At 56.8% G+C, this 57,671-nt stretch carries 44 protein-coding genes and 1 tRNA gene (1 of these 45 running past the window's edge); 11 read left to right on the top strand and 34 right to left on the bottom strand.

Going from position 1 to position 57,671, the window contains the following annotated elements; translation table 11 throughout:
• The 5 genes in view from J8E65_RS11230 to J8E65_RS11210 are tightly spaced (at most 18 nt apart) and all read right to left on the bottom strand, a layout consistent with a single transcriptional unit that may run on beyond the window.
• A protein-coding gene (locus J8E65_RS11230; RefSeq protein ID WP_210376102.1) for a sensor histidine kinase crosses the window boundary here: on the bottom strand, nt 1-3,840 show its 5' portion. Its footprint begins 180 nt before the window's first position; only the first 3,840 of its 4,020 coding nucleotides appear in the window; it begins with the start codon at nt 3,838-3,840; its stop codon lies beyond the left edge, outside the window.
• 9 nt (nt 3,841-3,849) lie between these two features.
• Entirely contained in the window at nt 3,850-4,302 is a 453-nt protein-coding gene (locus J8E65_RS11225) for a DUF4783 domain-containing protein (protein WP_237181972.1), read from the bottom strand.
• A 4-nt stretch (nt 4,303-4,306) separates the two neighbouring features.
• Nucleotides 4,307-5,266: a 2-hydroxyacid dehydrogenase gene (locus tag J8E65_RS11220; RefSeq protein ID WP_210376100.1), complete on the bottom strand. Its 960-nt coding sequence runs from the start codon at nt 5,264-5,266 to the stop codon at nt 4,307-4,309.
• An 18-nt stretch (nt 5,267-5,284) separates the two neighbouring features.
• Nucleotides 5,285-7,693 (bottom strand): endonuclease MutS2, encoded by a 2,409-nt coding sequence (locus J8E65_RS11215; protein ID WP_210376098.1) that lies wholly within the window; start codon nt 7,691-7,693, stop codon nt 5,285-5,287.
• On the bottom strand, nt 7,690-8,688 hold the full coding sequence (locus J8E65_RS11210; protein ID WP_210376095.1) for a sugar phosphate nucleotidyltransferase: 999 nt from the start codon (nt 8,686-8,688) through the stop codon (nt 7,690-7,692). The genes J8E65_RS11215 and J8E65_RS11210 overlap by 4 nt, the downstream gene beginning before the upstream one ends.
• Before the next feature lie 216 nt (nt 8,689-8,904).
• Between J8E65_RS11210 and J8E65_RS11205 the strand changes: the two genes are divergently transcribed.
• The 3 genes from J8E65_RS11205 to J8E65_RS11195 all read left to right on the top strand — a co-directional run bounded on the left by J8E65_RS11205 (nt 8,905) and on the right by J8E65_RS11195 (nt 11,329).
• Entirely contained in the window at nt 8,905-9,564 is a 660-nt protein-coding gene (locus tag J8E65_RS11205) for a YiaD family glycine zipper/OmpA-like lipoprotein (protein WP_210376092.1), read from the top strand.
• A 9-nt stretch (nt 9,565-9,573) separates the two neighbouring features.
• Complete coding sequence (locus tag J8E65_RS11200) at nt 9,574-10,311, top strand: LOG family protein (protein WP_210376432.1); 738 nt, start codon at nt 9,574-9,576, stop codon at nt 10,309-10,311.
• A gap of 136 nt (nt 10,312-10,447) precedes the next feature.
• Nucleotides 10,448-11,329, top strand: a complete 882-nt coding sequence (locus J8E65_RS11195) for a tetratricopeptide repeat protein (RefSeq protein ID WP_237181969.1) — start codon at nt 10,448-10,450, stop codon at nt 11,327-11,329.
• Between the two features lie 58 nt (nt 11,330-11,387).
• On the opposite strand, the gene J8E65_RS12555 is transcribed toward J8E65_RS11195, so the two are convergent.
• Nucleotides 11,388-11,519, bottom strand: a complete 132-nt coding sequence (locus J8E65_RS12555; protein ID WP_262896831.1) for a hypothetical protein — start codon at nt 11,517-11,519, stop codon at nt 11,388-11,390.
• Between the two features lie 76 nt (nt 11,520-11,595).
• On the opposite strand from J8E65_RS12555, the gene J8E65_RS11190 reads away from it, so the two are divergent.
• The gene (locus tag J8E65_RS11190) at nt 11,596-12,771 is read left to right on the top strand and encodes a DegT/DnrJ/EryC1/StrS family aminotransferase (protein WP_237181968.1); all 1,176 of its coding nucleotides are present in this window, start codon (nt 11,596-11,598) and stop codon (nt 12,769-12,771) included.
• Here J8E65_RS11190 and J8E65_RS11185 read toward each other — a convergent pair.
• Both J8E65_RS11185 and J8E65_RS11180 read right to left on the bottom strand, forming a co-directional pair.
• Complete coding sequence (locus J8E65_RS11185) at nt 12,768-13,733, bottom strand: aspartate carbamoyltransferase catalytic subunit (protein ID WP_210376089.1); 966 nt, start codon at nt 13,731-13,733, stop codon at nt 12,768-12,770. The genes J8E65_RS11190 and J8E65_RS11185 overlap by 4 nt on opposite strands.
• 14 nt (nt 13,734-13,747) lie before the next feature.
• Nucleotides 13,748-16,435 (bottom strand): valine--tRNA ligase, encoded by a 2,688-nt coding sequence (locus tag J8E65_RS11180; RefSeq protein WP_210376087.1) that lies wholly within the window; start codon nt 16,433-16,435, stop codon nt 13,748-13,750.
• A 303-nt stretch (nt 16,436-16,738) separates the two neighbouring features.
• On the opposite strand from J8E65_RS11180, the gene J8E65_RS11175 reads away from it, so the two are divergent.
• Nucleotides 16,739-18,958 (top strand): DUF5666 domain-containing protein, encoded by a 2,220-nt coding sequence (locus tag J8E65_RS11175; protein WP_210376085.1) that lies wholly within the window; start codon nt 16,739-16,741, stop codon nt 18,956-18,958.
• 80 nt (nt 18,959-19,038) lie between these two features.
• Here the strand turns inward: J8E65_RS11175 and J8E65_RS11170 are convergent.
• Nucleotides 19,039-19,111 (bottom strand) — tRNA-Glu (locus tag J8E65_RS11170).
• A gap of 155 nt (nt 19,112-19,266) precedes the next feature.
• On the opposite strand from J8E65_RS11170, the gene J8E65_RS11165 reads away from it, so the two are divergent.
• The gene (locus tag J8E65_RS11165; RefSeq protein ID WP_210376083.1) at nt 19,267-20,313 is read left to right on the top strand and encodes a peptidylprolyl isomerase; all 1,047 of its coding nucleotides are present in this window, start codon (nt 19,267-19,269) and stop codon (nt 20,311-20,313) included.
• A 52-nt stretch (nt 20,314-20,365) separates the two neighbouring features.
• On the opposite strand, the gene J8E65_RS11160 is transcribed toward J8E65_RS11165, so the two are convergent.
• The 3 genes from J8E65_RS11160 to J8E65_RS12490 are packed head-to-tail and all read right to left on the bottom strand — an operon-like array spanning nt 20,366 to nt 21,922.
• Nucleotides 20,366-20,815 (bottom strand): GNAT family N-acetyltransferase, encoded by a 450-nt coding sequence (locus J8E65_RS11160; protein WP_210376081.1) that lies wholly within the window; start codon nt 20,813-20,815, stop codon nt 20,366-20,368.
• Nucleotides 20,816-20,817: 2 nt separating this feature from the next.
• Entirely contained in the window at nt 20,818-21,654 is an 837-nt protein-coding gene (locus J8E65_RS11155) for an alpha/beta hydrolase family protein (RefSeq protein ID WP_237181965.1), read from the bottom strand.
• Complete coding sequence (locus J8E65_RS12490; protein ID WP_237181964.1) at nt 21,632-21,922, bottom strand: hypothetical protein; 291 nt, start codon at nt 21,920-21,922, stop codon at nt 21,632-21,634. The genes J8E65_RS11155 and J8E65_RS12490 overlap by 23 nt, the downstream gene beginning before the upstream one ends.
• Nucleotides 21,923-22,148: 226 nt before the next feature.
• Here J8E65_RS12490 and J8E65_RS11150 point away from each other — a divergent pair, with 226 nt between their 5' ends.
• From J8E65_RS11150 to J8E65_RS11140, 3 genes are read left to right on the top strand one after another with little or no spacing between them, the layout of a single operon-like run.
• The gene (locus J8E65_RS11150) at nt 22,149-23,312 is read left to right on the top strand and encodes a cysteine desulfurase family protein (protein ID WP_210376079.1); all 1,164 of its coding nucleotides are present in this window, start codon (nt 22,149-22,151) and stop codon (nt 23,310-23,312) included.
• A gap of 13 nt (nt 23,313-23,325) precedes the next feature.
• A complete protein-coding gene (locus J8E65_RS11145) occupies nt 23,326-23,889 on the top strand; it encodes a DUF2480 family protein (RefSeq protein ID WP_210376076.1) in 564 nt (187 codons plus the stop codon).
• 20 nt (nt 23,890-23,909) lie between these two features.
• A complete protein-coding gene (locus tag J8E65_RS11140; RefSeq protein WP_210376071.1) occupies nt 23,910-24,989 on the top strand; it encodes a DUF2914 domain-containing protein in 1,080 nt (359 codons plus the stop codon).
• Here J8E65_RS11140 and J8E65_RS11135 read toward each other — a convergent pair.
• From J8E65_RS11135 to clpX, 13 genes are all read right to left on the bottom strand, one after another.
• Nucleotides 24,986-25,561: a hypothetical protein gene (locus J8E65_RS11135; RefSeq protein ID WP_210376069.1), complete on the bottom strand. Its 576-nt coding sequence runs from the start codon at nt 25,559-25,561 to the stop codon at nt 24,986-24,988. The genes J8E65_RS11140 and J8E65_RS11135 overlap by 4 nt on opposite strands.
• Nucleotides 25,542-26,276: a class I SAM-dependent methyltransferase gene (locus J8E65_RS11130; protein ID WP_210376068.1), complete on the bottom strand. Its 735-nt coding sequence runs from the start codon at nt 26,274-26,276 to the stop codon at nt 25,542-25,544. Before J8E65_RS11130 ends, J8E65_RS11135 begins: the two co-directional genes overlap by 20 nt.
• Nucleotides 26,277-26,279: 3 nt before the next feature.
• Nucleotides 26,280-27,515, bottom strand: coding sequence for a 4-hydroxy-3-methylbut-2-enyl diphosphate reductase (locus J8E65_RS11125; protein ID WP_210376066.1), 1,236 nt, complete (start codon nt 27,513-27,515; stop codon nt 26,280-26,282).
• A gap of 63 nt (nt 27,516-27,578) precedes the next feature.
• Entirely contained in the window at nt 27,579-28,709 is a 1,131-nt protein-coding gene (gene tgt, locus J8E65_RS11120; RefSeq protein WP_210376064.1) for a tRNA guanosine(34) transglycosylase Tgt, read from the bottom strand.
• Nucleotides 28,710-28,793: 84 nt separating this feature from the next.
• Nucleotides 28,794-29,078 carry an RNase P modulator RnpM gene (gene rnpM / locus J8E65_RS11115; protein ID WP_210376062.1) on the bottom strand — a complete coding sequence of 95 codons (285 nt, stop codon included), beginning with the start codon at nt 29,076-29,078 and terminating at the stop codon, nt 28,794-28,796.
• Complete coding sequence (locus J8E65_RS11110; RefSeq protein WP_210376059.1) at nt 29,071-30,315, bottom strand: AI-2E family transporter; 1,245 nt, start codon at nt 30,313-30,315, stop codon at nt 29,071-29,073. The genes rnpM and J8E65_RS11110 overlap by 8 nt, the downstream gene beginning before the upstream one ends.
• A gap of 11 nt (nt 30,316-30,326) precedes the next feature.
• Nucleotides 30,327-31,397, bottom strand: coding sequence for an MlaD family protein (locus J8E65_RS11105; RefSeq protein ID WP_210376056.1), 1,071 nt, complete (start codon nt 31,395-31,397; stop codon nt 30,327-30,329).
• 31 nt (nt 31,398-31,428) lie between these two features.
• Entirely contained in the window at nt 31,429-32,187 is a 759-nt protein-coding gene (locus J8E65_RS11100) for an ABC transporter ATP-binding protein (protein ID WP_210376053.1), read from the bottom strand.
• 133 nt (nt 32,188-32,320) lie between these two features.
• Nucleotides 32,321-33,127 carry an MlaE family ABC transporter permease gene (locus J8E65_RS11095; RefSeq protein WP_210376050.1) on the bottom strand — a complete coding sequence of 269 codons (807 nt, stop codon included), beginning with the start codon at nt 33,125-33,127 and terminating at the stop codon, nt 32,321-32,323.
• Nucleotides 33,117-38,222: a translocation/assembly module TamB gene (locus J8E65_RS11090; protein ID WP_210376048.1), complete on the bottom strand. Its 5,106-nt coding sequence runs from the start codon at nt 38,220-38,222 to the stop codon at nt 33,117-33,119. The genes J8E65_RS11095 and J8E65_RS11090 overlap by 11 nt, the downstream gene beginning before the upstream one ends.
• A 5-nt stretch (nt 38,223-38,227) precedes the next feature.
• Nucleotides 38,228-40,333, bottom strand: a complete 2,106-nt coding sequence (locus J8E65_RS11085) for a BamA/OMP85 family outer membrane protein (protein ID WP_210376045.1) — start codon at nt 40,331-40,333, stop codon at nt 38,228-38,230.
• Nucleotides 40,330-41,259, bottom strand: coding sequence for a YihY/virulence factor BrkB family protein (locus tag J8E65_RS11080; RefSeq protein ID WP_237181962.1), 930 nt, complete (start codon nt 41,257-41,259; stop codon nt 40,330-40,332). The genes J8E65_RS11085 and J8E65_RS11080 overlap by 4 nt, the downstream gene beginning before the upstream one ends.
• A 110-nt stretch (nt 41,260-41,369) precedes the next feature.
• Nucleotides 41,370-42,629, bottom strand: coding sequence for an ATP-dependent Clp protease ATP-binding subunit ClpX (gene clpX, locus J8E65_RS11075; protein ID WP_210376034.1), 1,260 nt, complete (start codon nt 42,627-42,629; stop codon nt 41,370-41,372).
• A gap of 167 nt (nt 42,630-42,796) precedes the next feature.
• Here clpX and J8E65_RS11070 point away from each other — a divergent pair, with 167 nt between their 5' ends.
• Nucleotides 42,797-43,762 (top strand): RsmB/NOP family class I SAM-dependent RNA methyltransferase, encoded by a 966-nt coding sequence (locus J8E65_RS11070; protein ID WP_210376033.1) that lies wholly within the window; start codon nt 42,797-42,799, stop codon nt 43,760-43,762.
• On the opposite strand, the gene J8E65_RS11065 is transcribed toward J8E65_RS11070, so the two are convergent.
• Both J8E65_RS11065 and tdh read right to left on the bottom strand, forming a co-directional pair.
• Entirely contained in the window at nt 43,759-44,952 is a 1,194-nt protein-coding gene (locus J8E65_RS11065) for a glycine C-acetyltransferase (RefSeq protein WP_210376032.1), read from the bottom strand. The two genes, J8E65_RS11070 and J8E65_RS11065, sit on opposite strands and share 4 nt — an antisense overlap.
• 55 nt (nt 44,953-45,007) lie before the next feature.
• Entirely contained in the window at nt 45,008-46,054 is a 1,047-nt protein-coding gene (gene tdh, locus J8E65_RS11060; protein WP_210376429.1) for an L-threonine 3-dehydrogenase, read from the bottom strand.
• A 196-nt stretch (nt 46,055-46,250) separates the two neighbouring features.
• On the opposite strand from tdh, the gene J8E65_RS11055 reads away from it, so the two are divergent.
• Nucleotides 46,251-47,345 (top strand): bis-aminopropyl spermidine synthase family protein, encoded by a 1,095-nt coding sequence (locus J8E65_RS11055; RefSeq protein ID WP_210376031.1) that lies wholly within the window; start codon nt 46,251-46,253, stop codon nt 47,343-47,345.
• 26 nt (nt 47,346-47,371) lie between these two features.
• Here the strand turns inward: J8E65_RS11055 and J8E65_RS11050 are convergent, their stop codons facing one another.
• From J8E65_RS11050 to J8E65_RS11020, 7 genes are all read right to left on the bottom strand, one after another.
• On the bottom strand, nt 47,372-48,367 hold the full coding sequence (locus J8E65_RS11050) for a hypothetical protein (protein WP_210376029.1): 996 nt from the start codon (nt 48,365-48,367) through the stop codon (nt 47,372-47,374).
• Between the two features lie 115 nt (nt 48,368-48,482).
• Complete coding sequence (locus J8E65_RS11045; RefSeq protein ID WP_210376028.1) at nt 48,483-50,138, bottom strand: sodium:solute symporter; 1,656 nt, start codon at nt 50,136-50,138, stop codon at nt 48,483-48,485.
• Between the two features lie 88 nt (nt 50,139-50,226).
• Nucleotides 50,227-50,994, bottom strand: a complete 768-nt coding sequence (gene kduD / locus J8E65_RS11040) for a 2-dehydro-3-deoxy-D-gluconate 5-dehydrogenase KduD (RefSeq protein WP_210376026.1) — start codon at nt 50,992-50,994, stop codon at nt 50,227-50,229.
• Nucleotides 50,995-51,000: 6 nt separating this feature from the next.
• On the bottom strand, nt 51,001-52,470 hold the full coding sequence (locus J8E65_RS11035; RefSeq protein ID WP_210376024.1) for a right-handed parallel beta-helix repeat-containing protein: 1,470 nt from the start codon (nt 52,468-52,470) through the stop codon (nt 51,001-51,003).
• Entirely contained in the window at nt 52,467-53,879 is a 1,413-nt protein-coding gene (locus J8E65_RS11030; RefSeq protein WP_210376022.1) for a glycoside hydrolase family 28 protein, read from the bottom strand. The genes J8E65_RS11035 and J8E65_RS11030 overlap by 4 nt, the downstream gene beginning before the upstream one ends.
• 56 nt (nt 53,880-53,935) lie before the next feature.
• Nucleotides 53,936-55,990 (bottom strand): chitobiase/beta-hexosaminidase C-terminal domain-containing protein, encoded by a 2,055-nt coding sequence (locus J8E65_RS11025; protein ID WP_237181958.1) that lies wholly within the window; start codon nt 55,988-55,990, stop codon nt 53,936-53,938.
• Between the two features lie 58 nt (nt 55,991-56,048).
• The coding region (locus J8E65_RS11020; RefSeq protein WP_210376021.1) for a T9SS type A sorting domain-containing protein at nt 56,049-57,671 on the bottom strand (1,623 nt) is incomplete at its 5' end.

Raw genomic sequence — 57,671 nt, 5'->3', positions numbered from 1 at the left:
GATGCGGTGACGCAGCACTTCAGGAATGCCGCGCCCGTTGTCCTCAACGGTACTGTAAGCCCAAGGCTGTTGGTCGATAAACTCCAGGCGGGTTGTAACGCGCACGCGGGCAGGGCGCTCGGGAAGCAGGGCCTGCAAGGCATTTTTGATCAAGTTGATGTATACGCGGCGCAGCTCTTCGCGGTCGGCCTCCAGCATGAGCGGCTCAGGATGCAAGGCAAGTTCAATGGCACATCCGGCCTCGGCTTCCATCAAGCGAACAGCTTCGCGGATTACTTCGTTAAGGTCAAGCTGCGTTGGTCGCCGGCGGGGCATACGTGCAAGGGTGGAAAAATCGTCGGCGATGCGGGCTAGCGTATCGATTTGCTCAATCAGCGTCGTGGTCACCCGTGCAAAGAGCTCCGCAAAGCGGCCTGGATCTCGGTGTTGTGCAAAGGCCCGTTGCAGGTGCTGAAGGGAAAGTTTCATTGGGGTAAGTGGATTTTTGATCTCGTGCGCTACCTGGCGGGCCATTTCGCGCCAGGCCAGCTCGCGTTCTTGCCGTGCTAGCTGGCGACGGTTTTCGGCCAATTGCTGCAACATCCAGTTGAAGGTGCGGCCCAGCGCGGCCAGCTCATCCCGCGAGTCAATTGGCAAGGGGTGGTCCAGCTCACCGCGGGCTACGGCCTGCAATCCTTCCTGCAGGCGTGCCAGTGGTCGCCCTAGTGCGCGGGCAGCTAGCCAGGCTGCGCTGAGCACCAGAAACACCAACAGCAAGAGCGCGCCAAACAGGTAGGCGATCGTCCGTGAGCGTTCTTCCTCGAGCCGTTCCTGCTCGGGCAAAGCCGGCACAGCCACCACGTAGTAAGGCTGGCCGTGCTCGTCGAGCAGGGCGCGAAAGCCTGTCCAGTAAGTGAATGTCCCCAGGTGCTCGGTCACAAACGCAGAGCGTTGCGCTGTGCAGTGCAGTGCCGCATAAGCGGCAATCGGCATATGCGCTTCTAGCAGGCGTTCCCGCACCAAGCGCGGCCGCGTTGTGGCTACCAGTTGACCATCCCGGTAAAGCTGCAAGTCGAGCCCAACCTGCCCGGCCAGCGCGTCCAAAGGCATGCGGGTCAACACCTGGTAGGGCAGCTCGCCTTCGTGCGCTGCAAGTACCAGTGTGCGTTCCACGCGATCAAGGTATTGGGCCAGCCAAGCCTGCACCGTACGGTGGCTCTCGCCTTCGATGACGCGCACGCCAACCCAGCCTACAACCACTACCGCAATCAGTCCTACCGCAAGCAGTGCATTGAGCACCCGGTCCTGAAAACGAACTTCCGGAAGCGGTAGCCACCCTCGACGCCAACGATACCCTAGACCGAGAACGTAAAACACCCCTAACAGCACCAAGCCGCTTAGCGTAAGCCGAAGCACATAATAGAGATGATCAAACAGCGTCAGGGCAGGAATGCGTGCGGCGCGGACTACCGATGCTTCGAGTCCCACGCGTTGGTAAAGGGTCAGGTAGGTGCGGCCTTCTTCGGTTTCTTCTCGCCAGCACACAGGCTGCTGCGCCAGCAGCGACATCAACTGGGGATCAAGGCGGTGGCGCGTGAATGCTCGGCCCTGGCTGCGTACCAAAACCCCATCGCGAAATTCAGCCAAAGACAGTCCGGCTTGCACTTCTCCAAAAAAGCCCGAGGGGACCAGCACCCGGGGGAAAGGGGTTTCAGCACCGTAAAGTGGGCTTTGAGGCTCAGCCCGCACCATAATCCACCCCACCAGTATCCCTTCGGCCGAGCGCACGGTGGTCAGTCCAGCATACTGCCACTGCGCCGGTTCGCGTCTACCGCCCAGAGACTCAATAAACGGTAAGCGGCCCCGTTGTGCCTGATAGTGTTCCCAAAGCAGCGCAAACTCAGCCGCATCAACTTCCAGGGGCGTAGTGGTGCTTGGGGAGCTGATCCCTTCGTAGCGACTCACGGGTCGCCTTCCCCGATCGAAGAAGGTCACGCTAATGTCGTAGGTGCTCTCCAGGGACAACAGCAACGAGCCGCGCAGCACCGCAGCCGTGAGCGAGTCTAAGCGTTCAGCCCGCGGCAAAAGCGCTGCTTGTGCCAACCATACGCTCAGCAGACTGTCGGCTTGCAACTCTTGAAGGGCCTGCTCGATAGCAAAAACCACCCGTGGATCTTGTCCCTGCCCAAACTGCTCCAAAGCCCGCTCAACCTGCAAGCGTCGCTGACCCTCCAAGGCGGTCCAAAGCATTGGGTAGAGCAATACGCTAAGCACAAACGGAATCGGCAGCAAGGCGCGAAGCGTCAGCCACCTTCCAGCTGATGGCAAGGGCAACGGCCATATTGCATGGCTTAGCCCAAAGGCCACGAGAATAAAAGCCACTAAGGGTGGCACAGGCCAAGCCACAGGCAGCAGCACACCAGCACCCGTCACTGCAGCCGCAAGCCCAACAACAAGCATCAAACGCGCTCGGCCGTGCGCTGGCCAGGTGCCGGTAACGCTTTTAAGGGCATAGCCCCAAGCCCGCAATAGAAGTAGCAGCGCTAGTAAAAGCAAAAGCAACGCTATGCTGACCAGCAAAACCAGGCGTGGTGGCAAAAGCCCTGTGCGGGTAAGGTAGTCCAGCGTGCTGTCCAGCACGCTATGGTGCACGATCAGTCCGTAAAGCTGCACCAGCCCCCATAGGCCTAGGGCCCCAAGTATATAACTCCCTACACGCCAGACTACGGCTATCGGCGGGAAAGGAGGCTGCTTACGAACTACCCATAACGCCCCCCAAGCAAATCCCAAAGCAAAAAGCGCTGTAAGCAGCAGATCCCCAATCGAGCGCATCAGTCCACCGCCAAAGGCAGAGGCCAGGTGTGCAGGGTCAAAAAGCGGGGCTAAAGGCGTGCGGCCGCGTTGCCAGCGATTGGGGACGTCGAGCGCAATCCAGGCATAACGCACGCCCCACCAAACCAAGGCAACCACACCCGCACGGACAAGCAATTGACGCGGTCTGGAGCCTGCAGCCCGCATCCAACCGACGAGGCCCACAAGTCCCCAAAGCAACAAAACAGCGCCCCAAAAAGCCATAAGGTGGTTAAAGCGCCGCGCCTCATCGCGCAGCACCTGATTGGGCGGAGGTATGCTCAAGACGAGCCAACCGAGCGTACGTCCTTCAAGGCTTTTGAGTGGACGCACCATTTCGCTGGTGCCGACTGCAGGCAGCCTTTCGGAGACTATCAGCCGCAAGGACAAGCCGTGCTCTCGAGACCACAAGCGCACCTGATCATAGCCAGACAAATAAGCGTTTTCAACAGGCATGCGCTGCATCAGCAGCTGAAGCACCCGCACGGCTCCTACAACGATTCCATTTTCACGCACAGGATGCCAAAGACTTAGCGCTGTGCGCCATGGGGGATCTTCGATGAGCTCAACGTAGACCTGGCGTGGTAGTTGGGACGGCAAGGCGGCTTTGCCCACCGGCATGCTATAGCCAGCCCAAGCTACCTGGCGAAACGTGGTATCATACAGGGCAATACCGCTCCGCTCCGGCACGCGGTAGCGCGCAAGCAGCGCAGCTAGATCTGCGCTGCAGGTGGGCTCCGCTTCTTGAGCTGCAACGCGCAGCGCAGAACGCACCACAGGATGGGTGGCCAACCAGCGTGCCTGCAAGAAGAGTTGCTGTTCAAGCGCTCCAAGCTCCCGCTGCACCTGAGCTATCGCTTCTGCTAAGCGCGCTTGCTGCGCCTGCGCGATGTGCCGCTCTACCCATGCCAGCCGGAGCAGTTTAAAGGCACCTGTGCCGAGCAGCAGTCCAGCAAGCAACAGCCCAAGGGCTAGATATCGTCGCTTGCTGCGTGCTTGGCCGACCCACATGGTGGTGTGCTATCGCTTCGGACGTCCTGCCGTCACCCGTAATTCTTGCAAAGCCCAGCCGGCCTCTTCGCGGTAAAGCCGCATGTAAATGCGCAGCGGTGCAGTAGCCTGGGCGTACCAGTATTCACCTACCACAAACCGGTGTGGATCCATCCAGCGATCTTCGCCCACTTCAAAACGCACAGGAGGATAAACGCGGAAAAAGTCCATGAGCACGTAGCGGGCTTGCATGCGGCTATAGACGCGCCCGCTGCCCAGCAGGGCCAGCTCTACTTGAGGCGCAGCTTGCTCAAGTAGACGCGCCGCGTCGCCTTGCGTCAGGGCAAGTGTAAGCACTTGGGCTAAAGAGTCGGCTTCTTGAGCCCTAGCGCTTCCCGTAAGCCTCAGGCTCAGCAGCAAAACTAAAGCGCCTACCTGCATCCAACACAGCAATAAAGCCCGCTTGCAGCAATCGGTACGCATCACGTCATACCAGGCGATAGGGGATCTTTTCAGCACCTTCGAGTACCGCCAAAACAGCTTCAGCGCACATGCGCGCCATAGCCGTGCGCGCCTCGACCGTCGCGCTTCCTAAGTGAGGCGCTAGCACAACCCGATCATTTTCGAGCAGTCCTGGATGCACTTTCGGCTCCTGCTCAAACACGTCCAAGGCTGCACCAGCAATTTGCTCTTGCTCGAGGGCTTCTACCAAGGCGGCCTCATCCACAATCGGGCCCCGTGCCGTGTTCACCAGGACGGCGGTGGGTTTCATCTTGGCAAAAGCCGCTTGGTTAAACAAATGATAGCTCTCAGAATTGAGCGGACAGTGTATAGAAACAACGTCACTCACAGCAAGCAGTTCATCAAACGACACGTAACGGGCGCAGCTTTGGCGCTCTACGGTAGGGTTAGCTGGTCGGCGGTTATAATAGACAACGCGCATGCCAAAACCCAGCGCCCGGCGTGCTACAGCGCTACCGATGCGTCCAAGCCCCACAATGCCTAGCGTCTTGTCGCGCAGGTCATGCCCAAGCAGCAGCTGCGTCTCCCAGCGTTTAAAGTGCCCTTCGCGAACGTAACGGTCCGCTTCGCGCACTTTACGGATGAGCGTAAGCAAAAGGGCCCAGGTAAAATCCGCTGTGGCATCGGTCAGTACATCAGGGGTGTGTGTAACCACAATGCCCCGTGCCCGCGCAGCTTCCAAATCGATGTTGTCATAGCCTACAGCATACTGCGCTACCACCCGCAGCTTGGGACAAGCCGCCAGGACCCGTGCCGTAATCGGATCAGAAAGCATAGAAATTAGCGCATCGGCATCGTGAGCTGCGGCAATCAGCCCGTCTTCGTCCCACGTGTCTACTGGATTGAGCACTTCAAGGTCGTATCGTTCACGCAACGGGTGAAGACCTTCTTCAATAATTGGTCGGGTAACCACAACACGTGCCATAAGGATAACGACTTAGGTTTACTTAAGCCAAATGCGGGTAATGCCTGGTCCCCCTTGTTCCCAGGGGGCATCCTCGAAGCGTTCCACTTCTGGTCGATCTTGTAAATAGGTGCGAATGGCCTGGCGCAGCGCCCCCGTGCCTTTGCCGTGCAGCACTTCGAGTTCTTGCGCACCGCTGGCAACGGCTTCGTCAATCAAGCGCTCAACGGCCTTGAGCGCTTCATCAACCCGCAAGCCGCGCACGTCGAGGCGCGTGCGGGCCGTCAGCGCAGGTAACGTTGACGTTCGCGTTTGCTTGCGCTGCTGGGGGCGATTGAGGCGCTGCAGGCGGCCTATGGGTACGCGCAGCTTCAAGCGCCCGACCGCAATCAGCGCTTCGTCGCCTTCCAGCATCAACACTTCGGCTGGGGTGCCACTATCCTCAAGCACTACCTGGTCGCCCACCTGCAACGTCGGACGATCGCTTGTTGCGGCAGCCGATGCTGCGGGTGTTAAAGTGCGCTGCGCTTCGTGTAGGCGGCGGCGAAAGCGCTCTAGCGCTTCGCGGGCTGCCTGCGTGGTCGTGCGTTCGGCCTGCGCCTCTTTGATTTCTCGGATGGTGCGTTCAATGCGCGCATTAGCTTCACGCACAAGCTGCTCGGCTTCCTCGAGCGCGCGCTGGCGGATCGCTGCCGTTTCCTGCTTGAGCGCTTGCCAACGCGCTTCGTAATCGCGCCGCAACTGCTCCAGTTGGGCCTGCGTCGCCTCAAGCGCTTGCTGACGCGCGCTCAGCGTAGCCAAGCGCTCCTCGAGGTTGCGGATCAGTGCCTCCAAGGCCACTTGCTGCACACCCACCAGCTGCTGGGCACGCTCGAGCACAGCCTCGGGCAGTCCCATGCGCCGGGCAATTTCAAATGCATAAGACGAGCCTGGCACCCCTACTTGAAAACGGTACGTCGGGCTAAGCGTGACCTGGTCAAACTGCATGGCGCCATTCTCAACGCCTTCGGTCTCATAGGCAAAGCGTTTAAGTGCCCCATGGTGGGTAGTAGCAATGGTGCGTGCCCCGCGGGCCGTAAGCTCTTCGAGAATGGCTTGCGCCAGCGCCGCTCCTTCATCGGGGTCAGTGCTCGTTCCGGCCTCATCGATCAAAATCAGCGTACGTTCATCGGCACGTGCCAGCATGTAGGCCATGTGCTGCATGTGGGCACTGAACGTGGACAGATCGGCTTCCAGTGACTGCGCATCGCCAATGTCGAGAAACAGTCGGTCGAAAACCGACACATGCGAGCTGGGGTCGGCCGGAATGGGCAATCCGTAAGCCAGCATAAGCACCAGCAGGCCAACGGTTTTCATGGCCACCGTCTTGCCGCCCGCGTTGGGTCCAGTGATAATGAGCGTGCGATAGGTGTGTCCAAGCGTCAAATCGAGCGGCACTACGGTGCGCTGCTCACCGGTTGTTTCTTTAAGACGCTGGAAATGCAACAAAAGCGCCGGATTGCGGGCAGCTTTGAGCGCAATCACACCGTCGTCGCCAACCTCGGGCACGCAAGCCTCCAGCTGGTCAGCCAGGCGTGCTTTTGCCTGCAGCAGATCAAAGTAGCCCAAAACTTCCAGCGCAGTCCGTAGCGTAGGCAAATGCGGCCGAAGCCATCCGGTAGCTTTGCGAAGCAGGCGATCGACTTCGCGCTGCTCGGCCAACTCCAGCTCGCGCACGGTATTATTCAGCGCTAAACAGGAAGCCGGCTCGATGTAGACGGTCTGCCCAGAGGCCGACACGTCGTGCACAAAACCAGCTACTTTGCGGCGCGCTTCGGCCCGAATGGGAATAACCATGCGGCCATTGCGGATTGTGGGTTGCTCTTCGGCCGCATAACCTTGGCGAAGCGCTGCACGTAGCGCCTCTAGTAGCTTCTCCCGTAGCCGCTCCCGCATGCGGACAAGCTGCCGCCGCAACTGCCACAGCTCCTCAGAAGCTTCGTCGCGCACGCGCCCTTCTTCATCAACAACCTGAGCCAACTGCTGCTCTAGGTCGGGAAGTGGCCGCAGCTGCCGCGCTAGTGCAGCAAGCGCCGGATACTTGGCTTGTCGATCTCGAAAATACGCCGCTAGCCGACGCACTAGCGCAAGCACACGCCGAACAGCTTCCAGCACTTCTCCTTCGAGCCGCGCACCTTCAGGGGCTGCCTGCGTCAGCTGGGGCCGAAGGTCAAACAGGGGCTCAAGCGGCACCGGATCATCAAAGCGCAGTGCCTGCCGCAGCTCTTCCACTTGCTGAAGCGCCAAGCAAACCGCCTCGCGATCGCGCAACGGACGCATTTGGTCAACAGCTTCAGCCCCCAGAGGGCTTAGCGTTTGCGCCCGCAACACTGCCCGAACCACGTCGAAGCCTAGCCGAGCTTCAGCCGTCTCTGGATAGCATTCCAGCGCTGCGACAGCGTCGCTCATTGCACCGTAGAATGATCTCCAATGTTAAGTCGTTGGGGATGGCCGCGCACTTCGGCATACTGCCCAATCAATGCATCAGCCAGCACGGCGCCTTCAACGCGCGCATGAGCAAACAGGATGCTGTCGCGCACCACCGAGCGACGGACTTCGGCGCCCGCCTCAATCGAAACGTTAGGTCCTACCACAGCATCCACCACACGGGCACCTGGACCAACGTAGACCGGTTCGTGAATCACACTATTTTCAACCGTTCCCAGCCGCAGCGTGTCGCGCTCTTTGTGCAGGAGATAGCGTGTGGTGTCCATAAGGGCCTCAATGGTGCCGCAATCCAGCCAAGCGTTCACCGTCGCTGTTTTAAAGACCAGCCCGTCTTTCAACATGCGATCAAAAGCATCCGTCAGTTGAAACTCCCCGCCGTGGCCGCGCACGTCCTCCTCGATCAACTGCTGGATGTAGCGACGCAAGACGGCCAGCTCGCGTACATAGTAGATGCCAATGAGTGCTTCATGCGAAATCGGTTCAGCAGGTTTTTCAACCAGCGCCACCACGCGCTCGCCCTCACGCACAGCCACCCCAAAGCGCCGCGGATCCTCAACGGTTTTGACCCACATGACCACGTCTGCGCCCTCTAGGTCGACGCCAGGTTCCATTTCAAACAGTGTATCGGCAAAGACCACAATGCCCTCACCCTTGAGGTGATCACCAGCGCAGTAGACCGCATGCGCCGTACCTTCAGCTACCGGTTGCACGGTAAAATGCGCCTGCATCTGGTGGCGCCTGCAAATGTCGCGCAGCTGCGCACGAATGTCTTCTCCAAAATCGGGGCCTAAGACAAACACCCCTTCGTCCAAAGCCCGCGGCAGCACCCGGTTAAACGTGTCGACAATGCGCTCCACCATACTTTTGCCCTTAACCGGCAAAAGCGGTTTGGGCGTAACATGGGAATGGGGACGCACGCGCGTGCCCCTTCCAGCCATCGGAATAATCAGCTTCATTGATGGGAGATGTTTTTTTAACCCCTTTTTACTCGCTTGAAAGATAGAACAGGCCGAGGTGAAAATGCGCCGGCTGTAGATAACTTTACAGGTACTTTGGGAATCCTTTTGCGACCTTTTGGTAAAAGCAGCTGTTGTAATGGTTTTTAGGCAGGTTCGGCATTGAAATTGATGCACACCAGTTCGTCAGATCTTAAACCAACCCAACAAGGGACCATGCAGAAACATGCAGGATATGGCCTTTTAATTTTGGCACTCCTGCTTGCAGGGTGTGCGCGACTCAGCAACACCGAAAAAGGCGCAGCTATTGGCGCCGGCGCTGGAGCTGTGGTTGGCGGAGCTATTGGCAAAGCTACGGGCAACACCGCACGTGGCGCCATTCTAGGGGCCATTGTAGGCGGTACGGCTGGTGCGATCATCGGTCAACGCATGGACCGCCAGGCTGCTGAAATGCAGCAAGAACTTCCGGATGCCAAGGTCGAGCGTGTGGGCGAAGGCATTTTGGTGACATTTAACTCTGGCATCCTCTTTGACGTCAATGCGTACACACTGCGCCCCGAAGCCCGCGAAAACCTGCGCCGCCTTGCTGAAAGCCTAAAAAAATACCCAGAAACCGAAGTGCTCATCGTAGGCCACACCGACAGCACAGGGCCTGAAGAGTACAACCAACGCCTTTCTGAACGGCGCGCCGAAGCAGCTGCGGCATTTCTCATGGAGCAGGGCATTCGCCCCAGCCGTATTCGTACCTTGGGCAAAGGAGAAAGTGAGCCGGTGGCGTCCAACGACACCCCAGAGGGTCGCCAGCTGAACCGCCGCGTAGAAATCGCCATTTTCGCCAGCGAAGCCTATCGCCAAGAACTCCAACGGTCTAACTGAGGCGCGATGATGGAGCGAAAGTTTTCGACCGTCACTACTGATGGCCACCACACACCTTCCCCGCATTTGGAGAACGAAGCATTGATTTGGCAGCAGCGACAGATTAAAGACTTGTGGCGGATTTTCCGGATCATGTCTGAATTCGTGGAAGGGTTTGAAACGCTTTCCCGGCTGGGCCCTTGTGTATCGGTCTTTGGCTCAGCCCGCACACCACGTGACCATGCCTACTACCGCTTGGCCGAAGCCGTAGGTCGCTGCCTGGTAGCCCACGGCTTCGGCGTAATCACTGGCGGCGGACCAGGCATCATGGAAGCCGCGAACAAAGGCGCCCGCGAAGCTGGTGGCACTTCCGTAGGACTCAACATCGTCATTCCCCACGAACAGGACACCAATCCCTATGTCGATCGGGATAAGTTAATCAACTTCAACTTTTTCTTCGTGCGCAAAGTGATGTTTGTCAAGTACGCCCAAGGCTTTATTGTACTACCCGGGGGCTTTGGTACCTTAGACGAACTCTTTGAGGCCCTGACGCTCATTCAAACCGGCAAAGCCACGCGCTTTCCCGTCGTCCTCATGGGCACCGACTACTGGCGTGGCCTCGTCGACTGGCTCAAGGGGCAAGTGCTCACAGCCGGCAACATTGCATTGGAGGACTTGGCACTTTTTACCCTGACTGATGATCCAGAAGTAGCCGTGCAAACAATCGAAACCGCCTATCGTGAACGCATCCCAGGGCCTAATTTCTAACCATAACGTTTATGTGTTTTTTGTGAAAAAAATGTAAGGTTTTCTTTTAGCGTTGGAACTTGTATTTTATAGCGCCGTGTTGAAAGCTGGCTATTTGTTAAGTGGTTCATTTTTAACACCCCAACCCAGAAGCGTGATGATGGTGCAACGTATTGGAACAGTCCTTCGCCAGGGAATTGCGCTATTGGTCCTGGCCTTAGGGGCGAGCTTGCTACTTCCAGCTGCCAGCCAAGCCCAGGCTGGAGAGGAGTACAAAAAGGTCTTTAACCAAGCTTTAGAGGATGCCAAGGCCAAGCAATATCAGAAGGCCTATGATGGTTTCCTGAAAGCTGCCCAGATGTCCCGCCAAGCAGGAGATCAGGAAACGGCACAAAAGGCCCTTCGGATTGTGGCGCAGCTAGACTACAACTTTGGTCTGCAAGCCTATCGAAACAACAAGTTTGATCAGGCACTGAATCATTACAACAAAGGCATTGAGCACGACGCCGCGTTTGCCAAAAATTATCTAGGTAAGGGCCTGGCGTTGCTTAAGCTGAACCGTACGGAAGAAGGCCTAAGCACACTCCGACAGGCGCTTTCGGTCAGCCAAAAAGCACAGGATAGCGAAACACGCCAGTCTGCAGAAAAAGCGATTCGGGATCACTACGTATACCTGGCTTCCAGCACGCTGGCACGGAATGGTGGCAACCCGGCTCCTGCAGATGCCCGGGAAGCCATCCAATATCTGGACCAGCTCCTGCAAATTACGGAAGTCTCACCCGACGCCGATGTCTACTACTACTATGCTGAGGCGCTAAAAACCGTCGGCGAGTATCAAAAAGCCGTAGAAATGGGCCAAAAGGCGCTGGAACTGCACCGGGGCAGCCGTACCGACAAGGCCAAGATTTACTTTGTGCTGGGTGAGGTATATATGCTGATGGGTGACCGGGAAAACGCGCGCGAAGCATTTAGCAACGCACTTTACGGCAACTACAAAGCCCCCGCCGAGCACTACCTGTCGCAACTTTCTTCTCGATAAACATTCGAACACGAAAGTGCTCGAGGCCGCTCCTTAAGGAGCGGCCTTCTTTTTTAGGTCACGTAGTGCGACGGGCAAGCCAAATGAGCACGGCCAGCAAAACAGCCGGCACTACCACGCTGGCAACCACCATCCATTCTAAGCCAGTAGGCATGGAAACCGGCTCAGGGCTTTGCAAAAGGTATGGCATAGGCTTTCCTATTTGGTAGATGCACCCAGGGTGCATGTACGCTTGCGCACACGGTTCGTTCGTATCTTAGACCGCAATGCCACGCAGCACGCAGGGACTTATGGACGACATACAACTGGTCGATCTGGTTGGGCAGTACCGGGCGATTCAGAAGGAAATCCTCTCGGCCCTTGAAGCTGTGCTAGACAGTGGGCAGTTCATTCGTGGACCCGTAGTCGAGGCTTTTGAGCAAGAGCTGGCTGCTTTTTTGGGATGCCGTTTTGCTTTGGGCGTGGGCAATGGCACCGATGCGCTGCAGCTAGCCTACATGGCCCTTGGACTTCAGGCAGGTGATGAGGTCATCGTGCCTGCTTTTACGTTTGTGGCTACAGCCGAAGCGGCAGCACTGCTTGGCATTCGTCCCGTGTTTGCCGACATCGATCCCTATACGTTCACGCTCGACCCAGCTAGCGTTGAGGCCCGCATTACGCCGAAAACCCGGGCCTTAGTGCCCGTACACCTGTTCGGCCAAGCTGCCGACCTAGCGCCTCTGCTAGAGCTGGCGCAACGCCATCACCTTCGGGTGATTGAAGACAACGCGCAGGCCATTGGGGCCTGCTACCAAAACCAGAAGACCGGTACCTTTGGCGATATGGGGTGCCTTTCGTTTTTTCCCTCTAAAAATTTAGGTGCTTATGGCGATGGTGGTGCCGTCGTGACCCACGATCCGGAGCTGCATCATCGGGTCTTCATGCTAGCTAACCATGGCGCTCGGCGCAAGTATTACCACGAATGCATTGGGATCAACAGCCGGCTCGATGCACTGCAAGCGGCCATTTTGCGCGTCAAGCTGCGCCACTTAGAAGCTTATACCCGTGCCCGCCAGGCTGCAGCCGATCGCTATGATGCGCTGCTGGCCGACTGTCCGGGCCTGACGCTCCCCTACCGCGCGCCTGAGCGCACCCACGTCTTCCATCAATACACCATCCGCATCCATCCTGAGGTGCCTGGTGGGCGCGACGGCTTGCAGCGATACCTGCAAGCTCAGGGCATTCCAACGGCCGTCTACTACCCTGTCCCGCTCCACCAGCTCCCGGCCTTTTCCAGCTGGGGTCCTTATGATTCGCTCCCCCAGGCCGAAAAAGCGGCACGTGAGGTGCTCTCCCTGCCAATGCATACCGAACTCACAGCCGCGCAGCAAATGCGCATTGCCGAAGCCATCCGCACTTACCTTGAAACCGCACTGCGCACTGGGCAACCACCGGTAGCCTAAGCCGCTTCGGCCGCCTCAGGCATGCCAGCTAGCAGGTACAACACAGCCATGCGCACAGCCACCCCGTTGGTAACCTGATCGAGAATGATGGCGCGTTCGTGGTCAACAACTTCGCTAGCCAGCTCTACGCCCCGATTTACTGGGCCCGGGTGCATGATCAAAAGATCGGGGTACCGTTCTAGATGCTCCAGCTTAATGCCATAGCGAGCGTGGTACTCTCGCAAGCTGGGGAATAGACCCGACGTTTGTCGCTCCAGTTGTAGCCGAAGCGCCATGGCCACATGGCAGCCTTCCAAGGCCTCTTCCAAGCGGTAGGTGACGCGCACGCCCAGTGTTTCAATGCCCACAGGCATGAGCGTACGCGGACCGCAGAGGGTCACATTGGCCCCTAGCGCCTTAAGGCCATAGATGTTGGAACGGGCTACCCGGCTATGAGCGATGTCGCCAATAATCGAGACGTTCAGCCCCTCAAACGAAGGGAAATGATCGGAGATCGTCAGCAGGTCTAGCAAAGCCTGCGTAGGATGTTCGTGCGCGCCATCACCGGCATTGATGACCACCGCATCGATGCAGCGCGTGAGAAAGTGGGCAGCTCCTGGAGAGCGATGCCGGATAACCACCATGTCGATCTTCATCGCCTCCAGGTTTCTGGCCGTGTCTTTTAGCGTTTCGCCTTTTACCACCGAAGAACCAGAAGTCGAGAAGTTGACCACATCGGCTGAAAGGCGTTTTTCGGCCAGCTCAAAGGAAATGCGTGTGCGCGTAGAGGGCTCAAAAAATAGATTAACTACCGTCACCCCTCGGAGCGTAGGAACCCGCCGAATGGGGCGCTCAAGCACTTCACGAAATTGCCGGGCGGTTTGTAGAATAAGTTGAATTTCTTGGGCCGAATAGGTTGCCAATCCTAACAGGTGGCGGTGTCGAAGCCGCTCAAGCGTAGGCGTTTCCGTTGGGAGCGTCATAGACAGTTTACGCTTCAATCGAGCGCAGCCAGGTTAGCCCGCAGCCGCTCTAGCTCTGCCTGGACATCCTGAGCTTTCTGGCGCTCACGGGCGACCACTTCGGCCGGGGCTTTTTCCAGAAACTGGACGTTCTGCAGCTTCTGCTGTATGCTGAGCAGGAAGCGTTCTTTTTGCTGGATTTCTTTTTCCAACCGGGCGCGCTCTTGGGCCAGATCGATCACCTCAGCCAACGGCACGTAGACTTCGTAGCGACCTACGACAACCACAGCACTGGCTTTGGGCCGCTCGAGCCCCACGCCAACGGTCACCTCTCGGACCTTGGCCAGTCGGGTGAAATAGTCGCGGTGTGCCTCAAGCTGCGCGACTTCATCAGCTTCTGCCTCAGGTACCCGAATCAGCACGCGGATTTCGCTGCCGGGTGCTACGCCATAGGTACTCCGCACATTCCGAATTCCAGAAATCATCTCCTGCAGACGCTGGAAGCGACGCACGGCAAGTGCATCCACTTCTTTCGGGTTCGCTTCAGGCCAACGCGACGCAATGCAGGCCTCTCGCTCAGCCCGAGGCCGCAGCCGCCACCAAAGGGCCTCTGTAATAAACGGCATAAACGGATGCAGGAGCTGGATCATCTTTTCGTACAGCTCCACGGCCAGCGCGATCGTCTCGTCATCCATAGCCTGACCGCGCGGCGGTTTGATCAGCTCCAGGTACCAGTCGCAATAGTCCCCCCAGAATAGGTCATAGAGCGCAAGCAGCGCTTCGTTGAGCCGATAACGGTCAATCGCCTCATGAATCACTCCAAGCGTCTGGTTCAGGCGTGAGACCATCCAACGCTCGACCAAGGAGAGCGCTTCGAAGGGTCGCTGACGGCGATAGTCGCGTAGGGGCCGGCCTTCTTCGTCGGTCTCCATGAACTGACCAAAGACGTTGAAGGCATTCCAGATTTTGTTTGCAAAGTTTCGCCCCATCTCAAACTTGGAGGGGTCGAGCTTAATGTCTTGCCCCTGCGTGCACAAGACCGTCAGCGAATAGCGCACGGCATCGGCGCCGTACTGCTCGATCATCTCTAGCGGGTCGATACCGTTACCTAAGCTCTTCGACATCCACCGGCCGTATTTGTCTTTGACCATGCCCGTGATGAATACATCCCGGAAGGGAACCTGGCCGGTAAAGTGGATCCCCGCCATTATCATGCGGGCAATCCAGAAAAAGAGGATGTCGTAGCCTGAAACCAGCACCGTGGTAGGATAGAAATACGACAGGTCAGGTGTTTTTTCAGGCCAACCCAACGTAGCAAACGGCCATAGCCAAGACGAAAACCACGTATCGAGCACGTCTTCATCCTGCACCATGCCCGGCTCGGGCGGATCAACCGCAACTACAAAGCCACGCGACTCGTCGATCTGCCCTTGGGCGTCGGTGTAGTACCAGACTGGAATGCGATGCCCCCACCAGATTTGCCGGCTAATGCACCAATCGCGAATGTTTTCCATCCAGCGGAAGTACTCATTCGCCCAGCGCTCCGGATGGAAGCGAATCTCTCCGCGCCGAACCGCTTCGATCGCAGGTTCGGCCAGCGGCTTCATCCGGACAAACCACTGCCGGGAGAGCAAAGGTTCAATGATAGCCTTCGAGCGGCTGGAAATGGGCACAGTATGACGATAAGGCTCAACTTTTTCTAGCAACCCCTGAGCCCGCAGGTCTTCCACGATGCGCTTGCGTGCTTCGAAGCGATCTAGCCCAGCATAGGGCCCACCGTTGGCGTTAATCGTGCCATCTGGGTTCATAATGTTCACCAACGGCAGACCATGACGCTGCCCAATCTCAAAATCATTCTTATCATGCCCGGGCGTGATTTTGAGCGCACCAGCGCCAAAGTCACGCTTGACATGTGCATCGGCAATGATAGGAATTTCCCGTCCAAGAAGCGGCAAGCGCACTTTTCTGCCAATCAGGTGACGGTAGCGTTCATCTTCAGGATGCACCGCCACCGCCGTATCCCCCAGCATGGTTTCTGGACGCGTGGTGGCAATGGTGACAAAGCCACTGCCGTCTGCAAGCGGATAGCGAATGTACCACAGCTGGCCGTCCTGCTCAACGTTATCTACCTCTTCATCGGAAAGGGCCGTCTGATCAACCGGACACCAATTGACCAGGTAGTCCCCTCGGTAGATGAGCCCTTCATGATAAAGGCGAACGAACACCTCTTGGACCGCCCGCGTAAAGCCTTCATCCATCGTAAAGCGCGTGCGCGACCAGTCGCAGGAGTCGCCTAGCCGTCGCTTCTGCTGCAGAATAATGTCTCCGTATTCCTCCTTCCACTGCCAAACGCGCTGCAAAAAGGCCTCCCGCCCCAGATCGTGCCGCGTCTTGCCTTCTTTTTCGCGCAGCTCGCGCTCGACGACGTTCTGCGTGGCAATCCCCGCATGGTCGATGCCAGGCAGCCAAAGTGCCTCGTAGCCCTGCATGCGCCGAATGCGCGTAAGCGCATCCTGAATGGTGTCCTGCAACGCATGCCCCATATGCAACCGCCCCGTTACATTCGGCGGCGGCATCATGATGACAAAAGGCACGCGATCAGAACGAACCTCAGCTCTAAAGAACTGATGGGCTTCCCAATAGGCATACCACCGCGGCTCAATCTCTTGAGGGTCGTACGCCTTACTCAGACGGGTTGATTTCAGCAGCGGCTCACTGGCCATAGCTCAGCTCAAAGCAACGCTTAGGGAATCTATACGCATGTACGCCGGCATTGCACAGGCGCTCCCGCTCAACCTGATGTCTGGCTGATAGTTCCAAAAAAGATAGTAAGACCTCTTTTGGAAAACCTTTAATCCTTGTTGAAGCCATATGCGCAAAAAGTGCGCACACCCTAACTTGGGTTGCACGCTTGCCGAGCTTTTCAGCCATATCTACCCTGGCTTTTTAGCCAAAATTACCATTTGGCATCATCTTAGAGCTCCCCAAACAAACCAACGGAATCTTTCCACCAGACGGAGTTTGTCATGGTACGGATTGCCACAATGCTAGGGCTTGCCGCTTTGTTAAGCCTTCCCTTACTTCCGGCCCGGGCTGATGATCGACCGGGTGTAACCCTGGAAGGGACCATCGAAGCTACCGCTCAAGCCCAACTTACCCTGCATGGTGTGACGTTTCATGTAACTGCACTGACGCGCATTTTAAACACAGTAGCACAGCCGATTCCTTTTAGCCAACTTGCGGTTGGACAGCGGGTTGAAGTCGAAGGGATGCTTGCTGCCGATGGGCGCTTCTACGCCCACAGCATCAAGCAAATAACCCCAGAGGATCGCCCAGATCGGGTGCAGGCCCGTGGACGCATCACCGCGCTGAGTGCCGACAGCCTGACGGTCCATGGCTTCACCTTTAGGCTGACGGCGGAAACGGAAGTTGAAGGCACGCTCGCCGTTGGGCTTTATGCTGAAGTGGAAGGTGAGGTGCGTGAAGGCCAGTTTGTAGCCCTACAGGTTGAAGGAAGCGCAGGAGACCAGGACGCAGATCGGTTCCCAACCATTGAACTTAAAGGCCCGATCCTCGCGCTGCAGGATTCAGTGTTGGTTGTGCAGGGACTTCGAATCTGGGTTACCGCCGCCACGCGCATCCATGCCGATGACCAGTTGCTGACGCTGGCCGATTTGGTGGTAGGGATGCTGGTTGAAGTCGAAGCCCACCTGAGCCGCGACGGTCAGCTCACGGCAATTGAAATCGAGGTAGCTTCTGAGGATCGCATCACGGTAAGCCGTCGGGAGATCGAACTTAAGGGCTTTATCCAAGCGCTGAGCGACAGTACGCTTACCGTAGGCGGCTTGACGTTTTGGGTTACCCCGCTTACCCAGATCTACGACGACGAAGATCAGCCGCTAAGCTTTGCTGCGCTTGAGGTAGGCCAGTTTGTTGAAGTCAAGGGATACTTTGATCTGCGTCAGCGCTTACTGTTGGCCCTGGAGATTGAGGTTGAAACCCTTGGGGAACACATGTTTGAGTTTGCCGGCCCTATCGAGGCTGTAGGTACCGACAGTCTGGTTGTGGCTGGTCTGACGTTTTGGGTAAGCAGCACGACCACAATCGAAGATGCTTGGGGCCGTTCGTTAATGCTGTCTGATCTTCAGGTAGGGATGCTGGTTAAGGTCAAAGCGGAACGCCAACGCGACGGCACATGGCTAGCCCTGAAGATCAAGGTGCTGAAAGCCTTCCATCCAGTGGTGGACGTGCGCGGGCCGATTGAGGCGCTGACCGACAGCACACTTACCGTAAGCGGCCTGGTTTTCCACGCGCGGCCGGGGGTGTTTGTGATCGACGCCCAGGGACAGCAGGTGCATTTGAGCGATCTGCAGCTGGGCATGGTGGTGAAAGTGCGTGGCGTAGCACACCCTGACGGTACCTACTGGGCCATGCGTATCCACGTGCTGACCGACGAAAACGATCAGGAAGTAGAAATCGAAGGGACCATTGAGGCCATAGGTACCGATAGCTTGGTCGTGGCGGGCGTACCGGTGTTTGTGGATGCCAACACTCAGATTCTAACTGAGGATGGCATGACAATTACGTTTGGCGAGCTGCAAACCGGTCAGATTGTAGAAGTGAAGGCCACCATGCACACTGGCCTGGGTCTTGTGGCACAGCAAATTAAAATAGAAAGCCTTGTGGCTGCAACCGGCAGGGCCGACACCTTGCGTGCCGATGCTGTCGTGGTCGGGTCGGTCACGTTTGCCATCACGAGCCAAACCGTAGTGGTGGATGCGCAGCAGCAACCAATAGCCTGGGCTGATGTGCAAGCTGGCCAGCAGGTGATCGTTTATGGCCGCCGCTCAGCTAGTGTTGCTAAAACCGGCAACGGCATCCACAGCACAACCTATACAGCCGACTATGTGACCGTACTTGATGCCACTGCAATCACCACAACCGCTTCAGAGCGGCTGCCTGCTGGCGCTGCACTCGACCCTGCCTATCCTAACCCCTTTACGCAGCGGACGACGCTACGCTTCACGCTAGGCGGGACCGCACCGCAGCCCGTAACGCTAGAGATCTACAACCTACTAGGCCAACGGGTGCGTACGCTGGTGCATACCACCTTGCCTCCAGGCGTGCATGAGGTGATTTGGAATGCCACCGATGAGGCGGGTCGCCCTGTGGCCAGCGGCATGTACCTTTACCGCCTTCAGGTGGGACGCCAAGCACTGACGCGCACCCTAACGCTCGTGCGCTAAGCTTAAGCCCGGCCTGAGCGATCAGGCCGGGCTTTTTTAAACATAAAAAAGCCCGCTGGCCTAAAGGCTAGCGGGCTTTGTACCGCGTACGGGATTCGAACCCGTGTCACCAGCGTGAGAGGCTGGCGTCCTAGACCCCTAGACGAACGCGGCACATTTACAGGTGCCAAACCAAACGCCTGAAGCAATTTGAGGGTTTCGGTTAATAAATTCTTTGCGGAGAAGCTCAAGGCGGATCTAATTACCAAACGCGCGGTTGCAGCGGTAATTCGGTTTTGTTCTGCACCATTTCAAAAAGGATCACGTTCATGCATGCTGTACGTTGTTTGCGCACGGGCCGACTGCTGCTGCCCGCGCTGTGGGGGTTAGCCCTTTTGTTGCTTTTAGGCTGCCGCGCCCAAGACACCGAAGCCAACGCAAAGGAAGACGACCGTACCTACCGGGTCGGCACGCCCGTAGCCGATTCCAGCGTAGCAGCCGTAGTCAGTTCGGAGTACGGCTCCGATACGCTGACCGCTGAAGCATTTCGGCAGCAATTGGCCTTCATTTTGCAGCGCTACCCGCAAATTCAAATGAACCCAGCCCTGCTGCCCGAGGTGCACAAAAGCATCGTGGAAGATTTTATTGTGCGCCACGTTGTGGATGGGGAGATTGCTCGCCAGGGCATTCAAGCCGATCCAGCAACTGTTGAGCAAGAGCTCGAGCAGATTCGCAGCCGTTTTCCTAGTCCAGAGGTCTTTCAGCAGGCACTGGCTCAGGATGGCTTGACAGAAGACTCGCTTCGCGGCATGCTGGCCCAAATGATCCGTCAGCGTACGTTTCGGGAGCAAATCGAAGCTAAGGCGACTCCGCCATCGGACAAAGAGGTCGAAGACTTTCGCCAGCAGCAAGCCGAGCAGGTGCACGTCCAGCACATTCTGTTTCGGCTCAATGCAGGCGCTTCAGAAGAGGAAGCTACGGCGGTGCGGAATCGCGCTCAGGCGGTGCTCGACAGCATCCGTGCTGGTGCTGACTTTGGCGAAATGGCCCGCCGCCATAGCGAAGATGGCAGCGCCCAGGAAGGCGGAGATCTGGGCTTCATTCGCCGTGGGGAAACCGTCGAGGCCTTTGAAGAAGCTGCCTTTGCATTGGCTAAGCCGGGTGATATCACGGCCGAGCCCGTACGTACCCAATTTGGCTATCACCTGATTCGCCTTGTGGAGCGTCGGAAAGATGACTCGCTGATGGACGCAGCCGAAGCGCGCGAGCAGCTCACCGAGCAGCGCAAGCAGGAAACCGTACAAAAGACCCTTGAAGACCTCCTGCGCAAAGCTACGGTTCGGATTAATCCGTCCATTGTGCAGGCAAAGCTGTAACGACTTCGATCGCAAAGACCGCAAGCGGGCCGGCAGTTGCCGGCCCGCTTGCTTAAGTTTCCTGGCGAATCATTTGCACATGCGGGATGCCGGCTTCCATGAAACGGTAGCCGGTAGCATGAAAACCCAACTGCTCGTAGAAAGACTCCAGATGGGCCTGCGCATGCAGCAAAAACGTCGTAAATCCGGCCCGTCGTGCATCTGCCACAACATAGGCTACCAGCGCCTTTCCGTAACCCCGCCCGCGATAAGCGGGCAGGACGGCAAAGCGCTCTAGCTTGGCTACCAAACGCTCCTGAAAAGGCACCACACGCCAACGCGCCGTAGCCACAGGCACGTCTCCTACCCAACCCAGTACATGCCGACTGACCTCATCTAACCCATCTCGCTCTTCTTCCGGCGGGCAGTGCTGCTCCTGAATGAAAACCACTTCGCGGATGGCCCAGGCCTGTGCCATTTCCGCCTCACTTTGCACTGGATGAATGCGAAATTGCTCGTCCATGGCTACAGCAGTTCTAGCAGCGTCCGAATACGCGCTTGACTTCCCGGCATGGTTTCCAACCCATAGGCGCCCTCTTCGTAGAGGTAGACAGCAAAGTTTGAGGGGCGTACCGCCGCCAAACGTTCCGCTTGGGCCACTGCAACAAGGGTATCACCGCGACCATGATGCCACTGGCCAAGGGGAAGTCGATCCGCAAAATACACCGGAGAACGGCGCAACAAAGCCAAGCGAGCTTCTCCCAACGAGCGTTGCTTGGCCTTTAACGGTTCCAGCACGTGTCGGCCAAAAGCCTGCCATCCAGGGAGCGGTGCATATTTCCCTTGAAGGGCTGCTTCAATGCGCTGCTGCACAAACGCACCGAAAAAATCCGTCAGTCCCGAAGCACCAATCACCATCCGAATGCGCGTATCCCGCAACGCCATGAGCAACGCCACCGTAGCGCCCCGACCCACACCGAGTACCCCAATACGCGACGGGTTGGCAGCAGCTACATGCGCAAGCACGGCATTCAGTAATGCTAGCCCATCCTCCACATCCCCCTCCCAGGGATTCACTTCTCCCTCACTGGCAAAGACCAGGCCCTGATAGGTCAACGCCTCTCCTCGAAAAGCAGGAATGACCAGCACAAAGCGCGTCAGGTCTAGGCTTGCTACAAGCGGCCAAAGGTCTGCTTCCAGATTGGCGCCTTGATCGCCATCGTGCGCCCATACCAACACAGGCCGACTGCCTGCAGGTGCGCCCTCGGGCACCAAAACGGCCCCAATGTGGCGCTGTCCTTCGACCGTGTGCGCCAAAAAACGTAGCGTCACGGCCGTACTATCGAGCACCAAACGGTGCACGCGCAATTTCTTGCACATTACGCGCCGCAACGTCCCGCGTAGCCCACGCCGCCAGAACCGCTTGCCGCTCCGCTTCCGTCGGTGGCATAAAAAGCAAATCCAGGTCTACCCCGGCTACAACCCGTTCTTCTTCTATTTTCCAGTTCGTGGATACTTCACCACAGGCACCAAGACTCAAGCTTAAAACAATCAGTATCCCCACCGGTAGGCGCATTACACCCCCTTTTTTTGACCCCGTCCAACGCCCTAGGCGGATAAGCTGCAGCATAAAGTACTTAATTGATTTTTCACAAAGAGGCTCTATAAATTACTTTAGATTTTGTCTAAATTAGGTCATATAAATTATACCCTTCCTGTTTGGCAGCCAGGTGGGTTGTATGAGCGTACCGTAGCGGCGGAGCTGTTGTGCAACGGCTCCGCCGCTGCATTAGGCCCTTTACGAAACTCCCTCTCCGGGCTTCCGTTTCAAGAGGTTGATTTGGTGGTGTGGCCCTATGCAGCAGCGACCGATATATTTGGACTACAACGCGACGACGCCTGTTGATCCGCAGGTGCTGGAGCGGATGCTGCCCTATTTTACGGAGCGCTTTGGTAATCCAGCTAGCAAAGGTCATCGCTATGGTCTGGAGGCTGAAGCAGCCGTTGAGGCCGCACGTGAGCAAGTAGCCGCGTTACTAGGGGCTGAACCGGAAAATGTGATTTTCACCAGTGGCGCGACCGAAGCGCTCAATCTGGCCATTAAAGGTGTAGCCGAAGCCTCGATTCATCGTGGGCGCCATCTGGTTACGGTGCAGACCGAGCATCGAGCGGTGCTAGAAGCCTGCCGGAGGCTAGAGCAGCGTGGCTGGGAGGTTACCTATCTGCCTGTCGATGCTGAAGGGCGGCTGGATCTAGCAGCGCTTGAGGCGGCATTGCGACCCGAGACGGTACTGCTGTGCGTCATGTGGGCCAACAACGAAACGGGCGTGTTGCATCCCATCCCCGAGATAGCCCGGCTTGCACGCGCACACGGGGTACCGCTACTGGTCGACGCTACGCAGGCGGTAGGGAAAATTCCTGTGCAGGTAGCTGGCATTGATCTTTTGGCTTGCTCAGCGCATAAGTTCTACGGCCCTAAAGGCGTGGGGGTGCTGTACGTCCGGCGTCGGCCAGAGCTTCGGCTGCTGCCGTTGATTGATGGTGGGGGACATGAACAAGGCCTACGTAGCGGTACATTGAACGTGCCGGGTATTGTGGGCATGGGGGCTGCTGCGCTGCGGGCAGCCGAAGTCATGGCAGCGGAAATGCCTCGTTTACAGGCGTTGCGTGATCGCTTAGAGCAAGGTTTGCGCACTGCGCTGCCGGGCGTCCGCGTCAACGGAGCGGGGGCGCCACGCCTGCCCCAAACCAGCAGTATTACGCTGGAAGGCGTGCGTGCCGATCGCTTGCTTGCCAGCGTACGTACACTGGCACTTTCGGCTGGAAGTGCCTGCGGCTCAGGCCGCGGTAAGCCCAGCCATGTGCTTCGGGCTATGGGCCGCAGCGATACCGAAGCGCAAGCGACGCTACGTATCAGCCTGGGACGCTTTACCACAGAAGCCGATATTGACTATGCATTGACCGAGCTGATTGCTGCGGTAGAACGCTTGCGCCGCAGCACCGCAGTGACCTTTGCTTGAGATGCACACAGCCATGGAACCGATCCTTAATCGCGTAGCCCAAAGCGACATTGTGGTATATAACCTGGAAGCCCTCTGGGATGACAAGCCCATTGTTGAGCTAGACCTAGCTCCTTTTTTAGTGGAAGGGTTGGTGCTGCGTGAAAAAGCCTTTCGCCAGCAAGTGCAAGCGCACGACTGGTCGCAGTACGCGGACTGTCACGTTGCCCTTTACTGCTCTACAGATGCGATTCTGCCTATTTGGGCCTACATGCTTGTGGCTACCAAGCTGCAAGGCATCGCACGTTCGGTTACGGTAGGGCGCCGTGACGCGTTGCTGCGGGACTACTTTGCGCGGGCCCTTGCACGTGAAGATTGGTCCCGTTACAAGGATCGTATTGTGGTTGTCAAAGGCTGTGCAAGCAAGCTGGTTCCTCCCAGTGCCTACGTATTGGCAGTCCAGTACTTACAAACCGTAGCACGTAAACTGATGTACGGCGAGCCCTGCTCGTCGGTCCCGCTCTGGCGCCGGCCGGAGCCTCGTTCAGATGCCCAAGCCCGGGCTGTAGGTCCAGCATTTCCGAAATCTGCAGACTGAGGCCTCGCTGCACGTAATCTATGCGAGCGCAGCGCGTGCAGACGTCTCGCTACCGCCGCTTGCTCCCCGTGGTGTTTTTCTTTGGCGGGGTCACCTGGGATGCCCTCACGCTACGCCGCATTGATGCCTTAGCAGATAACCTGATCTTGCTAAGTTATTTCCTAGTTTTAGGTGTTGCGCTTTTTCTTGCTGTACTCACGACCTACGGTCGGCTGCGCGCAGCTTGGCTTTTGCGCTACCGCGATTATTTTCCTGCTGTGCTCCAGTTCCTTTTTGGTGCACTTTTTAGCGCGTACGTGGTGTTTTACTTTCAGAGCACGGCAGCACCTACCCACTGGCTATTTTTTGCAGGGCTTGTAGGCTTACTTGTAGCCAATGAATTCATGCATCGGCGCCTGCTAGGGGTGTATGTGTTGCTTGGGCTCTACACGCTATGCAGCTTTACCTTTTTCGTGTTTTTTGTGCCGGTCGTACTGCGCCGCATAAGTGACCTGGTGTTTGGACTTTCAAGCGCACTGAGCCTGCTGCCCGTCATGCTGCTTGTGGTTCTTTTTTATCGCCAGGGGATTGTACCCAAAGGGCAAAGCATAAAATTGGCTCTAGCTGCAGCGGCAATTGTTCTCGGGCTTGGGGTGCTTTATGTGCTGAATTGGATTCCGCCGGTGCCGTTAGCCTTACGCGAAGGGGGCGTATATCATCACGTTCGGCGCGAAAATGCTGTTTACGTGCTTCACTATGAACCCGCTCCTTGGTATCGCTTCTGGCAACGCGTTAGTCCCCGTTTTCACTACGTGGAAGGAGATACGGTTTTCTGCTTTGCTTCGGTCTTTGCACCTACGCAGCTGCGCACAGGCGTGCGGCACGTGTGGCAGCGTTATGACGAAGCGCGGCAGCGGTGGGTTACGCAGGACGAAATTGCCTATGCTGTGGTAGGAGGACGTGATGGGGGATACCGCGGCTATACGTTTAAGCGCCAGGTGCAACCAGGCCGCTGGCGGATTGAAGTGCGCACTGAACACGGCCGCCTGCTAGGCCGCATTGCGTTTGAACTGGTTCCGGCAACTGTGCGTCCCCCATTACGGGTGCGGCAGGTCGCTTAGTTGACGAAAGCGCGCTTGAGCTCACTCCACGAAGGCATTTCTCCTTGCTGGCGGTCCGTCCATCGGGTAAGTGCCCAAAGGCCGTTTGCTTGCTGCGTAATTTCCCAGATGAGCCGTCCTGCCACAAGGGTAGGTGCATCAGGACGCGTGTGGGGCACGGTAAGCTGATAGGTAGCTTCCAGCACGTAGCGCGTTGGGTTTTCAAAGCGACGCGTAGGTGCGCTAAGCTGCAACTGCGGCACGGCCAAAGGCGTAAGGGCGGCTACCAGCGCACTGAAGTATTGCTCTTCGGCCGAACGCCCCCACCCTACCCATAAAGCCGGATCGCGGGTTTCCGCACTGGCTGTTGGCACAAACGTAAAATCTTCGGCCAGAGAACGAACGTAGTTTCCTGCATTGCGCTCAGCGATCGCTGCTTGAAGGTTTTCCACGACGCGTTCAGGCGTATCGGGCTGCAGGAAGGTGCCCCCTTCTTGCATGGGTGGTTCTGGGGGACGGGGAGCAAACAAATCACACCCCAGCAGTCCTACAAGCAGCCACAGCCCGACGTATTTAAGCAGGTTTGCGCGCATAAAGGATCAAGCGGGGGCTTTCGGGCGTGAAGGGGCGGCCTTCGTAATCCCCTAGGATGTTTTGGATCTCCAGTCCAGCCTGAACATAAAGACGCTGGAAGTCTTCCAAGCGCAGCAGTCGTACTGATTCACAGAACACCGTCTCTGTTTCCTTGTGCCGCAAGCGGATGCGCTTGTTGACGCGGCCGTTTTCCAACCAGCGCTCTTGCGTGATTTCGATTCCATCGCAGGTGAAATGATCTGAAGGAACGAGATAGCGGGCAAGGTAATCCGCATTAAAAAAATCCTGCACCAACCATCCACCCGAACGCAACGCCTGGGCCATAGCCTGCAACGCACGCAAATGATCCGCCTCCTCTTCAAAAAAACCAAAAGCCGTAAACAGGTTGACCACCCCATCGAAACAGCCGGTGCAAAACGGCTGGCGCATGTCGTGCAGTACAAATTGGATTTTCAAGCCTTCTGCTTCGGCACGTTCTCGGGCTAGCTGGAGCGCGCGTTCAGCCACATCGATCCCGGTCACGCGATAACCCCGTCGGGCAAGAGCGCGGGCATGACGACCGCGTCCGCAACCAACATCGAGGATGGTGCACGCTGGCTCAGGGTGCACGACCTGTTCAATCAGCGCTACCACACGCTCGGCTTCCTGATCGTCGCGATGGCGGTAAACCAGCTCGTACGCCTCGTGATTAAACCAGTCGTGGTACCAGGCCATGCTTCAAGCGACCGCTTCCAGGTAAGGCGCCAGAACGTCTTCGACAGCGCGTACGTCTTTAAACCACGTCAGTACCCGTTGCAGCACTGCTTCAAGCAAAGCATCGGGGCAAGAAGCGCCGGCAGTCAGCACAATATCGATAGGTCGATGAGCAGGAAGCCAGCCTTCGCTTTCCTGAACCGTTTGCGTCCTAAGATCAAAGTACCGGATGCGATCGGGGGAAAGCAGCTCTTCAGGACCTTTGATGAAGTAGGTGGGCATGCGTTCAGCGCATAGCTCTACCAAGTGGCTGGTGTTCGAGGAGTTGTAGCCGCCCACCACGAGCGCCAAGTCCCCTCCAGCATCGATGAGCGTACGCGTGGCTTGCTGGTTTTCGTGCGTGGCATAGCAGAGGGTGTCGCTGGTATCGGCAAAGTGCTCGTGTACGTTTTCAGCGCCATAGCGATCGATCATGGCCTGACGCAGCAGCTCGGCAATGGCTTGCGTTTCGGTAGCCAGCATGGTGGTCTGATTGACCACGCCGATGCGTACCAAGTCGCGCGTTGGGTCAAAGCCTTCGGAGTAGCGGTCGCGAAAATGCTCGTAGAAAAACGCCGCGTCGGCCTCTCCCCGAATCACCCGTGCCAGATTGGCGGCTTCTTGGAGATCGCGCACGACCACAACGGGCGCCTCGCGAGCAGCACGGGCAAACGTGGCGCGCGTCTCCTCATGATAGCGTTTCCCGTGAATAACAACGGTGTAGCCGCGCTGGCCGAGTTGGCTACTGCGTTTCCAAACCTTTTCAACAAAAGGACACGTAGTGTCATACCGGTGTACGTCTACGCCACGTGACGCCAATTCGGCCTCGATCTCGGGTGTGGTGCCAAAAGCCGGGATGATCACAATATCTTCGGGCCGCAAGACGTCCCAAGGAATCAACTGCTCACCCCGCGTCGTGCGCAAAAAACGCACGCCACGTTGTTCTAAATCGCTGTTTACATGGGGGTTATGAATCATTTCTGAGAGGAGGAAAACGCGTCGGCCTGGGTTTTCCTCAAGGGCCCGATAGGCGATCTCTACGGCCTGCTCTACGCCATAACAGAAGCCAAAATGCCGGGCTAGCTTGAAGCGCACCGGCCCAAAGTCCAGCACTGTGGGCGAAAAATCTTTCTTGCGTGGATCCTGAAGGCGGCGGGCTTCTTTGACGCGCGAGATGATCGGGCTTTTATAAAAGATGGGAATGTCAAACTGCCGAGGCATAGCTATTGCGGTTGCGGTCGCGCGTGTTTTGCTCTAACGCTTCGGCTGCAGCTTCGGTTCAATTTACAAGCGTTGACTGATGCGCGGTAGCACCTCGTTCATCCAGCTTTGATAGCGATTTTCCAAGATAGCCTGCCGCGCTGCACGCATCAGCCACAGGTAGAAGCTCAGGTTTTGCAGCGTAGCGATCTGCAACCCAAGGATCTCGCCGGCCTGAAACAGGTGTCGTAGGTAGGCTTTGGTAAACGTTTGCGACACGTAACCCTCCAGGCCAGGGTCAATCGGGGAGAAGTCCATTTGCCACTTACGGTTGCGGATGTTGAGGATGCCTTCGGTCGTAAAGAGCATTCCATTACGGCCGTTGCGCGTAGGCAATACGCAATCGAACAGGTCAATACCTCGCGCGATGTTTTCCAGCAGGTTAGCTGGCGTGCCTACGCCCATGAGGTAACGTGGGCGATCAAGAGGCAGCAGTTCGGTAACGATCTCGACCATTTCGTACATCACCTCAGCGGGTTCTCCCACGGAAAGGCCCCCGATTGCATAGCCAGGAAAGTCCATCTCAACCAGTGCTTGGGCTGAAGCCCGCCGTAAGGCAGGAAAAACGCCGCCCTGTACGATACCAAAAAGGGCTTGTGGATAGCCGTAAAGCGGTTCGGTTGCGCTAAAGCGCTGTTGGCTGCGCGCGGCCCATCGCAGCGTCAGCTCGTGTGCCCGACGTGCAGCCTCTAACGAGACATCGGCAGGCGGGCATTCGTCGAGCACCATCATGATATCCGCCCCGATGATGCGCTGAAAGTCGATCACGTTTTCAGGGGTAAACAGGTGTCGAGAACCGTCGAGATGGCTTTGAAACACGACCCCCTCATCAGAAAGCTTGCGCAGTGGCGCCAGTGAAAAAACTTGGTATCCTCCCGAATCGGTCAGAATAGGTCCATCCCAGCCCATGAACCGATGTAGGCCGCCTGCCTGGCGGAGCACCTCAAGCCCAGGCCGTAGGTAGAGGTGGTAGGTGTTGCCTAGGATGATCTGTGCGCCAATGTCTTGGCGCAGTTCGCGCGGGCCGAGGGTTTTTACGCTACCCACGGTACCCACTGGCATAAACATAGGGGTTTCGACCGTGCCGTGCGGCGTCTCGAGCCGTCCGGCCCGTGCGCGCGTTGCCGTATCGACACGTTCTAGCACAAACCGCATCGCCCTCCCTATAAAACTGCGGCGCCGTTCCACGCTGGCCTAACCTCTTAGGATCCAAAAAAGCTGCAGTTTTACCGGCTTTCTTCAAGCGGTATCGGCGCTATGCAAATGCGCGGCATAGCTAAGTAACGTTGCACGAAACGCTTCATCGATCGAGGTTCGCAGCGCGCGTTGCAGCCGTGGTAAGGCCAGCTTAGGGTTCCAGCACGAGGGTTGCCGGCACAGATAAGCACCGCGACCGCTTTTTTTCTGCTCAGCGTCCAATGCTACCCGACCATCGGGCTGGCGTACAATGCGCACAAGGGCGGACTTAGGCTGCTGCGTGCGACATACCACGCATCGCCGCAGCGGGACGTGCCGCTTAGCCATCGGTTACTGTCGTTTCCGAAACAGTTTGCGCCTGCTGCACCGCTGCACGATAGCTCTGATAAAAACCGACCAGTACAGCTGTCGTGGGCACGGCAACAAGCAACCCCAGCGCTCCTAAAAAATACCCGAACACAAACAGGGAAAGCAAAATCAGTACAGGATGCAAACCCACTTGGTAGCTCAGAATGTTCGGCGAAAGCACGCTCGCTTCTAGTAATCCCTGCCCCAGCAATACCGCCGTTACCAAAACGGCATCCAAGAGCGGCGGATCGCCAAAAAGCAGTGCAACAGCCACAGCAATAATGTTGGTCAGCACTGCGCCCAGGTTCGGGATCAAGTTTAATATCCCAGCAAGTAGCCCAATCAGCAGCGCAAACGGAAAGTTCAGAAGCAGTAAGGCTACAGATACGTTCACTGCACCAATCGCACTAATCAACAGCTGGCCCCGCAAGTAATTGCCCACCACCGTGCTGGCATGGACAAGGTAGTCCTTGCGACCGTTATGCTGCGGAAACAGGCCAATCAACGCATCGCGCAATTTGGGATAATCCTTAAGGGTATAAAAAAGCAGCACCGGGAAGGTGGCAATCATCGTAATGGCGCCTACCACCGACCCTAACGACTGTGCCAACGTCGTGAGCAAGTCTGGCAGATTTCCAGTGAGCTTTTGCAGTTGTTGTTCGATAAAAGTTGTGAGCTGTTGCAAGATGGCCTGTCGGTCCACAGGCAACACTTCTGCTAACCGATCCATCCAGGGACTTTCGTAAAGCCAGCGTCGCAGGTAGCGCATGCTGTCGAGCAACTGCTGCAAGAGCGTAACCAGCTGTGAGAGAATCGAGGGGACCAAAAGCAGCGCAATGGCGACTACGATGCCGATAACCCCAGCGGTTACTGCCAAGGCCGAAACCCATCGCGGCACGTGAAGTCGCCGGGCCAGCCAGTCGACAGCCGGGTTGCTTAAATAGGCCAACAGGTACGCAATCACAAAGGGCAGCAGCACCCACTGCAACTGGCTCAGGAGCCAGAACAGCAGCAAAAAGCCCCCAGAAAACATGAGCGCCCGCACAGCCCGCTGCGTGCGTAGCGGCCAAAGCAAAATCACAGCAGCTATAGCAATCAGCAGCGGGTGCAGTACGGCTTGCAGCGTGTAGAGCAGCGCGAGGAACAAGGCCAACCCTCCTCCCAATAGGAGGACTTCCAGGGCGCTTAGGCGGGGGTCTTGAGAAGGATGGGACATAGCGGCGTAACTTATGGAACATCTGCTAGGGAATCGATCCGGGCCTCTAGCGCCTTTAGGCGGGCCTCACGTGCCTGCAACGCTTGCTCCCAAGCCTGCAGCTCGCGCATGCGAGCCTCAAGCTGACGGTAGGATTGCTCAATAGCCCGCTCGCGCACCTCGAACGGTGCCTGCTCCATGTACCCCCGCTCTTCAAAATAGCGTCGAAACAACCAGTTGTGCTTGGCGGCTTCCATCAGCTCTGCAAAGCGATAAGCTCCCAAGGTGCCCCAATGCGCTGCATTCTCAATGGCCCCTGTAATGGCCCGCAAGTCGGTAGCAACCATACGTAGCGTATCGACAGTAGCCAGCAGCTGCACGTAAAGTGCCGGATCATTGAGCAGCCGCGCCAGGCTGCCATCCCCTTGATCGATCTTTTCCAGAATCGACTTCACACCCTGCGTAGCCTCGTCGGCCAGCGCTACGAGCGCTTCGGCGTTATTGGCCAAGTTGTTAAGCACGCGTCGCGTTTCACTCGTTGTGGCCACAAATTCGTTATAGAGCGCCGGATCGTAGATCAGCTTACCCAAGGTGCCCTGGCCAGCCTGCACGTCGTGCATGATTTGCCGGAAAGCTTCGGCTGCCTGCTCAAAGGTTTGCACCGAAGCCAGTGCCCGGTCGGTGATTTCAAACAGGTCAAACGGATCCACGCCAACAATCAGATCGCCTTCTACTACCGGCTCCCCATCCACACCAGCTGGATTGACCAGCACAACAATCTGCTGGCCAACCAGCCCTTCGCTTTTAATTTGGGCCTGCGTGCGCCTGTGAATGACGCGCCGCGCTGTTTCTTTGATGGCCATCGTCACTTCGATCTGTCCGCCAGGGGCAAGGGGCAACTGCACCGATTCGACCCGGCCAACATTTACGCCTTGAAACTGCACCGGTGCACCAGGCACCAGTCCAGCTACCCGGTTGAAGCGAGCGCGCAGCAAAAACGTATCGCTGAGCAGAAACGACCGGTTCGCAATCGTAAACAGGACCAATACAAACAAGGCCACACCAGCCAATGCCAGTAAACCTACCCGAAATTCCCGCGACATAGACCAGACCAATATTTATCGATTGAATCCGTCAATTTCCGAAGAAGTTGCGCAGCGCCGGGTGATCGGCCTTACGCAATTCCTCGAAAGTGCCGCTTAAAAGAATGCGGCCTTCATGCAAAAAATGGGCACGATCGGCAATGATCTCAGCGCACAGCAGGTCGTGTGTGATGGTAACCGACGTAATGCTTCGTTCCTCGCGTAGCCGCACAATAAGCTCAGAAACCGCGCGCACCGAAGCCGGATCGAGCCCCGTGGTCGGTTCATCGTAAAGGAGCACCTTGGGCTCCAGGATCATAGCGCGTGCCAAAGCGATGCGTTTACGCTGCCCACCTGAGAGTTCGGCTGGATACTGCGTGACTGTATGGCGCAAGCCAACCCAATCGAGCATCTCTAAAATGCGGTCGCGACGCTCAGCTCGGCTAAGCTTAGTGTGGCGCTCGAGCAAAAAATCAAGGTTTTCGTAGACGGTCATGGAGTCAAAAAGAGCTCCACTCTGGAACAAATAGCCAATCGAAAGGCGCAGCTGGTCAAGCGCCTCCGCTTCAAGCTGATCAACCCGCTGCCCCAACACCCAAACTTCGCCTTGATCGGGCACTAAAAGCCGCACCAGATGCTTCAGCAAGACGCTTTTGCCGCTCCCAGAGCTGCCCATAACCACCACCGATTGCCCCGGCGCAACCTCTAGCGTTACGCCACGCAGCACTTCTCGCACACCAAAACGCTTGTAGACTGCCCGCAAGCATACCACAGGCTCAGGCACTCCAGACGATACAAGCGACCTATCCATGATTTTTCGCGCTGCTCAAAAAAAAATAACGGTCAGTGAGCGGCTTTGCTGCAATGCCCATGCAGCGTGTGCTTGCCCCGTAACCTCGAACGTCTTGTGGAGGGTGATCTTTGTGCTGTAGCGTGCCCAGGGCTCATAGTCCCCCAAAGAAAAACAGCGAAATGCGGACTATGATGACGTCGGCCAGCAGAATGAAAAGCGACGAGAGCACAACGGCTTGCATAGCAGCTTGGCCCACCTCGCGCGTGCCCCCTCGCACCGTGTAACCCAGATAGCAACTTACCATGCCTACCAGGAACCCGAATATGCTGGTTTTGAGCGTATCGACCAACACGTCCGAAAAGCGCAGGCTCGAAAACGCACTGTTCCAAAAAAGTCGATGGTCCATATTCACTGAAATAACCGATTCGATGTACCCTCCAGCTAGTGCGATCATGTTTGTCCAGGTGGTAAGCACAGGAAACATGGCCACGCAGGCTAGCACCCGTGGAATAACCAAATAATGAAACGGCTTAAGCGCTGCCACCTCAAGGGCGTCGATCTGCTCGGTTACGCGCATAGAGCCGATTTCGGCTGCCATCCCAGCACCCAGACGCCCAGCCAACACAAGCGAAGTAATCACGGGTCCAATTTCTTTAAAAACCGACAACGCCAACATGTTGGGCAGCACGGCCTCAGCGCCAAAGCGCGCCAGCGTACCGCGGCTCTGCATGGCTAGCACAACACCAATGGCAATCCCTGCAGCTGCTGTCAGGACGAAGCTTTTCGCTCCGGCTTCATCCATCTGTCGGACCAGTTCGCGCACTTCATAAGGCGGACGCCATACTTCGCGAAAGAACCGTCCGATAAATAAGACAAGCCCCCTGATATGCGCCATCCATAAACGCAAGGCAGACGCTGGCGGCCTAGCCGGAAAGTGTTTCTCAGGATCAGTAGGCATAGCGCCACAAAAGGTTGATGCGCATCTGGGTACCTTGACTGGTTACGCGTACGATCATGGCGTCGAAAATCGTGTATTCCATGGTAAACTCCGTATAGGTTTCCCCCCCCTGCAACTGCGTACCCCCTTCAAAGGCGATCGGGCGGCTGACGGCAGCAAACAGCCGAGGTGAGACATACTTGCCTACGGTCAGTTTAGCGCCTTGCAGGCCATCTGGTTCGATTTCGACCACATCTAGTCCTAACTCTTCGCCAGCTAACCCTTCAACAACCCCGGCAAGCTGCGCCAGTGCCAATCCCGCACCGCGCCCTAGCAATCCGCCGCCAGCGTTACCCCCTGGCGTTAGCGAAGCCAATGCCTGGCCAGCCGGTCGTCCAAAAACGATATAGGAGATGATATCGGGCAGTTCAAGTCCTGCGGGGTTCTCCGAGGAAAACTCCAGGCTGAGGCGCTCTAGCCGGCCGCTAACCGATAGCAAAATCGTCACGGGATTCGTCGGGTCTTCCCGGGAAGGCACCACGTAGCGGGCACTCAGCTGCATCTGTGGGTCGTCGACCGGGCCGTTATAGGTTAGCGTACCTTCGGTGATCTCGAACCGCTTGCCAAACTGCACAATATAGCTGCGCTCAGGAATTACTTCGATAGTACCGAAAAGCTGCAGGTCTTGGTACGGCTCTTTCTGCACCGTAAGGGTACCTGTAAACTGCACGTTCATTTCGGGGTTTGACCGCGAACGCAGCCAAACGTCGCGCTCCATGCGGAGGTTGAGACGCATGCGTGAGGCTTCGTAAAAATCGAACGTGGTGGTATCGCGCTCGGTAATACGCACGCCAAAGTACTGACGCAGCATCTGCAAATCGGCTTCGCTAAGCTGTACAGGTGCAAGATCCGCAACCGTGGTTTGCTCAACGAGGTAAATATCGGCACTAACGACCTGCAGCTCGCCCTGAAGCTCAGGTTGTTTCGTGGTGCCTGTAAGCCGGAGCGAACCGGAAAGCACAGTGCGGTAAGCGCGGTTGTTCGTGGCCAAGAACGAGCGGGCCTGCATGCGCAGGTCGAGCGCCCCAAGCGTTAGGGCTTCAAACTGAATGGTGCCGTTGCCTGTCAATTGGCCCCCCGAGCTTAGCGCGAAAGACGTTAGTCGAATTTGGTTGCCTTGCATGACGGCTTCGGCCCGAATATCGCGATAGGTGACGCCGAATTCAGGCAGGTATACTGCACCGTCGAACAACTGAGCTTGGCCTTCGAGTAACGGAGCAGCGAGCGTGCCTCCGATGCGTACGCGCCCAGCCAGCCGTCCCCGCACATCCTGCATCAGGGCTGGATCCAAAAAAGGCTGCACCCAGGCAATAGCAAACGTGTCGGCTGTTACAATCAACGCTAAAGGCGCTTGATAGGGATCAAATGGCGGTGCATCTTCAGCTGCGCGCAGCCGCAGATCAAAGGGCACGGTGCCTTCTAGGGTAAGCGTGCTGGCATCTTCTTGGTGGATTAAGCGTGCATCGATACCCATACGCAGGCTATCGTACCGCAAGGCCAGGTCTAGCGTGCCAACGGGCCGGCCTTGCGAAGCCAGATCAAGCCGAAGCTGACCGTTCAAAACCGGTGCAGTAGCCGGACCGGTCAGATCTACCGTTCCGCTCAGCGCTCCCCCCAATCCACTGAGGTCAAACAGGTCGGTGATGGTTTCTAGGCGAAAACGCTCAAGCGTAAATACGAAGTTTTGCGTGCCATTGGGATCGATTAGGCCATCAGCAGCCAACTGCTGATCCTGAGTTTCGGTATACAGCAATAGTCCATGTACGCGATAGGCCTCCCCATACGTGATCGTAGCCGCTTGCAAAAGGTGCCATCGGGCATCGTGCAGGCGCATATCGAGCCGCGTCAGGTAGATTGCTTTTCGCTCGGGATCGAGCTGCCCTTCTAGATGGGCACTATGCCTGGGATCGACCTCCAGGCGTAGCGCATAGTCGAGCTGCCGGCCGTCGTAGCGCAGCTCAGCCCGTGCATCCTCGACCTGAAACGTCCCTAATGTCAATAGATGAAGCTGCGTGTGGACTTCGGCTTGCGCTAAACGCCGACGGAGATCCAGCTGACCTGCTGTGCGACCGTTAAACTGCACCAGTCGGAGTTCATCGTAGATGAGGTTTTCTAGGGTCACGTTGCCTTCAAAGCGAAGCTGACCTGGGCGTCCGTATAGGCGAATTTCTGCTTTGCCTTGGTTGAGGGTGAGCAAGCGGGCACCCGCAAGCCGCCGCAGCGGATCTAGGCGTTGAAACTGCACGTGGAGCAACAACTCCGAAGGCCGCGTGCCTTCAGGATCCCACAACGCCACACGTCCGGACCCACGCGCAGCGGCCACGTTGCTTTCAAGCCGCAGCGTATCAAGCAGCAATTCACCATCAACCAGCGAAAAGCGCGCCTCCAGGTGGTCAACCCTTAGGGCGTCCAAGCGCACGCTTTCGCTACGCACTTGGCCGGTGAGTTGCAAGGTGCTTAGGTCTAGTCCTGCACCGCGCAGCTCTGCCTCAAGCGAAAGTTGTGACTGAAGGGTATCGATGCCGATCAGGGGTAGTACATCTAGATTGCGGGTGGTCAGTGTCAGCGCATAACGTGGATGCAGGTCATCCATTTCTAGGTGTCCCTCAAAGCGTGCCTGACCTTCATCGGCAACCACCTGGCCATCCAGTTGCCAGCGTCCATGGGTAGCAGTAAGGCGCACCTGCCCAGCAACGGCGACATTGTTTACCTGAGAAGCCTCAAGCCGAAGCCGGCTCATCAGCTCGAGCGTGCGGGGCTCAATGCCCTTTCCGTGGAGCGTCAGTACACCGCTAAGATGGGTTTTGGGGTTGTGCTGTCCGGTCCAGGCTGCTAGGTTCACGCCACGAAAGACCGCTCGCTCGATCGTATAGCGGGGCTCAGCCTCTAGCGAATCCAGACGTCCGTCTATACGGAATTCGCCATCTGGCCAGGTGGCTGTGGCCGAGAGCGTCAGCAGACCCTCTTGCAGCACGGCCTCAAGCTGGGCTGAAGTCACTTCTTGGGCGTTAATACGCGAGGGCTCAAGGGTGAGCAGCACTTTAGCTTCAGCCCTAGCAAGCGGTCCACTACGCAAGCTTCCTTCAAAGGTACCGTTGAGTGCCGTAGACCACCCAGGCATCAGTGCGGCCAGGTTTACTTGTTCGAATCTTCCCTGCTCGATTTGCCACAAAGGGTGGCGCGCTAGCGGCTGTCCGATAAGGTGCAACGCGAGGTGCCCTTCTCCGAGACCTGCCTCAAGGCTGGCTGTAAGCCTGCCATTGCGCATGCGCACGGGCAGCTTAACCGATGTTAGGCGATAGGGACCGTAGATTAGGCTGTCGAGCGTAAGCAAGGCCTCTAGGCGGAGGGTTTCGGGCGCTTGTCCAGTGCCTGTAAGCTGAAGTCGACCACTAACGGTGCTTTTGAGCGTGTCGCCCATAAGGGCAGCGATGTCGAGCTGCTCTACCACCAGCGGTGCGAGTGAATACACGGGGGACGACGCCATGCGAAGCTGTCCTTGTCCGCGCAGGCTGCCACCAGCCAGGCGGGCTGTCAGCACAAATTGTGTCGTGTCGCCCCGAACCTGCACCACAAGCGCGCCTTCGTCGATCGATGCCCGGTTCAGCCTGGAAGGGAGCAGCAGCAACCTTCCATCCAGTTGCACATTTGCTCCCCCTTGACCCGAAGCTTCAAAGGCCACGTTAAGCTGGCCTGCAAAGCTGGTGTCGGCCGTGAAACGGGATGGGTCTAGCCCGGTCAGCGTGCCTGAGCAGCGAAACCAAGGGGTATCATCGAACGCGCGCCCTTGACCTTCTAGATGGAGTTGTGCGCCCTGCAGGCCGCTGTGCAGCACAGCACTTCCGGTACCTTGTTCAAAGCGCACTGTGAGCCTTGTGGGCTCCAGCTGATAGTCCTTCCACGAAGCTTGCTGCACTATAAGCTGCGCTGTACCTTCAAGCGCCTCGAGTGAGGGGCCTTGGAGGTCCGCTTGTAGCGTTGCTTCCAGCCGTCCTGGTCCTCCCCCAAGCAGGGCCAGATCCACATGCTCAATGGAAGCGGTGGCCGTGTACTGCAGCGGCCCATCCAAAAGCGGTGTAAAGGTCGCTGCAAGCGTCAGCCGGCCGCCTGTGCCAGCGTTGGCTGTGGCATGCACTTCGAGTAGCCGGCCGTTGCCTTTTACCGTCAGTCGCCCTTCGATGGCGCGATGGGGATCTGGCACAGGTGCAAAAGGCATTAGGTCGGCCAGCGTCAGCGGTCGGGCTTCAAGGCGAAAATCGATCGCTTCCACATGGCCGGTATCGGCGGGTAGCAGGAGCGTACCTTGACCCTCAAGGCGGCTGCGCTTCGAAAGCAGCTGCAATGTGTCCAGCGTGAAGCGGCGGTTGTCGAGCGCCAGGCGAGCACTCAGACGCACCGAGTCGGTAGCTCCTGGAGGCTGGAAGATTGCCTGTAACGTTTTTAAAGAAAGCTCAGGCCAACCACGGGTGGGCACACGCAGCGAATCCAGCCTAACGTGCAGGTGATGGAGCTGCCAAACGGAGTCCTGCGAAGGAGGGTACAGCTGCAGCGTGGCTGTGCCTTGGCGCAGCGTCAGGTGATCGATCCAGAAAGCCAGTGCGGGTTCTGATGGGACAGCAGCCGTATCGGTCGGCTCAGGAAGCAGGCGCAGCAGATCCCAGGTACCATCGGCCTGTTGCGTAAGCGCCAGATGCAGCTGCCCCACCACCACCTGACGTAAACGTACCTGTTTTTTCAAAAGGGCTTCGGGGACATAGACGAGCTGCAAGGTGTCGAGCGTGAGCAGCGCGCGGCCCGCCGAGTCGCGCAGCACGACTTGGTAGAGGTTCAAGCTGCGCCAAAAGTTACCCTCAAGCCGTCCAATCGCTATTTTTCCGCCCTGAAGCTGAGCATTGAGGATGCCTTCAAGCAGCCGGCGTAGCTGCTCAGCTCCCCAGGACGTTTGCAACACCAAAAGAAGCACACCCACCAGACCGATCAACGTGGCTGGGAAAGCCAGCGCCCAAAGGCCAAGGCGGCGAAGCCATCGACGTGAAGTAGAGGGCGTAGGCTCCATAAAGGTCAAAATGCCTGTCCAATGCTCAGGTGTAGGCGCAAGCGGCGAAGGGGGTGCACAGTGGGGGGTTGGTCCGTCAGCCCCTGCCGGTAACGGTATACCTCGGCGGGGTTGCGCAGGTCCTCATAGCTGGGGTTAAGCTTGTAGGCTAGGTCGAGGCGGATAAAGCCCGCGGCGGTCTGGTAGCGCATGCCCATACCGACAGCCCAGCGGAATGCGCTGGGCTCCAAACGCAACTGGTGCTGAGCGAGCTGTCCGCCATCGAGAAAGGCTGCGGCCTGCCAATCGCTACTCAGGCCAGGCACGCCAAAGCGCAATTCCAGGTTCAGTACCAGCTTTTGTTTGCCGCCGACGGGTTCGTAGTAGACGGTGGTATCGCGGTCGCTTATTTGCAGGCGTGTAACTTTTGGGCCGAGCTGTTGGAGGCCCCAGCCACGCACATCGCTACTTCCACCAGCGTAGAAAAAAATGGGCGCAAAGCGATTGCGATAGCGCAAGCTATCGGCCTCTCCAAGCTGTCCGCTAAGCGCTGCGCCGCTCTGCCCCGCTGGCTCAAGGTGTCCTACAAGTAGCCGTGCAGCCATTACGCTGCGCTGCGTAAGCGGCAGGTAGCCCGTGATTTCAGTTCCGATGCGATAGTAGTCAATTTCCGAGCCAATAAACCCACGGCTCAGCTCCGCAAAAGGACGTAAGAGATAGCCCCGACGTGGGTTAAAATAGTTGTTTGTGCGTCCCAAGGTGGCTGTAAGCGATAGCGTACTTTTATCAAACAAGTCACGCTTGCCAGTCGCGTCGCGGCGCTGCTGCGCCAGCTGTAAGGCGCGGCTGAGCGTGTGCTGCAGCGTAAGGGTCCGAAACGGATAAATCTCATAAAGCAGTGTTGTATTGAGGCCAAACTCGCGTGTGTTGATTTGCAGTGGTTCGCTGCTGTCTTCCAAAAGCGGGTCGCGCTGGTATTCTAAAAAGGGCGAAACCAGCGCCTCCATGCGCCGGGAAAACAGGTAGGGTTGTCGGAAGAGGGCACTTACCCGAAACAGGCGAGGCGTGGGCGTTCCTGGACCTCGGCGGGCCAGCAAACCCGTGTTGGCCAGTAGGTTCAGCGTGAGCGTGCGTGCATCGCCTAGAAAGTTGCGATGCGTCCAACGCACCTCAGCCCCTAAGCCATTACTCCGCCCAAACCCTCCTTGAAGCACCAGAAAGCGTGGCGGAGACTCACTCACGCGGTAACGTACGGTCACTAAGCTATCGCGGGGCTGTGGTGGAATCTCGGCTAAAGCCACGCGGAACAGCGCCAAGCCGAAAAGTTGCCGCTGGCCTTCAATTACCTTGCTATACGCAAACACATCCCCTTCCCGAAACGGCAACTCGCGCCGCAGCGCTCGGTCGCTCACCGAACGGTTTCCCTCGATCTCAATGCGTCCAAAGTAGCTTTTAGGGCCTGGATCGACGACAAAGCGCAGGTCAACAGCATGCTGCACCGAGTCGATATGCACCTCGGTATCGACGTGCACAAACGCATAGCCGCGATCGCGAAACCAGTTGAACACAGCATCTTGAATGGCAACGCGCCGCGCTTCCGTGTAGCGATCGCCAATGCGAAAGGTGATTTGATCCTGAAATCGCGACCAACGTTCCCGAAGTGACGGCTCAAGCGCCCTGGTCAGGTAGCGCCCTGCAGGGGTGTAAAAACCCACATCTTGGATCACCAAAGGGGGGCCTTCACGAATGCTCAGGACAATGTGGATGGTGTTGCGCGCTGTGTCCAGTTGCGAAGCAGGATACGTAATCTCAGCCTGGGGGAAGCCGTTTCGGGCATAAAACTGTCGCAGTCGCACGACATCGCGTGCCAATTCAATAGGATCGAAAGGATAGCGATTTGGTGATAGAAACGGTAACCAGCCCTTGAGGCGATCCCACCATGAAGGAGCCCGCAGTACCATCTGCGCCTGTAGCTGCGATTTCTCAAAGGTTTGCGTATCTACAAAACGAAATGAAATCGCCCGAACCGTCGTGCGTTCGTTGATCAACCAGAGTGGGGCCTGTGCCTGAAGGGGAGTTTGCATGCATATCAACAACCCCACAATACCTACAACGTACCGTGCGTGCCTCATAGAGCAGTCTCAGCTACACCGGCCATGGAAGTTTCCCGCAGACGCTCTCGCTTTTCATAAAGCAACACCAGAAAAGCGCCTAAAATAAACACCACGCCCGAATAGTATATCCAAAAGCCAAAAGCTAAGATCAGACCAAAAGCATAGCCTAAGGCTGAAAGTCCATTAGAAAGGTAGCGCTCAAAAAAAGCGGATTGCGCCGCGTAAAAAGCAAAAGCGGTCTTGGCCACTTCCCAAAGCAATGCTGCTACCACAGCTCCCAGTAAAGCCCCACGCAAAGGCGGGCGTGGTTTTGGGGTAAAGTAGTACAGTTGCCAGAACATCAGAATGCTCAGCCCATAGGGAACCAAAAGACCTAGCATCTGAATCAGACGCCGCCATCCTTCGCGAATCCACACATAGTCTAGTCCCAACCGTTGTAGCCATTCCAGACCGGCAGCATTGAGGGCATGCAACAGAAGCGAAAGGCTAAAGGTGAGCAAAAATACAAGGCCGACCTGCACCAGCATGCGCATGTCGAAAAGATAACCGCGGAGCACGGAGCGATTCTGATGCCAGGCTTCGTCAAAAATCTGGCTGAGTACGCTGCGGAGTGTCGTAAACAGCGTGACGGCCGCATAGAGCAAGCCCAAGCTACCAATCAGGGTAAACGTGCTGCTAGCCTGCTGGAGCTGGTCCAAAAGCTGGATAAGCTGATCGCTCTGGTAAGGCGGCAAAAATTCCCGAATAAATCGGGATACAGCCTGAAAAGGCTGATTTCGCCGAAGGATATGCCCTAGTACACCAGTAAGGATGACAAGCATCGGAACAATAGTGACCAGCACTTTGAAGGCTATCGCTTGCGCCCACAGAAAGGCCGGCTTATGATCAAAGAGCTGGTAGAGGCCGGTAGCGTAATAGCGAAAAGAGCTTCCTAAGCGACGCAAAGCGTGCAGGCATTTTAAGGGCCATTGGTGCATGCTGTAACCTCATCGAATCCAAGGAAGCGTCTTTGCTTTAGGGCTACAGCAGCGCACCACCCGGGGTTCCGCAAGCCTCAAGCACTGGCGCGGCGGGCTTCATAGACAGGCGCCTCCCCATAGCGTACTGTGGCCGCAGTGATGCGGCACACCGCTACATCGGGGAGGTCGTGAATGTGATACATAATGTCCAGCATCACCTCTTCCATCACGGCTCTTAGCCCACGGGCGCCGGTGCCCAGCATTTTGGCGCGTTCAACAATAGCATCTAACGCCGCTTCTTCAAAGATCAGCTCGATGCCATCCATCGCAAACAGCTTTTGGTACTGGCGCACCAGCGCGTTTTTAGGTTCGGTGAGAATGCTGCGCAGCGCCTCATCGGATAGCGCTTCCAGCGGCGTAATAACGGGAAGTCGCCCGATGAACTCAGGAATTAAGCCAAACTTAAGCAGATCGTCGGGTTCGACATAGTAGAAAATGCGCGGATCTTTGGGATCAACGCGCTTGCCGGAAGAAGAAAAGAAGCCTATCGATGAGGACGACAAACGCCGCGCGATAATCTCTTCAAGTCCCTCAAAAGCGCCACCACAGATAAACAAGATATTGCGGGTATCGACATTGATCAGGTTTTGCTCAGGGTGCTTGCGGCCCCCTTTGGGCGGCACGCCGGCAATCGTGCCTTCCAGAATTTTGAGTAAGGCCTGCTGCACGCCTTCGCCGGAAACGTCGCGCGTAATGGAAGGACTATCGCCTTTACGGGCAATTTTATCAATTTCGTCGATGTAGACAATGCCTTGTTCGGCCCGCTCGACATTAAAGTCGGCCGCGTGGAGCAGGTGTGCCAGAATGCTTTCCACATCTTCTCCCACGTAGCCAGCTTCGGTTAGTGCCGTAGCATCCGAGATAGAAAACGGTACGTCGAGGATACGGGCCAACGTACGGGCCAGCAGGGTTTTACCTGTGCCTGTAGGTCCGATAAGCAGAATGTTGGATTTTTCGAGCTCGACGTCTTCGTAGTCGGCCAGAAACGTATGCGCCTCAATGCGCTTGTAGTGATTGTAGACGGCTACGGCCAACGTTTTTTTCGCCCGCTCCTGGCCGACGACGTATTCGTCCAGTGCTGCCTTGATTTCGGGGGGAGTTAGCCGTCGGCGATGGGCCTGCGGGCGACGGCGTGCCAACGCGTGGGCAGCCAGATCATTACGCACAATCCCCGCAGCATCATGAATGCAACGATCGCAAATGTAGACGTCGTTTGGTCCGGCCACCATGGAGACCACTTCATGGGTCGACCGACCGCAAAATGAGCAGCGAATCGTATCGTCACTGCGCCGCATAACTTAAGGGGTTTTAGCCTCTTGCCCGTTGGTCTATCGGGCACCATGCCTATGGTAAGAAATATCGGCTGCTTGATGCAACGTTTTCAACTAGAAGCGCAAAACCTCAGCGCGCTTAGGCGCGTAGGAAATGCGCCTTTACCTACAAGGCTTGGTTCATCAGCGCAATGTCCACCCAGCTACCTGCGGCATTTCTGGAACGGCTTAAACGCCTCGTTCCTGAAGCCGCCTTACCTAGGGTGATGGAGGCTTTTGCAAGGCCGCGCCTTACAGCCTTCCGGATTAACACGTTACGCGCCAGTCGACAGCAGGTTTTAGAAGCCTTAAGTGCCGAAGGGCTACATCCCCAACCTGTCCCTTGGTATGCGGATGCCTTTTGGGTAAAAGCTGAAGCGCGCGAAGCCTTGCTGCGCAGCACGCCTTATCAAACGCAGCAACTCTACGTGCAGGACCTAGCCAGCATGCTACCACCGCTGGTGCTGGCTCCAACGCCCGATGCCCACGTGCTGGACCTCTGCGCAGCTCCAGGCAGCAAGACGCTCCAGCTGGCTTGCCTGATGCAGGGACGGGGCGAGATCGCTGCCGTTGAGGTTGTGCGCTCCCGTTTCTATCGCCTTAAGGCTAACGTCGAAGCCCAAGGTGCTCCTAACGTACGGCTTTTTCTGCAGGACGGCAGGCGCGTAGGTCGCTACCGGCCCGAATATTTCGACTATGTGCTCGTCGACGCTCCCTGCTCTGCAGAGGGCCGTTTCCATCTGAGCGAACCTGAAACATTCGCCTATTGGAGTTTGCGCAAGATAGAGGAAATGGCCCGCAAGCAGTATCGCCTGCTGGTTTCGGCTGTGGAGAGCCTGCGCCCCGGAGGCGTGCTTGTCTACGCTACCTGCACCCTGGCACCTGAGGAAAACGAAGCTGTGCTTGACCGGTTGCTGCGTACTTTCAACGGAGCGCTGGTCCTAGAGCCGCTCACGCTGCCCCTTGAAGATCAGTTGCCCGGACTTTCGGCCTGGCAAGGTCGCACGTTTCACCCCGACTTGCACCATGCCCGACGCATTCTACCCTCAACAGCAATGGAAGGCTTCTTCCTGTGTCGGCTACGTAAATGCGCTTCTACGCGTCGCGCTCGCCGTTAAGCTCGGGCGACCAGCAAGCCTAGCTCGCGGCCAACTTTTTCAAAAGCCTGAATGGCAAAATCCAGGTCTTCCTGCGTATGCGCAGCACTGGGCATGACGCGAATGCGCGCAGCCCCCTTGGGCACCGTGGGGTAGCCAATGGCCATGGCAAAAACGCCTGCTTCAAAGAGTCGGCGGCTGAACTCCTGAGCCAGTGGCGCCTCGCCTAGCATAATGGGTGTAATCGGCGTTTCACTTTTGCCCGTGTCGAAGCCCAGCTCCTGCATCTTGGCTTTGAAGTAACGGGCATTCTCCCAGAGGCGGTCGACCAGCTCGGTGCTTTCCTCAAGCAGATCGAGTGCAGCCAGGCAGGCAGCTACGTCGGGCACGGTCATGGCGCTGGAAAACAGGAAAGGCCGGCCGCGTTGACGCAACCAGTCGATCAGTCGCTGGCTGCCAGCTACCATGCCACCGACTACGCCAAAGGCTTTCGACAAGGTACCAACCTCGACGTCCACCACGCCGTGCAGACCGAAATGGTCTACAATGCCCCGACCACCACGCCCCAGCACCCCTTCACCATGGGCATCGTCGACCATAAGAATGCAGCCATAACGTTTGGCCACCTCAGCTAGGCGAGGCAAAGGCGCAATGTCGCCATCCATGCTAAAGACGCCATCGGTTACGATCAGTTTGCGGCGATACTTCGGTCCCTGCTCTTTGATCAGCTCCTCTAGCGCATCCACGTCGTTGTGCGGATAGGCCACAATGGTGGCGCGGCTAAGCCGACACCCATCGATAATACTGGCATGGTTAAGCTGATCACTGAAAATCACATCCTCACGCCCTACAATAGCCGGGATCGTAGCCAAATTAGCCGCAAACCCGCTCTGAAACGTAATAGCGGCTTCCACGCCCTTGAAAGCAGCCAGGCGGCGCTCCAGCTCAACGTGCAACGCCATGGTGCCTGCAATGGTACGCACGGCTCCCGGCCCAACGCCATACTGCGCCATCGCCTTCTGGGCCGCTTCCACCAAACGTGGGTGGTTGGCCAAGCCTAAATAGTTGTTCGAGCAGAAATTCAGCACGCGCCTGCCGTCAATCGTTAGCCACGCACCCTGCGGGGAGTCAATCGTACGAATGTAGGTATAGAGGCCCTCGGCTTTTAGCGCGGCTAATTCCTCATCTATCCAACTTAGCGGGTGGCTCATGGCCTTTTCGGATTATGCGGTTAGCTCCAATCCAAAGATAGTGCTCTTCCCTTGCTTAGTCCATGCCATTGGGATAGAGAATGACTTTGGCAACCAGTTCACTTCCAGGCTCCATAAGCAGGCCAAAGGCCGTTTCGTAGGCACTGAGCGGAAGCCGGTGGGTAATCAGCGGGGAGAGATCGACAGCGCCGGTTTGAAGCAGTGCCCGCATGCGATGCCACGTGTCCCAGATTTTTCGGCCATAGATCCCCTGCACCGTTGCCCCTTTGAGCACAATCAGCTCGTTCCAGTCCAGCGCGACCGGCTCGGCGGTTAGTCCCAACGCAGCCACCTTACCCCCGGAACGCAGGGCTGCAAAAGCGGTCTGGATGGCCGCTGGCGCCCCGCTCATTTCCAGCACGACGTCCACCCCATCGCCCGTCAACTCCTGAATTTTCCGGACCACATCCTCACGCGTAGGGTCAAGCACCAGGTCGGCCCCCATACGCTGGGCCAACTTGAGGCGCTGCGCATTAGGATCGGTGGCCACAATCAATCGGGCACCAGCCACACGGGCCACTGGAATGGCCATCAGCCCAATTGGGCCGCAGCCACTAATCAACACGCTCTGCCCAGCTAGATCAAAGGCATAGACGGCATGCACAGCATTGCCAAAGGGATCTTGGAGCGAAGCGATCTCTGGTGGCACATCCGGGGCATTGACCCAGACGTTTTCTGCAGGCACGCAAACGTATTCTGCAAAAGCCCCTGGGCGATCAATCCCGATCACTTGGGCATTTTGGCATAGGTGCAGCTGTCCAGCCCGGCAAGCTGCGCAGGTATGGTCCACGATATGCCCTTCGGCGGAAACCGGCATGCCGACCTCCAACCCTTGCACAGCTTCTCCTACCGCTACAATTTCTCCAGCAAACTCATGCCCCAAAATCAGAGGCGGATGGATCCGCTGCTGGCTCCAGTGATCCCATCGATAAATATGGACATCGGTGCCACAAATGGAAGTAGCAGTCACGCGGATGAGCACGTCATGCGGACCGGGCTTAGGCACTTCGGTCTCGATTAGCTCCAAGCCAGGGCCTGGACGCGTTTTAGCCAAAGCTTTCATGGTGTAACAGTCCCCAAAGTTCATACCTAGCGCCTGATGCGCCTGCGGCAAGCAAACGCCAGCCACACGAAAATATTCCATTTTCGTCTCAATACATGGAAACCTCAAGCAGTCTGTTTACCAAAAATACAAGTTGTTTTTTTGTTCATAACCCAGCTTGGCTCTAGAAGCAGTGTGCACCAAACTGGAATCAAGGATGACCGATCTGCGGACGCGTTCTAGTGAAGTTGCTGCCCCTCAGCTGGAAAAACTGTTACGTGCTGTACGCCGTGCCGTGCCGGTACCCTTCACGCAACGGGACGCAGAACGTGCCCTAGCGGCCCTGCATGCAACCGACAACCTTTGGGAGGCACTTCGGCTCAGCCATGTGCCAATGCGCGCACTATGCGCGTTCTGGCAACGTCTCGTGCACGAAGGCCTCTTAAGCCTTAAGGATGGCAAGCTTCGCTTTACGCCTGAGGGACAGCAATTTGTAAACGCCTTGGGGATTGCACCAGTACGCGAGCTGCACTGCACGACTTGTGAGGGTCGAGGGATAGATTATCAAAAACTTCCGGAAGAGGTCACAAGGCGCTTTGCGGAAATTTGTCGCCATCGCCCCGCGGCTTTGCAAGACTATGACCAGGGCTTTGTGACCGAAGCCACAACACTGGCACGGATTGCCTTTGCCTGGCAGCGGGGTGATTTGGAAGGTAAGGCGCTCATTGTCCTGGGGGACGATGACCTGATGAGCATTGCTGCGGCGCTGACCGGTCTGCCCAAGCGTGTGCTGGCCGTCGATGTCGACGCCCGCTTGGTAGCATTTATTAACGATGTAGCACGCCAAGAAAATCTGCCCCACCTGGAAGCCGTCCGGTACGACCTGCGCCAGCCGCTGCCTGCCGTTTGGCGCCGCCGCTTCGACACGTTTATGACCGATCCTACAGAAAGCCTTCTGGGCTTTCAAACAACCATCTTGCGCGGCCTTCTGTGCTTGCGTGGCCCCGGCAGTGCAGGCTACTTTGGCCTGACGCATGCCGAATCGAGCCTGGAAAAATGGGCACAGATTCAACGCTTTTTACTCGACAGCGGCACCGTAATTACAGACCTCATCGATGACTTTAGCGCCTATGTGAACTGGGACTATTTTGCCACGATGCGCTCTTGGGCCTGGCTCCCTGTCCAAACGCCGCCAGATCGCTTGTGGTACTTTTCAGCGCTACACCGCATCGAACTGCTTCGCCCTGTAAGCACCCCCAACACGGCGGTCGAAGGCGACCTCTTTAACGACGCAGAAGCCGCAACAACCTAAGGGCGTACTATCCCTAACCCGCTGCTTTAGAACGTCACAAAAAACGTCCAACGCAGAAAGACATCGCTATCCAGCCCTTCCTCGTCGTAGCGTACCAGCTCAACATTCGGCTGGAAGCGCACCTGAGGTGTCATAGCAATATCCACGCCGCCAATCCATAACGTCGCCTTAGAAGTTGTGGCTAAAGGCAAATAGGGGTTGTTGCCTACCCGCGGATTGGGCTCCAGCATCCGGTCAATCCGGCCAAACACATACAGTCGGGGTGCCACCTGTCCAGAGCCAAAAACCGAAAAGTAACGCAATGTATAATCTCTGCCGCGCTCGATCGTCACCTCTTGAGCCTCATAGATCGCTCCGAGACGAAGGGAAGGCGTGCGATAACCTAGCAAACCGTGCCACGTCGTAGCCTGCTCCCCCTCACGCAGGCGCCCATAATCCCCGTAAACTTCTACTGCCCAAGGCTGGGGCAAAAGCTGCAAAGCCAGGGCCAACTTTTTGCCCCGATAACCTTCGGAACGCGTTGCCTCATTGTTTCCAAACGCCACGTGATAACGCACTACACCGGTCTCAAGTAGGCTACCTTGAAAAGATAGACCCACTTCGCGCGGAGAGCCTAGCCTGAACAAGTCTCCCGGTGTCTTCTCAACAGACCTATATCCCCAAAGTGCCTCTATCAGGTCAAACATCGGTGCTGGCAAAATGCCTAAGTAGAACCGATGCTGCGCATGGAAATCCCACTGCAGATAAGCGTCCTTGACAAAAGGGATGGCGTCACCGGCCGTAAAATTGCCTGGATGATTCATCTCCAAGCGCAAGCGGGTCGTAAATTGCTCCCCTAAATCCCGATCATAGGTGAAATAAATTCGCCGAAACCAGAATCCGTTTTGATCTCGCAATGCCTGGTTGTGATGCGAGGCGATGTAGTAAAAATCCCCAAAGGCTAATCCACTAATTCTTCCCTGTCCATAGGTTTGAAGGGATATCCCCAGGAAGAGTACGGTTAGCAAGCAGATTTTACGCATATAGGCTTAAGGCATCTTTGATAACAAAAGATGCCTTAGATTACATAACCTTTTATTTATGATTTGTTAATATATCTTCAATTGTTGTTTGTTTTTTTAAATTGCTATTTGTTCTTTACCGAAACCAGACCAAAATCCAAACAATAAGCGCCAAGAGTCCCAGGGCGTGCAGGCGGTAGTTTTGATACCAAGGTAATGCAGCCAGCTCGCGTGACTCTTGCCGGAAAAACGCAGGCGACCAGGTCAGCCCTTCCACTTCTTCAGGCCGTGGTGCTGGTGTAAGCAAACTGGCTACAACGATAGCCATCATGCTGATTACCAGTAAAATGGGAGGCAGATATAAGAAGTGCACTACGGGCACGCCAGAAGCTACAAGCGCTTGCTGCTCTGGAGAAAGTGGGCCTGTTTGCACAATAAGCCGATCGGCCAAATTCAGTCCCAAAAAGACGGCTGCAGCCAAATGCCCCACAAGTAAACCGACAAACGCACTTGAACGTGTAGCTCGCTTCCAAAAGATGCCCATTAGAAAACAGGCCACCACGGGCGGGCTTAAGTATGCCAGCATAGCCTGTAAATAGGTCCACAGATTGGGAAAGCGTACAATTTGGGGTGCCCATAGAATAGCTAGCGTCATAAAAACCACGGTCACCCAGCGCCCTGCACCGACGAGCGTATGGCTGTCTTGCCGTTTAAAACGGCGGATAAAATCCATGGTCACCAGGGTTGAGGCCGAGTTGAGCGTAGAGTCTACACTCGACATAATGGCGGCAACCAGCGCCGTGATCACCAGTCCCCGAATCCCCGCCGGCAGTAGGTCAAAAAGGAGCATCGGATAAATCAAGTCCGTGTTGGCCGCTAACATCGGAAACTGCTCAGGAGGGTAAAGCATGCGCGCAAAAATGCCAGGCAGCACCATGATAAACAGGACGGGCAGCTTCAAAAGGCCGGCAAACAGCGAACCCCATCGACCGTGATTCAGGTCGCGTGCCCCTAAAACGCGCTGCACCATAAACTGGTTGGTGCACCAGAAATAAAAGCCCAGCAGAAAAACGCCGGTCACAAGCCCAGGCCACGGAAGCACAGGGTCATCCGCGGGCAAAATGATGCTCAGGTCTCGCGTCGGTACCCGCTCGGTGACTACTTCCCAGGAGCCCACAGCTTGAAAAGAGAAGGTGGCTACTAAAATTGCTCCCAACAGCAGCAAAACGGCCTGCACGGCATCGGTGTAAACCACGGCTTTTAAGCCCCCAGCCACGGTATAGAGTCCTGCTAAGAAGCCTAGTAAACCCACCGCCAGCCAGATAGGGACCTCTGGATACAAAATCTTTAGCACCAAAGCTCCGGCATACAAAGCCCCTGCGGTATCAACCAGAATATTGAGCACAATCAAAAGGCCGGAGAAATACAACCGGGCCCTGCTGTCAAAACGCCGCTCCAAGAATTCAGGAATGGTATAGATGCGCGTGCGCAAGTAAAAAGGCAAAATGAACAGCACAAAGAAAATCAGGACCAGTGTGGCCATCCACTCGTAGTTGTACACCGCAATGCCCGTTCCGTAGGCACTGGAGGCCAATCCCAGCAGCGTACTCGACGACACGTTCGACGCAAATAAGGAAAAACCGATGAGCCACCAGGTTAGCGACCGTCCAGCTAAGAAGTAGTCATCAGCGGTTTGCATGCGCCGGGCAAAGTACAACCCAAGCCAGACAATAAAGACCACGTACAAAAGCACGGTAACCAGATCCAGCCAGGAAAGCGTAAAACTTGGCATAGTAGGCCCGCAATTGGTGGAAGCGCTAACACCTTTGCAGCCTAAGATCTGGCTTCCTACGTTTTTTTGCTAGTCCTTTCTGAAGGGCTTAGCGGGCCATCCAGCCTCCATCTACCACGAGGATATGCCCATTGACATAGTCGCTAGCCGCAGAAGCCAGAAAAATAACTGCTCCTGCCAAGTCGGGCGGTTGGCCCCACCGTCCGGCAGGGATACGCGAGAGAATTTCCTGTGCGCGCACCGGATCTTCGCGCAGTGCTCGTGTATTGTCGGTGGCAAAGTAGCCTGGAGCAATGGCGTTCACCTGCACGTTGTAGCGGGCCCACTCGTTGGCCAGTGCTTTGGTCAGTCCGGCCACAGCGTGCTTGCTGGCCGTATAGGCTGGCACGAGAATACCTCCAGAAAAGGAAAGCAGTGAGGCGATGTTGATAATCTTTCCGGACTGCCTGGCAATCATCTTACGGCCGAAGTACTGACACAAGAAAAACACCGCGTCTAGATTCACGCGCAGCACTTCATCCCAGACCTCCAGAGGATACTCGGCAGCCGGAAAGCGCTGAATTGTACCAGCATTGTTGACCAAGATATCGATTTGTCCTGCCAAGGCTTCCGCCTCCTGAGCCATGCGTTCCAGAGCAGCTCGGTCTGAAAAATCGGCCGCTACTTGCCAGGCTTGGCGGCCCATTGCCCGAATGGCCGCGGCGGTTTCCTCGGTCCCAGCGAGCTGACTGCTGGCGCAGACCACGTCAGCTCCTGCCTGTGCCAATGCTTCGGCTATAGCTCGGCCTAAGCCGCGGCTAGCCCCAGTAACTAGCGCCTTTTTCCCTTCCAGGGAAAACAGTTTTAATCCATGCATAGGTGCTTATCGGACATAAACCAGCGTTTGCCTGTGCTGATGCGTTTTGGTTTGCAGCACCACAAGGTACACACCTGCAGCCAATGTAGCCGGTGGCGTCCACTGCACGTTATGTACTCCTGCGGAATGCCAGCCTTCCACCAAGCGCGCGACCTCGCGTCCCGTTAGATCCCAAAGACTCACCATCACCTCCGTAGCGGCAGGAAGCTCAAAACGTACGGCAAGCTTCTGACGAAAGGGGTTGGGGTAAACGTCAAAGCCTCGGAATGTGCTCGGCTGATTTGCGGCTACCGTTGTAGCGCTGCCAAACTCAAAAGCGCCAAGGTCTGGTGCAGCCCCCAGGTAGGGTAGCCCCACATCGATACCAGCATCGACCAGCGCACTCCCTGGTGCTGGATGCAGAAAGTCGAGCTGAGGCAGGGTGCCATCAGGTCTTCGCGGCCCACGCACGCCGGTAGTGTCCAGGCTCAAAAAGTCGGCAGCAGTCGGCGTAAGGCCCAGGTTCCAGCTATTGTAAGCGTGATCGATCGGCGGATACATGAGCACCCGGCCGTCGACCGAAAGGTTGTTGCGTAGCACATGGGCACTGTTCATCTCATCAAACCGAAAATTTTGCCCGCCATTGCGATACGCTGTGTTATGGTAGAGCGTAACGCCTGTCTGGTTGCCGTTTACATCGAAGCCATTTGCTCGATGCCCCCAGGTCAGATTCCGAATCAGCACATGGGCACCCGTGCCACGCCCCAGTTTAAAGCCATTAGAATCGCCCTGGAAGTTGGGATCGTTCCAAAGGTTGTAGCCATTGTCAAAAGACCAGCTTTCTTCGACACGCACGCCCTCGCCCGCTTCCCAGAAGTCGAATCCGTCATCGCTGTTGTCAAAGGCACGGCAGCCGCGAAACACGTTTCCTGGTCCAACGCCAAACTTTGCTGCAAAGCCGTCCGCGTTTTCGCCGTTATTTTCAGGGTCGTAATTTCGGTAGGAATCGACATTCAAAATCAGGTTATGTGCAGCGCCACCGTCTAGTTGGAGTCCGGAGTCCCCATTTTCTCGCACAACGACCTGCTCGATGATGTTGTAGGAGCCGTTGATGCGGATGCCGTTATCTCCAGCTCGCTGCACCACCAGCCCTTTGAGGTGGATATACCATCCCCGCAGCCGAATCCCTTCGATGGGATTGCCTTCGAAATGGAGCACCGGCGTTTCGCCTGGATAGGCCCAAATGTGCAGGTAAGCATCGGCACGGCCTGCACTGCGTAGGTCAAGCCGACTTGACCAGTTGTATTGGCCACCACGCAAGTAGATCGTGTCGCCTGCTGCAGCACGCGACAGTGCCCGGCTCAGCGTGGCCCAGGGTGCCGTGATGCTGCCATCGCCGGTTGTGTCGTTACCGTCCGGCGCTACGTACCAGGTAGCCTGTCCATAGGCCGTTCCAGCCCAAGCCAGCAACACACATCCGAATAAAAGCCACTTCATGGATCAATGCGTTTGCCGTTTATCCGTACGTTTTGGAAGTAAAGCCCATCGACGTATTCGGTCAGGTTTTTCTCGACGCCGTCAAACGTGCAATCAATTAGCCGAACATCGCGAATGGGCGCGCGCGCATACCCCCGCAAATACAAGGCATAAGGACTTTGCCGGCTGGTCAGGTTGCGCACTTCAATGTGGCGGACGATGGGGTCAAACCGTCCCGCATCGCCTTCTTCGTAATAAAAGTTGACGTGCACTACCGCTTCGGCCACTTGCCCGACTTCCACATCCCGCATATAGATGTGCTCGATGATTCCACCACGCACCGAGTTGGTTTTGATGCGCAAGGCGCGGTCCAGATTTGGGCTGCTCATGGCGCACCGCTCGGCAAAAATGTAGCGGGCCCCTCCTGAGATTTCACTGCCGATTACCACACCACCGTGCCCATCGCGCATGTTGCAGTTGCGGATGACGATGTATTCGCTAGGCACGCTTAGGCGCCGACCGTCGGCGTTACGACCCGACTTGATCGCAATGCAGTCATCGCCTGTGTCAAACAAACAGTCTTCAATGAGCACGTAGCGGCAAGATTCGGGATTGCAGCCGTCGTTGTTTGGACCGTGGCTGCGTACAGTGACGCTGCGCACAGTTACGTTTTCGCAAAGCACGGGATGGATCTCCCACATCGGGGAGTTGATGATCGTGACGCCCTCGATGAGCACGTTGCGGCAGCGGTAAAACTGAATGAAGTTAGGCCGCAGGTAGGCGCCTTCTCCCAAAATGCGCTGTTCCGGTGGGATGCCGGCCTCGGCCATGTCAAACAGCCGGCGACGCCCTTCATCTTGGTGCGGCATACCCTCCCGCCAACCATACTCTTTACGGCCTTTCCAAGGCCACCAATGCGCTTCGTCGGCTTGGCCATCGAGCACACCGCCACCTGTAATCGCAATGTTTTCTTGGCCGAAGGCGTAAATCAGCGGTGCATAGTTCATGACCTCTACCCCTTCCCAACGAGTAAAAACCACAGGGAGATAGGCACTCGGATCTGGCTTAAAGCGAACCACGGCGCCTTCGTCTAGATGCAGGTTAACGTTTGAGGCCAGCCGTACTGGTCCGGTTAGAAACGTCCCTCGCGGCACCACAACACGACCCCCGCCTGCCCGGTGGCAGGCTTCGATAGCTCGGCGAAAAGCCTCTGTAGCGTCTGTGCGACCATTGCCCACCCCGCCATAGCGGGTAAGCAGAAAGTCACGCTGAGGAAACACAGGCGGTCGAATCCGGGCCAGAATATCGGGCACCAGTGCCCATCCTTCTGCACCAGCGAACACGTGCTGCGGCCAAACAAGTAGGCTACCGGCACCAATAGCCGCCAGCTCTAAAAAACGCCGGCGGGGCATATCAGTTATTTCCTTCATGGCACACTTTAACGGTTACGTTAATACGCCGTCCTAGGTATTTGACCATGGGTGGTTCAGGGAGCAGGTGCGCGTTCCACAAAAAAGTCGACTGTGCTAAGTGGCTGCAGTGGCGCTTCAGGTTGTTGCCAGTACACTTGGGTAGGAGCGAGATCATTTTCACGCAGCAAGAGCAGTCGCACCTGATGCCACCCGGCCTCTAGCGCGACGAAAAACGGTCCTGCTTCCAGAGCGCGGCCATGCGCCACAAGATGACTGTCGATCCAAAGCCGGCTGCGCGGATCTGCGTCTACATAGAAACCATATCGCCCAGTAGCGGGCACGCGCATATAGCCTTCAAACCAAAGCGCTGTTTGGGGTTCATCCCCCCAAAGGCTTAAGTCTACATAGGCAACCGTATCGGCCGTGACCGGCATGAGCGTTTCAACGGGCGGGGACTCGTCCCAGTCTGCAGCACGATACTGCCGCATAGCCAAGCCAGGACGCAAAGGTGCTTGAGGCGCTACCGCCGGGAGTACTTCGGGGGCTTCATAAAACGCAAAGGCGGTTGTGGTAAAAACCGTATCGTTGGGGGATACAAAGCGTGCCCGAACGTGCACGGGGGGACGCACCTGAAATGGCCCCGTGTAGCGTGGGTCCTGGGCTGTAGGCTCACGACCATCGAGCGTGTAGTGCACCGACAAGGTGGTGTCGGCCAGCTCAAAGCTTACGGTCAGCACCGAATCCAACGGTGCCGCAAAAGGGTCAGGCAAGATTTTTGGGGGAGGTAGCCAGCGTAATGGTCGGGTAGGATCGGTATTGTTCAGGTTTTCTTCAATATTCGTATATCCATCGCCATCTAGGTCCTCTGCTGCATCGGAGGGGTCGTGTGGGTTTAGGCCATAACGTAGCTCCCAATCGTCAGGCATGCCATCGCTATCGGTATCCTGAGGCGGCGCATCCTGTTCGAGCGGAGGCCATCCCCCCACCTCTTCTTGGGTGTCAATCAAGCGTCCTTTGCCTTGTTGCATCAGCGCTAGGATGCGACGATCAACGGCGTCTCGACGAGGGCGTGTGGCACCGGCTTGGGCCAGCAATAACGCCAGCACCTGCTCAGCAGGTACCGTGTGCACCGCAGGCGCTGGGAAGGGGAATGCCGTAGCAGTGTAGGCTTCTATAGCCTGGAGCGACCATCCTTCGGGAGCACGAACAAGCGCCCAACCGGGCTTTTGTAGCTGGTCGCCTAGGCGCAGGACGTTATCCTGCAAAAAAATGCGCGTGTTGCTCCCCTCCAGAAGAAAAGCATAACGGGCATTTTGGCTGTAGGCGAGCGGATACAGGTAATTGCCTACATAGTTCAGCTGCGTTCGATCGTTACGGCTGTAGCCTGCTCGCTCGCCAAAACCGTAGATCAGATTATTCCGAAAATCCAACAGCACATCCTTAGGCCGCGGGTTACGGCTTGCATGAAAGGCATAGATCGTGTGGTGAACGCTGATGCGTCCACCTGAGGCAAACAAGGAGCCGTAGCCATGAGCGCCCTTGTGATGCACAGATTGGTTTAGGCTTTCTGCGATCAGGCACCATTGGATCGTTACTTCTGAAGCACGACCGCCTACGCTGAGTGTTTCGTCGGTTGCCCAGCTTACAGAGCAGTGATCAATGATCACGTAATTGGCCCGCACGTCGATGGCATCTTGTTCAATACCCGCGACATCTCCCGGACGCACGCGCATGTAGCGCAGGATCACGTGAGGGGCTGCGATAACGATACCATAGCGCCGCAGCGTTATGCCTTCGCCAGGCGCAGTTTGCCCTGCAATGGTTAGGTAGGGGTGCGCCACCACCAGGGGTCGCTTGAGGTCGATGTACCCTGCTACGCGAAACACCACGATGCGCGGACCTTCCGCTTCAACAGCTGCCCGAAGGCTACCTGGAATGATCGGCTCATGGGTATCATAGTCCTCAAGCGTCGTTACCAAGTACACTTTTCCCCCACGCCCCCCAGGCGTGAAGGCTCCAAATCCCTCAGCGCCTGGAAAAGCCGGGATGGGGCTTAAGCCTTGGCCGTATCCACTAACCACAGCCCACAGGCCCATCCATAGCCCCCACCATGGACCCCAAAGCTTCATCGAAGACCGCGCTTAGCGAAGGCAGGGGGAAGACGTGCCCCCTGCCTTCAACACCGTTCTATTTCGTTAACACCAAGGTACGTACAGCCTGAAATGTCCCTGCATTGAGCTGGCAATAGTATAGGCCGCTGGCAAGCCCCTCGGGCCGCCATTGCACGGTATACGTGCCAGGAAGGTGATCCCGATGCACCAGCTCTGCGACCTCTCTACCCGTTACATCATAGATCTTAATGATGACACGGCTGGGCTCGGCAACGTCATAGCGGATATTGGTCGCGTGCGCAAAAGGATTAGGATAGCCCGTGTAAAGCGCAAACTGCGTTGGTATCTCTTGCGTGCGCTCGGTAGCAACCGGGGGGAAGGGCACTTTCAAGCGACCTCCTTCATAGGAGATGGTCCCATTAGGGCCAAGCGTAAAGGGTATCGTGTTGTCAAACTCTCCGGCTACAAGCCGAAGCACGCCATTGATGGTGGTTTCTTGCGAAAGCTTTACGCCGGCCTCGTTGTCAATCACCAAATCGTTCACCACCGTAGGCATCAATGTGCTGGTCTCTTGGGCCACCGTACCGTTAAAGACAAAGTTGGCTGCGCTGCTTAGCGTGACCGTCCCTGTGGTTTTGAGGGCTCCCGCCACACCCTCAGGATGTGCCGTTGCTAGCGTGGCGCTATCATTAAGCACAAAAATACCACTACCCCCAAGCTCACTTAACCCCATGTCCAACGTCGTTCCCCCCAAAACCTCCACCGGCAACTGACTTATCGTATTACCCTCACCCAACACCAAACGCTGAACCCCAGCCTTCGCAAACACAAACTTCGCATTCCCTACCGTCGGATTCGAATTCTGCGTCTGCGCATTCGACATCCAAAAATCCCCCTCATGCAACACCCACTTCGTCGTACCTACCCCACCCTGACTCCCCCGAGCAATCGAAAAATTACCCCCACGAACCACTACATCCCCATAATGCTCCACCACCACATGCGTCGCACTCGACGTCCCCTGCACCGTAAACTGACCCCCCTCAACCACCACATCCCCAAAAACCCACACCGTGTCCGAAACACCCCCAACCAGCTGCCAACGCCCACTCCCCGTACTCAACACCCGAATGTCACCCCGAATGCGCCGACCATGCAACCCTAAATCCCGGTTCGCCGTCAAACCCGGCGTGTTAAGCACTAAATGATAATAATCCTGCCCCCGATTGGCCGGCGCGTTCGCCGTAATCCCACTAAACACCACCGTCGAACCCTCTCCCCAATCCGCCAAAGGCACACTGCCCCCATCCCGCGCATGCTCATACACCGAACCCTCCCCAAAAGACAACACCGCCTCTGCCTCCAACGCCCCTTGATTGACAACATAACCCAATACCTCCCCCTCCTTAACACGCAACACTCCCAACCCCTCAACAATCAACTTCGCACCAGCACCCACCTGCAGCGCATCCACATAATGCGTATCCGCAACACTCACCCCTACAGGATTGGCTATCCCCAAAAACGCTACCGTGTCCGGCAACAACGCACCTACCACCTGCGCCTCCTGCCCATTAAACACAAAACCCGCTCGCTTACTCAACTGCACTAACCCCGTGGTCTTGAGGGCTCCCGCCACACCCTCAGGATGTGCCGTTGCTAGCGTGGCGCTATCATTAAGCACAAAAATACCACTACC

This window comes from Rhodothermus bifroesti, assembly GCF_017908595.1.
GTDB classification, from domain to species: domain Bacteria; phylum Bacteroidota; class Rhodothermia; order Rhodothermales; family Rhodothermaceae; genus Rhodothermus; species Rhodothermus bifroesti.
Note: the sequence above shows the minus strand (reverse complement) of the source record. Positions and strands in the feature narration are given on the sequence as shown.

What these genes read in the sequence shown, in the direction of transcription:
- clpX (WP_210376034.1), bottom strand. Translation starts at nt 42,629, where the DNA reads ATGCGGCGCAGTGACGATACGATTCGCTGCTCATTTTGCGGTCGGTCG.
- J8E65_RS11025 (WP_237181958.1), bottom strand. Translation starts at nt 55,990, where the DNA reads ATGAAGCTTTGGGGTCCATGGTGGGGGCTATGGATGGGCCTGTGGGCT.
- J8E65_RS11150 (WP_210376079.1), top strand. Translation starts at nt 22,149, where the DNA reads ATGCAGCAGCGACCGATATATTTGGACTACAACGCGACGACGCCTGTT.
- J8E65_RS11070 (WP_210376033.1), top strand. Translation starts at nt 42,797, where the DNA reads ATGTCCACCCAGCTACCTGCGGCATTTCTGGAACGGCTTAAACGCCTC.
- rnpM (WP_210376062.1), bottom strand. Translation starts at nt 29,078, where the DNA reads ATGGCTAAGCGGCACGTCCCGCTGCGGCGATGCGTGGTATGTCGCACG.
- J8E65_RS11200 (WP_210376432.1), top strand. Translation starts at nt 9,574, where the DNA reads ATGGAGCGAAAGTTTTCGACCGTCACTACTGATGGCCACCACACACCT.
- tdh (WP_210376429.1), bottom strand. Translation starts at nt 46,054, where the DNA reads ATGAAAGCTTTGGCTAAAACGCGTCCAGGCCCTGGCTTGGAGCTAATC.
- J8E65_RS12555 (WP_262896831.1), bottom strand. Translation starts at nt 11,519, where the DNA reads ATGCCATACCTTTTGCAAAGCCCTGAGCCGGTTTCCATGCCTACTGGC.
- J8E65_RS11195 (WP_237181969.1), top strand. Translation starts at nt 10,448, where the DNA reads ATGATGGTGCAACGTATTGGAACAGTCCTTCGCCAGGGAATTGCGCTA.
- J8E65_RS11125 (WP_210376066.1), bottom strand. Translation starts at nt 27,515, where the DNA reads ATGCCTCGGCAGTTTGACATTCCCATCTTTTATAAAAGCCCGATCATC.
- J8E65_RS11055 (WP_210376031.1), top strand. Translation starts at nt 46,251, where the DNA reads ATGACCGATCTGCGGACGCGTTCTAGTGAAGTTGCTGCCCCTCAGCTG.
- J8E65_RS12490 (WP_237181964.1), bottom strand. Translation starts at nt 21,922, where the DNA reads ATGCTGCAGCTTATCCGCCTAGGGCGTTGGACGGGGTCAAAAAAAGGG.
- J8E65_RS11030 (WP_210376022.1), bottom strand. Translation starts at nt 53,879, where the DNA reads ATGAAGGAAATAACTGATATGCCCCGCCGGCGTTTTTTAGAGCTGGCG.
- J8E65_RS11190 (WP_237181968.1), top strand. Translation starts at nt 11,596, where the DNA reads ATGCCACGCAGCACGCAGGGACTTATGGACGACATACAACTGGTCGAT.
- J8E65_RS11140 (WP_210376071.1), top strand. Translation starts at nt 23,910, where the DNA reads ATGCGAGCGCAGCGCGTGCAGACGTCTCGCTACCGCCGCTTGCTCCCC.
- J8E65_RS11090 (WP_210376048.1), bottom strand. Translation starts at nt 38,222, where the DNA reads ATGGAGCCTACGCCCTCTACTTCACGTCGATGGCTTCGCCGCCTTGGC.
- J8E65_RS11185 (WP_210376089.1), bottom strand. Translation starts at nt 13,733, where the DNA reads ATGACGCTCCCAACGGAAACGCCTACGCTTGAGCGGCTTCGACACCGC.
- J8E65_RS11205 (WP_210376092.1), top strand. Translation starts at nt 8,905, where the DNA reads ATGCAGAAACATGCAGGATATGGCCTTTTAATTTTGGCACTCCTGCTT.
- J8E65_RS11045 (WP_210376028.1), bottom strand. Translation starts at nt 50,138, where the DNA reads ATGCCAAGTTTTACGCTTTCCTGGCTGGATCTGGTTACCGTGCTTTTG.
- J8E65_RS11065 (WP_210376032.1), bottom strand. Translation starts at nt 44,952, where the DNA reads ATGAGCCACCCGCTAAGTTGGATAGATGAGGAATTAGCCGCGCTAAAA.
- J8E65_RS11110 (WP_210376059.1), bottom strand. Translation starts at nt 30,315, where the DNA reads ATGTCCCATCCTTCTCAAGACCCCCGCCTAAGCGCCCTGGAAGTCCTC.
- J8E65_RS11225 (WP_237181972.1), bottom strand. Translation starts at nt 4,302, where the DNA reads ATGCGTACCGATTGCTGCAAGCGGGCTTTATTGCTGTGTTGGATGCAG.
- J8E65_RS11050 (WP_210376029.1), bottom strand. Translation starts at nt 48,367, where the DNA reads ATGCGTAAAATCTGCTTGCTAACCGTACTCTTCCTGGGGATATCCCTT.
- J8E65_RS11215 (WP_210376098.1), bottom strand. Translation starts at nt 7,693, where the DNA reads ATGAGCGACGCTGTCGCAGCGCTGGAATGCTATCCAGAGACGGCTGAA.
- J8E65_RS11135 (WP_210376069.1), bottom strand. Translation starts at nt 25,561, where the DNA reads ATGCGCGCAAACCTGCTTAAATACGTCGGGCTGTGGCTGCTTGTAGGA.
- J8E65_RS11160 (WP_210376081.1), bottom strand. Translation starts at nt 20,815, where the DNA reads ATGGACGAGCAATTTCGCATTCATCCAGTGCAAAGTGAGGCGGAAATG.
- J8E65_RS11145 (WP_210376076.1), top strand. Translation starts at nt 23,326, where the DNA reads ATGGAACCGATCCTTAATCGCGTAGCCCAAAGCGACATTGTGGTATAT.
- J8E65_RS11100 (WP_210376053.1), bottom strand. Translation starts at nt 32,187, where the DNA reads ATGGATAGGTCGCTTGTATCGTCTGGAGTGCCTGAGCCTGTGGTATGC.
- J8E65_RS11105 (WP_210376056.1), bottom strand. Translation starts at nt 31,397, where the DNA reads ATGTCGCGGGAATTTCGGGTAGGTTTACTGGCATTGGCTGGTGTGGCC.
- tgt (WP_210376064.1), bottom strand. Translation starts at nt 28,709, where the DNA reads ATGCGGTTTGTGCTAGAACGTGTCGATACGGCAACGCGCGCACGGGCC.
- J8E65_RS11165 (WP_210376083.1), top strand. Translation starts at nt 19,267, where the DNA reads ATGCATGCTGTACGTTGTTTGCGCACGGGCCGACTGCTGCTGCCCGCG.
- J8E65_RS11175 (WP_210376085.1), top strand. Translation starts at nt 16,739, where the DNA reads ATGGTACGGATTGCCACAATGCTAGGGCTTGCCGCTTTGTTAAGCCTT.
- J8E65_RS11095 (WP_210376050.1), bottom strand. Translation starts at nt 33,127, where the DNA reads ATGCCTACTGATCCTGAGAAACACTTTCCGGCTAGGCCGCCAGCGTCT.
- J8E65_RS11180 (WP_210376087.1), bottom strand. Translation starts at nt 16,435, where the DNA reads ATGGCCAGTGAGCCGCTGCTGAAATCAACCCGTCTGAGTAAGGCGTAC.
- J8E65_RS11035 (WP_210376024.1), bottom strand. Translation starts at nt 52,470, where the DNA reads ATGAAGTGGCTTTTATTCGGATGTGTGTTGCTGGCTTGGGCTGGAACG.
- J8E65_RS11220 (WP_210376100.1), bottom strand. Translation starts at nt 5,266, where the DNA reads ATGGCACGTGTTGTGGTTACCCGACCAATTATTGAAGAAGGTCTTCAC.
- kduD (WP_210376026.1), bottom strand. Translation starts at nt 50,994, where the DNA reads ATGCATGGATTAAAACTGTTTTCCCTGGAAGGGAAAAAGGCGCTAGTT.
- J8E65_RS11130 (WP_210376068.1), bottom strand. Translation starts at nt 26,276, where the DNA reads ATGGCCTGGTACCACGACTGGTTTAATCACGAGGCGTACGAGCTGGTT.
- J8E65_RS11210 (WP_210376095.1), bottom strand. Translation starts at nt 8,688, where the DNA reads ATGAAGCTGATTATTCCGATGGCTGGAAGGGGCACGCGCGTGCGTCCC.
- J8E65_RS11085 (WP_210376045.1), bottom strand. Translation starts at nt 40,333, where the DNA reads ATGAGGCACGCACGGTACGTTGTAGGTATTGTGGGGTTGTTGATATGC.